The following is a 57,671-nucleotide window of genomic DNA, read 5'->3' on the forward strand; positions in this document are numbered from 1 at the left end:
AAGTAAATCCATTTGGTCCTGTCCAAGAGTAGCTATTTGCAACTGTTGTTGAACCTAAGCTAAATGTACCACCTTCACATAAAACAGTTGCTGTAGATGAAATAGCTGGAGCTGGTGGAGTGTCAGTAATCGTTACAACTGTAGTTGCAGTGTCAACACATCCGTTCACATTTAAAATGTAGTTGTAAGTGTATGTTCCAGCACTTAAACCACTAAATGTATGAGTATTACTAGTTGATAATAAAGTTGAATAATCATCATTGTACCACTCATAAGTTCCATTTGTAGCGGTATTTCCTAATAAGATAACATTTCCACCATTACAAATTGGTCCGGTATAACAATTTAATCCGCCAGCACATCCGCTAGTACAGTCAATTCCATTATTAATAGCAATAGCATTTGGAATTGGTAAGATATTAACTGCTTGAGTATTTGAGTTTGCACTTAAGCAATCATTTGCATTTCCAACAACTAAAGTCCAATTTCCAGAAGCATAGTTTGAACCATTATTTACTGTTAAACTTGGTGTTTGTGTTGTAATTGTATCTCCACTTGAGGCAATCCATAGATAATCTGTTGCAACTGCATTAGTTGACAATTCAATTTCCTCACCTTGACAAACATCATTACTCGTTATATTAAGTACCGGTGTTGTTGGTAAAGGATTCACTGTAATATCTACTGTAGCATTAGAAGTACCACAACCATTAGTTGTAACACTTAATGAATATTGTCCTGCAGTTAAAGCACTTGCTGGAATCGCAGCAGGATATTGATTACTTGAAGTGAAACCATTTGGTCCATTCCATGTATAAGAGTCTGCAGCAGTTGAAGTTCCTAAAACAATCATTTCGCCTTCACAAACTTCTGTATCTATTGCTGAAATAGATGGTGCTTGTTGAACTGCATTAACTATTGCAACTGTTGTTGCCGTGTCAATACATCCATTTGAGTTTAAAATATAATTATATGTGTAAGTTCCAGAAGTTAATCCATTAATTGTATGGTTTTCACTTGTTGACAATAATGTAGTATATGTTTCATTATACCACTCATAAGTTGCGCCAGAAATTGTATTTCCTATCAAGTCAAGACTTGTGTTATTACAAACTGGTCCACTGTTACTTGCAACGGCTGTCGGTGCAGGATTGATGGTAACATTAAGTGGATTAGATAATGGTGATTCACAACCAGCAGCAGATACGCAAACTACTTTCCAATCACCGGCAGCATAAGCTGGATCTGTTGAAGGAATCGTTAATGAATTTGCGCTTGTAGTGAATTCAGGATTCGCACTTGTTCCTCCAGGTCCTATCCATTTGAAAGTTGTACAAGTTGAATTTGTTGAAAGTACAATTGGCTCACCAAAACATATAGTTGTTGGTCCTGTAATTGTTGGTTGTGCCGGAAGTGGATTTACAATAATGTCTATTGTAGCATCATCACTAACACATCCGTTTCCATTCATTACAGATAAAGTATAGGTTCCTGCTGTTAAACTTGAAGCAGTAATTGCTATAGGGTTTTGGCTTGAAGAACTAAATCCGTTTGGACCAGCCCAAGAATAATTATTAGCAACTGTTGCTGTGCTTAGACTAAATATTTCTCCTGCACATAATTCAGTGGCAGTAGAAGAAATTGTCGGTGCCGCAGCATTAGCAGAAACTGTAACAACTGTAGAAACTGTATCAACACAACCATTCACATTTAAAATGTAGTTGTATGTGTAAGTTCCAGCACTTAAGTTATTAATAGAATGAACTGAATTCGTTGACAATAGAGTTGTGTAATTTTCATCATACCACTCATAAGTCCCATTTGTTGAAGTATTTCCTGTTAAAGTAACTGTTCCTCCGTTACATATTGGACTATTATTAGAAGCAACTGCATTTGGATTATTCAGAATATTGATCAAAACGCTATTTGAGTTATTACTCAAACAACCACTTGCATTTGCAGTTACCAAACTCCAATTACCCGCTGTATAATTTGGTCCACTTCCAACTGTTAGAGTAGGAACTTGTGTTGTTAACGTATCACCATTCGGTGCAATCCATAAATAATTAGTTGCTGTTGCATTTGTAGTTAAAACGATATTCTCCCCTAGACAAATATTTCTATTTGAAGCATTCAATACAGGAGTATTTGGTACAGGATTAACATTAATGTTCAATGAAGAACTCGCTGAAGTACAACCATCAATTACCACCGTAAGATTATATGTTCCGGCAGTGGATGATGAAGCAGTTAAAACTTGTGGGTTTTGACTACTTGAAGTAAATCCATTTGGTCCTGTCCACGAATAACTATCTGCAGATGTCGATGAGCTTAAAGCAAAAGTTTCTCCTACGCACAAATCAACATCAGTTGATGAAATGGCTGGAGCAGAAGGTGTAGCATTCACTGTCACAACGGTTGTCGCTGTATCAACACATCCGTTCACATTTAGGATGTAATTGTAAGTGTATGTTCCAGCACTTAAGTTATTGATTGTATGAATTGGATCCGTTGATAATAGCGCTGTATAATTCTCATCAAACCACTCAGAAGATGAATTTGCAGCAGTATTTCCAGTTAAAGTAACATCTCCTCCATTACAAATTGATCCGTTATTCGAAGCAATTGCATTTGGATTATCATATAATTTAATCATCAAATTATTCGAGTTATTACTCAAACATCCTGTTGCATTTGCAGTAACTAAACTCCAATTACCAGTTGTATAATTCACACCACTGCTAACAGTTAGAGATGGAGTTTGTGTTGTAATTGTATCTCCATTCGGAGCAATCCATAAATAATTTGTGGCATTGGTATTTGTAGTTAATACAATATCTTCACCTTGACAAACATTCGTACTTGCTGCGTTAAGTGTTGGAGTATTTGGTATTGGATTCACTGTTACGTTTACTGAAGCATCAGCCGAACCACATCCATTCATGGTTACACTTAAAGTGTAAACACCAGCGGTTGTTGAACTAGCTGGAATAGCTGCAGGATTTTGACTATTTGAAGAAAAGCCGTTTGGTCCTGTCCAACTATAAGTATCAGCAGAAGTTGAAGTTCCTAAAACAATCATATCTCCAACACAAATATCTGGGTTAACTGGAGAAATAGAAGGCGCTTGTTGAACAGCATCCACTGTTGCAACCGTTGTAACTGTATCTGAACATCCGTTCGCACTTACTATATAGTTATAAGTATATGTTCCAGTTGTTAAACCATTAATTGTATGGTTTGCACTCGTTGACAATAAAGAAGAATAAGTCTCATTATACCACTGGTAAGTTGCTCCTGAAACAGTGTTACCTATTAATTCTAATGTGTTACCGTTACAAATTGGTCCGTTATTATTAGCCACCGCATTAGGTACCAGATTAATTGTAACATTTATAGCGTTTGATAATGGTGATTCACATCCATTAGCTGATACACAAATTACCTTCCAGTCACCTGAAGCATATGCTGGGTCAGTTGAAGGAATAATTAATGAATTCGAATTTGTAGTGAATTGAGGATTTGCACTTGTTCCACCAGGTCCAATCCATTTGAAAGTTGAACATGTAGAATTAGTACTTAAAACAATAGACTCACCAAAACAAAGTGTTGTTGTTCCTGTTAAAGTTGGTGTAGCTGGTAAAGGATTAACTGATATTGTAATTGAAGTATCAGCACTAACACAACCGTTCTTTGTGACATTTAAAGTATATGTACCTGCTGTTGTAGAACTTGCCACAATAGAAGCAGGGTTCATATTTGTAGAACTAAATCCATTTGGTCCTGACCAATTATAGCTATTCGCTACAGTTGTAGTTGACAATGAAAAACTTTCACCGCTACATAAGACAGTTGCAGTAGAATTAATGTTTGGCTTAGCACTATTATTGTTGACATTAACTATTGTTGTTCCCGATGCATTTGAAGTACAACCATCAACTTCAACAGATAAAGAATAGGCTCCTCCGTCAGAAAGCTGTGCCGAATTCACGGTTAAAGTTGGTGTTGCTGTTGTAATAATCCCATTCGGTGTACTCCAATTGTATTCAACTAAATTTCCGGAGTAAGAAATATTACTTGTAAGTGTAAAGTTATCTCCTACACAAACACTTGTTTGAGAAGCAGTGAAAGTTGGTGTTTGAAGTGCAGCATTAATATTCACTTGAACACTTCCTTGAGATGTACAACCTGCGCTATTTGTTATTGTTAAATTATAGAATCCTGCGTTCGATTGATTTACTCCTTGAATCGTTGGATTTTCCAAAGAACTTACAAATCCATTTGGTCCAGTCCATTGATAAGTAAAGTTAGAACCTACTGGTGAATTTGAGAATAATGATAGATAATCGTTATCACAATTCGGTGAAGATGCTGTAGGTACAGGGTTAGCAGGTTGAGGAGAAACAATAACATTTATATCTGTTGACGGAGATGTACATCCATCAACTTCAACCGTTAAGGAATAAATTCCAGAAACACTTGAATTTACTGAATTTAAAGTAAGAACATTTGAGTTATTATTAATCGCACCATTTGGTCCTGACCAATTATAATTAATACTTGAACCGGTATAAATAGTATTGGATTGAACAGTAATTTGTCCACCCTCACAAATTGGTGAATTAGTGATTAAACTTGGTTTAACCGGAGTTTTAGAATAAAGTAAATCTGTACTTATTGGCCCAGAACTACATCCATTATTATCTGTAACAGTTACTAAATAAGTACCAGAACTACTGCTGTTAGGGTTTAGAATAATAGGATTCTGAGCTGAAGAAGTATAATTGTTTGGTCCCGTCCAATAATAACTATATGGTGGTGTTCCTCCAGATGGATTTGAACTTAAAGATAAAGTATTACTTGGATCGAAACACACGGTCCCATTATTTGTTGGTGCAGCAGTTGGTTTAGGGTATACTTGTAAATTAAACATTTGAGAAGTATCAGAAATACAACCATCCACATTAACAATCACATAGTAAGTCCCAACATCTGACAGTGTTATTGGATTAAATGTCAATACATTACTATTAAAACCTACAGGAACTCCTGGACCGTACCATTCATAATTAACTACACCTCCGGTATATTGTTGAACAGATAGTGAAACAGCACCACCTTCACAAACAGGTCCAGTTGAAGTAATATTTGGATCAAAAGCTAATTCATTAGTCGTATACATATCAACACAAGACTTACTTCGATATGTATTATTTGTTCCTCCAACATTACTTTCAACCCCAGTTCTTTCTCCAACTAAAGTGTTATTAATTCCAGTTGGAAGACTTGCTAAATTTTGATAAGGTGCATTAGGTTGATAAGGTGCATTAGGTAGATAATTTGGATTATAAATACTACTCCAATTTGCATCCATACAATTATCAATCACTTGACAGTAAGGGAATGATTCATCAACCTCTACCTTAAATACCAAAGCAATATTTTCAGTCAATGCTAAACTATCAATAGAAACTGAAATAGTATTTCCAAAAATATTTAAAACAGGCGTTGCGGAATGAGTACCACTAATTACTGCAGAAGATGGAATGTAATTTAAACCAAGTTGCAATGTATCAGAGAAAGTCACATCATAAGCTGTAGCATTTGATCCAGCCAAATGAGCAAGGTTTAAAGTTACAAAAGTTTGACCTCCTGGAGTCAAAGTAGAAGTTAAAAATGATTTGTTACTTTCCAATAAAGGTTCAGTAATAGTAACAATTGGAGCAGTAGCTCTTTCGTAAACACTACCTCCACCATTTGGATTGTTCCAAAGTACATCAAACCTATTGTTTAGGTTCGTTCCTAAAACATTATTATCAGAGTTAATTACAGTTGTAGTATATTCAATGAAAATTTGTTCATCTATATTGTTATCAGAATTGCTATTCGTAACATTTCCAATGGTCAAATCAAAAACTCTATCTTCTCCATTTGGTAAAGAACCATTTGAACTATAAACTTCATTTCCAATTAATGAATTTAGAGATGCCGAAGATGGTGATAAATCAGAACTATTAGAATAAATGGAATCAATGCTTACAAATGCAAGTCCTTCATCAAGTACATCTCTAAATCTTACATTATTCATTTCACCTTCTGGAATTGTAACGGCTACTTTATATTTAATAAAGTCTCCTATCACAACTCTATTAGGAAGAGAATTCGATGGAAATATAGTATCTATACTTTTATTTACAGAAAGATCAGAAATCGTAACATCTGATTCATCTTCAATTGCTGGAAACTTCGTAGCCCCTTCCTCAGATGCCCAATCCATTTCTGCATAATTTGTAAGAACTTCTAGGGGTTGAACATCATTTTCAACAATACAAGAATACCTTATTGTAAATCCATCTTTAGGAAGTCCTTGTGGGTCAAGACTATCCGTCAAATCAACTACAAGTTGATTTCCTGTAAAACCACCTGTATAATCAGCAACAGTGTTATCACTATAAGTTAAAGGGTTAGAAGCATCTAAATAGCATCCCGTTAATCCATTTGGAACAACATCTCTAACTTGGACATCATATGCATACGCCCCTCCAATGTTACTTGTAGATAATTCAAAATTAATTGTATCACCAGCATCTACATTACTAATTCCATTTGAGTTAATACTAGCAGAAGAGTTACTTGAACTTGCAACACTTTTATCAAAATCAGAAAATGAAGGAGCTCTTACATTAATTAAAGTAAGGGCATCAATGATATCATCATCAACTTCACTATTATCAGTACTTACTACTTTAAAATTACTATGGAATAAATTATCAGCAAAAGGAACAGTAGTTATTGGAATATCAATAAGCAATACAATATCAACACAATTTCCTGATTCATTATCAGTAACATTACCAAACTCAAGTTTTAGACTATTGGTCTCCGTCACGATAGTATATGTTAAAGGAGTAGTATTCCAACATGTATTATTTTCAAATCTTACGTCTGCTCCAAAAGCAGGCGATAAATCTGTAACATCATGAATAGGAATTGGGAAGAAATCGGTAATCACAACATCATCTGCATCTAAACTAGGGATTTGTAATTCCAATCGATATTGAACTATATCACCTGGTAACCAATCAATACCGTTGGGAGGTAAATTATTTACCGTTTTATTTATAATCACACCTTGAATAACTGATCCAACCCCAGATGCCGATTGACAACCAGTAGCTCCTTCAACTAAATCATAAGTAATAGTTGATGTATGGCTTAAGTCATCTCGCGACAAAACTTTTGCGCCGCTACCATAAAATTCTCTAACATCAGCAGTATAAACTAAATTTGGTGATGCACATGGTAAAAAATCTGCCCCATTAAACGAATGTATATCTACACTTACTGTTGCTCCATTTCCTGGACCTGGTGTAACAGTATAATATGTATTCGAAACAGGAGCTCCTCCAAAAGTTAAACTCGTTTCATTATATTCCATTCCATCAGGAACAATAAAATCAATCACTGCTGAATTAATCCCTGCTGTATATTCAGTAATACTAGCATTAATTGTATAAGTCACAGTTTGCCCAACACTTACTAAATCATTATCGTTAGAATGAGATAAAGTTACATGTTCCACAATGGTTTCAACAGAATCCAATTCAATAGGAAAACCGTCAATATTAAAAGAGACATTATTCTGAACTTCTTTTGTATCACAAATCGTTTCATCTAAAATATCTTGAACATAGGCGTCATATTGAACAACTATATCATCTGCATCAGTTGAACCTGCATAACTACCATTACAAGTAATAGTCAAATTCCCACCAGTAGATCCCACTGCTGGTTCAACAGCCGAACAACCTCCTGGTAAAACTAAATTTCCTGCATAAGTTATATCAGCACCCAAATCATCAGAAAAGACAATAGGACCATTTAAGGTCCCAGCTGCTGCAATATCAACATTTATAGTATAAGGATAAATATGACATTCTGCGGGACCTCCACCTGGATTAATTACTGCAGGACCACTCTTACTTGTTTTAAACAATATAGGTGTTATCGGTTCAGATTCTATTTCTCCTGCGATTGGTCCATTTGTTCCCAAAGGAGTATCACCTAATTCATAAACAGGTTGTGCTAAAATAGCAACCGGCGTATTAATCGTTGCATTTGCATCTACACTACCACAAATTTCAAATTTCAAAACAGGACCATTTGTTACTAACGAACCTACCGAAACCTGAAGTATCACTAAAGTATGTCCTGCAGGACCATCAATAGTATCGGCCGCAGTACCTGAGTTAATGATTGGATCAAGAATAGGTGTACTAGGTAAAACACCTACAACCGTTGAAGTTGCAGTATAACTACCATAGGTTGCGTCACTAAAAGTTATCCCCGGAGGAATAAACAATCTAACATAAGGATTAAACCCTGCCTCAAGACCATCATTAACAAGATCATAAGAAAAACAAAAATCTTCACCTATGAATTCTTCTGCTGGGACATCAAGAGTTCCAACAGGAATTTGAGCGTAACTATTGAAACTAATTATTATAAATAAAATTACAATTGATAAATACTTAAACATAGGTTTTTATTTAAAATTATTTTTAAATGGTAAAATTGAATTGATAAAATTGGTTCCAAATAATAAGGAATCAACTCCAAAGTTTTTATGCAGAACACAATTGTCATTGTGAACTGATTTTATTGTTGTCAAACACTGTATTCTCATGTGTGACAATTTAATTATCGCCAAAATTATATAAAATGTAGACTAAAAAATGAAGGTGTGTATTCATTTTAACGATTTCAGACATCGCAAACCTCTAAATATCAAGGTTTTCATTACTTTTAAGAAATATTGCGTTGGACCTTAATATTGACTAATATCTATGCTATTTCTAATAATTATCAATATATCAATACTTAAAAAAAGAGGGTTTGTCGAAATAAAAAAACGTTTTGTCGAAACAGATGATTAATAAAAAAACGACCTTTAATGGAAATGAGAAAAAGAAAAATGATCAGTCTCTAATAATATTTTACAATCAAAAGAAACATTATTTCGAGTAAAGAATTATAACAAAAGTTAGATTAAGTAAAAGTAATATCTCCTTTCAGAGAAAAAAATAATAATCGTGACAAATCAAAAAAGATTCATAAAAATTTATCCGAGCAAAAAAAATATTCAATCGATTATTAGCTTTCTACATTTTTAGATTCAGAACTAGTTGAATTAATTTCTTGATCTTCAAATTCTTTTAGGAAAACAGAAGGTGATAATCCTGTCACAGATTTAAAAGCTTGAGAGAATTTAGTATGTGACGAAAATCCAGTTTCTTCAGCGAGGTAACTAATTTTATAATTTCTATATATTTTATTACCGCTTATTTTTTTAATTATATGTTCAATTCTAAGCTTATTAATATAGGATGGGAAATTGAGGTTCTCATGTTTATTCAGAACATAAGATAAATACTTACTATTGGTATTAACAATAACTGCCAATTTTGACAAAGAGATATTTTTATCAAGGAAATCTTTTCCCTTTTCAAACTTTTTAAGATTATTTAAAATAAGCATCTCGGTATCCTCTGCCATAATTGATTTCAATTCATCAACTCCGTTATCTTTTGAATTTTCTTGAGGAATCACTTCTAAAACTTTAGTTGTTACCTCTTCAGGAACCACAGCCTTTTTCATTACATTCTCAAATAATAATTTATCCCTTTTTTGCCTTTTCCTGAAATAGATGATTATGCAAAAAATTGAAATTGACAATAGGATGGACAATACAATAAATACAATTTTATATTTTTCATGTATATCTCTTTGATTTTTTGTAAGCTGAATGTATTGACTTATAGATAATCTCTTTTTTCTTTCAAACTCTTTAAGAGCTATAGAATATTTCTCGTTATATAAAACATAATTTTCGTACTCCTTTAAAGAATTATAATAATCCGAAAATGTTTTATAGACCTCAATCTCTAAAGCTAAATTTTTTGACTCCTTCATTAAATCCTCTGCCTTTAGAAGATATTCAAAAGCTAGATCAAATTTATCTTGTTCATAATAAGCTCTCCCCAACTCACTATAGATTTCACCTTCAATCATGAAATTATCTTTAGACATTTTAAGAGAAAGGTCTAAAGCTTTTAGCAAATGAAATTCCGCAAGTTTCCATTCTTTACTTTGAATATAAACTCTTCCTTGTAATTCTTGATTTGTTAGAGAAAAATAATCTTTACTTCTTTCGTTTTTTAATTTATTAAAATTTACTTCTGCTTCATTTACTGATTTTTTAGCCTCATCAATTTCCTTATTCGCAAGATAGTTAAATGTCTTCTCTTGTAAAATAAGTCCCTGATATAACAAACTCATCTCCTCATTATCTATCTTTTTACTGAATTCTATTCCTTCATTTAAATATATTTCACTCTGTTCATACATTTCCATAATTCTAAACTGTGACGACAAAAAACCTGAGATTCTTGCTTGCCATTCATATAGATAATTATTCTTAGCAATGCCATACGCTTCCTTTGCTGTAAAGATTGACTTACCTATGTCTCCATTCTGTTGATATAATGACGAAGACAACATCAAAGCCTTAACTTGTTTAAGTTTAGAACTAGAATTCAAAAATAATGAATCGGCTATATTATGTGCACGATCAATATCATTAACTGCAATAGTTACGGTAGTATGAAAATAAATACTATCGAAATCATTCCCTGCAGTACTTGAATCCTTTAAGCCGCTAGAACACAAAATCCATAAAATAAAAATTACATAAAGTAGTGAACTTAGGGTAGATTGTTTATAATTCATTTTAATGTGCAAAATTTTTAGCCTCAAAAACGTTTGAAAAATTTGGTTGAGAATATCCTTTAAAATTACAAAAATAAAAGTCCCACTATAAAAGTAGTCTATCCGAATTAATGAATTTAAACACCGTAAAAGATAGAAAAACAACACCTTAAGTTACGTAAAGAAAATATCATTCAAAACAAAAAAACATCTAATTAAAACATTTAAGTACTTTTTTTCAGTAAGAATAAAAACTATTTCCTTTGGATAAAGAATGAGAAATAAATAAAAGTAATACATCATATTGAAGTCCCATAAACAAACTTATTTTTCTATAACACCAAGCTATTTTCGGATATTATTTTTTTTTGTTTATCCATTTTAAAAGTACATATAAGCATATTATTGTTAGACTAAGTACAAATTACAACTATAGTTTTTTCAATTAGGAATTTTTGATTAATTTTAAAAGGTATTTTTCTATACGTAACACCTGTGAAAAATTCACTTTAAAACCAGTGTATTGAATTCTCACACATTTAAGATATTATTATCGTTTTTGATTATCGTTTGTACAAGTTTTCATCAACTTAATGCGCAAATGCCACAAAGCAAGTTTGATAGTTTGTATTTAGACATTGCTATCAACTTAAGAATTAATGAGCCTGACAGAGCTCTAATTAAAACAGATTCTTTATTCAACAATTCACAAACTCATTTACAACGTATAAAATGTGCTCTTTTAACAGCACTCTTATATGAAAATCAAGGAGAGCTTGCAATGACAATATATTGGGCTACCAAATCAGAACAGCTTTCTATAGAAAATAAAAATTATGAATATGTAGTTCGTAGCTCAGGTTATTTAGCCACACTGTATAGGAGAATAGGTTTAAGTACAGAGTCAGACACTCACCTTGAAAATGCTGAAAAAGCAAATGCGCAAAGGAAAAATGAACCTAACTATCACTCAATTCAAAGTGTCATCCACCATGAAAAAGCTGCAAATCTATTTTCTAAAAGAAAATATAACGAATCTTTAATTGAACTCGATAAATCCAAAAAATGTTTGGAGAATATGGAGGAGACTAAGATGATAGAATTTAATATGTCATCAATATTTGAGACTTACATCGATTGTTATCTAAAGTTAAATGATAACAAAAGCGCAAGAGAGAAAGCAGAACAAGGATTACAATTCGACCTCGATAACTACCCTTCATTGCTTAGTATTTTTCATAGTTCTATGGGAAACATCGAAATGAATGACCAGAACTATGATAAAGCATTGGAACACCTCATTATTGCAAGGGAAACTTTCGAAAACATTCCAAATCTAGTTGTTCAAACTAAAGTCTTAGAGGTTTTAGTAAGATACTATAAAGAAACTGGCGATGTTGAAAACACCTTATTTTACAGCGACAAACTTACCGAAACCAGAAATAAAAGAGATTTGTTTTCCAAGAAAGTTACAAATGAATTATTGCTAAAAATGCATAAAAAAAATGAAACAACGAACTCAAATAATTATCTTTTAATTTTGGTAGTTACATTCCTAGTCCTCCTTATGTTCGTTGACTATTATTCTTACAGGTTTAAACTAAAAAAACAACACATTAAATATAAAACTCTCCTAAATAAATTAGACACGCTAAACAAAGTTCAAACAGACATTGAAAATTCGAAAAAAATTGCAGAGGAAAAGAATAGTGAAAAATCTATCATGCCAATTGAAACAGAATCTAGATTACTAGAAAAGTTAAATCTACTAGAGGCTAAAAACTTCTTTTTAGACAAAGATATTTCATTATCCTCTTTAACTGTCGAAATGAATAGTAACACTAAATATGTTTCTTACATTATTAACACTTATAAAGAAAATGACTTTAAAAACTACATAAATGAATTGAGGATACTTTATGTAATAGGCCTTATGAGAAGTGAGCCAGAATATTTAAAATATAAAATATCTTATATTGCCGAAATGGCTGGTTTTTCTTCACACAGTAAATTCGCTTCTGTATTTAAAAAAGTTACCGATTTAACACCTTCAAGTTTCATAACAGAACTGGAGAAAGGAAAATTCCAAGAAAACCTTGGTTGAAAAGAGAATAAAAATAGAGTTGTACCTGGTCAAACAAGTTGTTACTAATTCAATTCTTCTACAAATTCTACCAACAACTTCACAATATTATCATACGCTGAAAAAGTTAATTCCTCATAAGTATCATAAACATCATGATAATTTTTATTAGGCCCCATTGTATAAATAAAGAATGAAGGAACTCCTTTGACATGAAAATGATAATGATCACTATTTGCTGTTTCTCCTCTTGATTTTACTTGATTCAAATAATTATGTTCATCATTTAAGGCTTTTAATTGATTGAATTCCTTTTCGTGTACCCTACCATTAACTGCAGTAATTCCTTCCTCACCACTTCCCATAATATCAAGATTGAGTAAAAACTTGATATTATCTAAGTTTATTATTTTACTATTTACAAAATATTCTGAACCTACAAGCCCCGCTTCCTCTCCTGCAAAAGCTATAAATAAGATATTATATTCACTCGGATTCTCAACAAAATGATCAGCCATAGAAATCAACATTGCCGTACCGCTTGCGTTATCATTTGCTCCTGGAAAGTACGTTATAGGACTTGTTCCCATTCCTCCTAAATGGTCATAATGCGCAGTAAAAATTATTGTTTCTGCTTTTCTCTTTCTTTTCTTCGCAGGGAGATAACCAATAACATTCCTACTTTCGAAGTTTTTAACGAATTCGGCTGCTATTTTTACATTTAACTGCGTTTTAGCGTCAATTTTACCTGTTTTAATGTGTAAAACTGGATATTTTAATTGATTTCTCCCAACAGACCAAGTGAATTTTTGATCAGTAGAATAAACAACAGCTCCAATAACCGCTAAAGCATTAAATTGTTGTACTGCAATGTAGGTGTCTCTTCCAGATAAGCCAGTTAGGTCAACATAAAATCCATTTCTATCGCCATTGCGCACTAAACTAATTAATGGATCTAGCAAATGAGGATTAGATAAAACAGCTGTATCAATTTCTACCAAATTCAAACCTCCGTTAAAGGAACCTGAAGAGGCATCTACCAAAAAGTCAACTCCAGGTTTAAGAATTTCATTTCCTGCTTTAACTTCAATTATTCCAGGAAAAGTATTGACATTAAGCGTAAAAGACTGAAAATAAGAATCATCCTTTAAATAAGCTATTAAGCCTGCGTTTTCAAACTCATTCGCAAGAAAATCAGCTGCTTTATTCACACCATCTTTTACATACCCTCTACCGTAAAGAGAATCACTGCATAAAACTTCTGTGATACGTCTTGCTTTTTCAACTTGAGCAAATGTCGAAATCGAAATAAAAACTCCTAGAAAAAGCAAAGACATTTTAGTCAACATATCTTCTTGTAATTAAATGTGCAAATTCATCAACTGAAGAATCTTCTTTGTTCCAATTTTCTTTGACTGCAATTTCACTTAGTTTGCGCATTGCTACTTCATTGTTTTCTAATTGATCAAGTGTTTCAATTGTATCATTGAAATAATTAGAATCTCCATTAAAAAGCTCGTTTATAAAAAGCATTCGGTCATTTAATCCGATCGCTCCTTTTAAAGAATCAATTTTTGACGTTCCTAATCGGTCTCCTGCTGCAGCCTTATAAGCTTTTGAAAATCGTTCATAAAATGAAGTAGTTTGATCATCAGATCTGGTTGTTTCATCTGATTTCGCATCTCTTGAAGCGGTTCTTTTTTGATCAAATATAGCTTGTTTTTGTCTGGCCATCGCTTCATTAATCGCCTCTCGATTTTCTCTATTTAATGGCTCTACTTTTCTTGATTCTTCGGAAATTGTTGAGTCATTAATTTCTATACTTTCCGGCTCTGATTTTTCAACTTCATTAACTTCTGACTTTTCTTCATCGCTTAATGCATCAAATCCTCCAGAAAAGTCAAATTGAACTCTACCATCCTCTTCAATGATTTCTTTTTCAGGTTCATTTTCCTCAACTTCTTCTTCAGTCGCCTCATCGTTATTAACAGAATTATCTACTTCCAATTTCTCTTCCTCAACATCGTTTTCTTCTACAAACGCGTCCATATGGATTTCTGAAATTGGTGTGTTTTCTTGAACTTCTACCACCTCATCTTCTTCATTAGAAAAAGGCAAGATTGGATTTACTTTTTTATCTAAAGAATCACCATAAACATGTTCTTCTTTGGATTTATAGTTCAAAATTACTGCTCTTTCGTAGAGTTTTCTTGAAAGTAATTCAAATTCTGTCAATTCCTCCTTGGATAATTTAGAGGTTGAAAGTTGATGTGTTAGTTCATCTAAACGTGAACTAATAGACTGAAGGGAATTGTAAAGCGTCATAAAAATGATATAATTATTCGAGGTTCAAAATTAAACAAAACAATAACACCTTCTTCCAAAACTTGAAAGAAGGTGTTAACAAAATTAAAAGTTCGAGAATTACAATGTTCCTCTCAATTCTTGTTCACGCTCAATAGATTCGAACAATGCTTTAAAGTTACCTGCTCCAAATCCTTTGGCTCCCATTCTTTGGATAATTTCAAAGAATAAAGTTGGACGATCTTCAAGAGGTTTCGTAAATATCTGTAATAAATAACCCTCTTCGTCAGCATCAATCATAATTCCAAGCTCCTTCAATTTATTGATATCTTCTTGTAGTTTATGGTCATGCTTATCTAAACGAACAGGAACGTCATCGTAATATGCTTGTGGAGGAGTACTCAAAAACTCGATTCCTCTAGCTCGCATTTCAGCAATAGTTTTCAAAATATCATCTGTTGCAACTGCGATATGTTGAACACCCGGACCTTCATAGAAGTCAATGTATTCTTCAATTTGAGATTTCTTCTTCCCTTCTGCTGGCTCGTTAATTGGGAATTTAATTCGTCCGTTTCCGTTTGACATAACTTTTGACATCAAAGCAGAATATTCGGTTGTAATTTGCTTGTCATCAAAAGAAAGGAAGTTAACAAACCCCATAACATCTTCATACCATTTTACCCATGTATTCATTTCATTCCAACCAACATTTCCTACCATGTGGTCAATAAATTTCAATCCAACAGGCTCTGGGTTGTAATCAGACTCCCATTTTACAAATCCTGGTAAGAAGTCACCCTTGTAGTTCTTGCGCTCAACAAACATGTGAACAGTTTCTCCGTAAGTATAAATACCTGCACGAACAACCTCACCATGCTCATCAGTCTCAACAGTTGGTTCCATGTAAGATTTTGCTCCTCTTTTTGTAGTTTCTTCGTAAGATTTACGTGCATCATCAACCCATAAAGCAACGATTTTCACACCATCACCATGCTTTTTTACATGCTCCCCTATTGGTGAGTCACTTTTTAAAGCGGTTGTCAATACAATTCTAATTTTATCTTGTTTCAAAACATAAGATGCTCTGTCTTTAACTCCAGTTTCTAAACCAGCGTAGGCATGTGATTGAAATCCGAAAGCGGTTTTGTAAAAGTGAGCTGCTTGTTTCGCATTACCTACATAAAACTCAACATAATCAGTACCTAATAATGGAAGAAAGTCTTGCGCTCCTTCAAATATTTTTTCTAATCCGTACTCTACATTTTTTATCTCTTTTGCCATTGCAATATTTTTATGATTGTTAATATATTCTATTTAAACTTCTTATTTCTAATCTTCTAACCAACTGAAAGCATAATCCTTATCACTTATATCCAAAGCTGTTTGTGTTAATTTCAGTGGTTTAAAAGTATCTACCATAACTGCTGTTTCACCAGTTTCAGTTTTTCCAATACTTTTTTCCATCGCTCCAGGGTGTGGTCCATGAGGAATTCCCATTGGATGTAAAGAAATAAATCCTTTTTCCACATGGTTTCTAGACATAAAATCACCATCAACGTAATAAAGTAATTCATCTGAATCAATATTACTGTGATTATATGGCGCTGGAATTGCTTCTGGATGGTAATCGTACATTCGCGGAACGAAAGAACAAATCACGAAATTGTGTGCTTCGAATTGTTGATGAATTGGTGGCGGCATGTGAACGCGACCTGTAATTGGTTCAAAATCCTTAATATTTATAGCATAAGGGAAATTATAACCATCCCAGCCTACAACATCGAAAGGGTGAGAAGCATACGTTATATGATGTAGTGAATTTTGTTTTTTTATTTTCATTAAAAACTCTCCCTTTTGATCATGCGTCTCTAATTCACTAGGTGCTCTAAAATCTCGCTCACAAAATGGAGAATGTTCCATCAATTGTCCAAAGCCATTTCTGTATCTTTTGGGAGTGTACATTGGAGAAAAAGACTCAACAATGAACAAACGATTATCTTCTCCATCAAAATGGATTTGATAAATAATTCCTCTAGGAACAATCAAATAGTCACCAGGTCCAAAGGGTATATTCCCTAACATAGTTTTCAATGTTCCAGTTCCTTCATGAACGAAAATCATCTCGTCAGAATCTGCATTCTTATAGAAATAATCAGTCATGGATTTTTGAGGCGAAGCCAAAGCAATATTCAAATCATTGTTGAACATTACAATTTTTCTACTTTCTAAGAAATCAGCTTCTTTTCGGATATTAAATCCACTAAGCATTTGACTTCTAACAGATTTGTCGAGTGCAGCATATGGAGTTAAATCTATAACTTCCCCTATTTCTTTTACCATAGTTGGTCTATGAACATGATAAATTAAAGAAGCTGTTCCACTGAAACCCTCTGTTCCAAATAGCTGCTCATAATGATATCCACCCTCTTCTTTTTTAAATGTGGTGTGTCTTTTATGAGGAATTTTACCAAGTTTTGTATAAAACGGCATAAAATCGAATTTTTAATATGAATTGTTGTGATTTTTAGGAGGATTAGAAATTAAGAACGGAATCACTCCGGATTGCGCTTCAACAAAGCTTTTCTTTTGCTATTTAAACTTTCGAATAAATTCATATAAAAGTAAATTCTTAATTTACACAAAAATACATATTTCAATTACGAATGACGAATTTTTCAATTACGAATTTTTGAATCACTGAAGTTTTTGAATAAAACAACAAATACAAACATCACCAAAGGTTTTCAAAACGTTCCTACAATGTTTCTTTCATTGACGGTTGTCTTTTATTTTATTAAATCTTTCAATCCTTGAATATTTGAATTTCACAATCCTTGAATATTTTGTAAAAAAGTAAGATGTTTAATTTTTTAGTCGCGACAAGTAATTATATTCGCATCCTGAAATAATGTAAACTATGAAAAAGATTTTAGTTATCGGTGCTGGAGGTCAAATTGGGACAGAGCTTGTTCTATTATTGGAAAGCAAATTTGGGAAAGATGCGGTTTGGGCCTCTGACATTAAAGAGGAATGTCCAAAAGCATTGAAAGAATCCAATTACACTGCGTTAAACGTACTTGATAACGAAAAACTTTCATCTATTGTAAAAGAAAAAGGCATTACAGACATCTATTTATTGGCTGCACTTTTATCTGCAACAGCTGAAAAAGACCCAAAGTTTGCTTGGAAACTAAATATGGATGGTCTTTTTAATGTACTTGAACTTGCAAAAGAAGGTCATATTAAAAAGGTATTCTGGCCAAGTTCTATAGCTGTTTTTGGACCAACAACCCCTAAAACAAATACGCCACAACACACAATTATGGAGCCGAGTACTGTTTACGGGATTTCTAAACAAGCAGGAGAACAATGGTGCGCTTGGTACCATGAGAAGTATGGAGTAGATGTTAGAAGTATTCGATACCCTGGTTTAATTTCATACTCTACCCTTCCAGGAGGTGGTACCACAGATTATGCAGTAGACATTTTCTATCATGCTAAGCACAACGGAGAATACACTTCTTTTGTGAATGAAGAAACTACGCTTCCAATGATGTATATGGACGATGCTGTTCGTGCAACTGTTGAATTGATGGAAGCTCCTGAAAGCAAAATAAAAATTCGTAGTTCTTATAACCTAGGAGGTATTAGCTTTACACCTGAAGATTTAAAAGAAGAGATTCAAAAACAGATACCAAGCTTTAAAATTAGCTACGCTCCAGACTTCAGACAAAAAATCGCCGACTCTTGGCCTGCATCAATAAATGATGAAAGTGCTCAAAATGATTGGGGTTGGAAACATGAATATGACTTAAAAAAACTCGTTAGTGTTATGCTTGAAAACGTAGACACTAAACAAATGTTTGATAAATAATTTTTCTAAAAAGGAATTAATAATTCTTAAAACATATTTCGAATGCTTTGGTTTATATAATTGAACCAAAGCATTCATTTTTTTATGTACTAAATTTTGTAATTTAGCACTTGTATTTTCAAACAGATATTTCATGAATTATAAAGAAAACAAACTCAAGATAAATAACAGTTTAACTGGTGAAAAAGAAGTTTTCAACTCTATTTTAGATGGCTTTGTAGGTCTTTACGTTTGTGGACCAACTGTTTATAGTGATGTTCATTTAGGAAACTGCAGAACCTTTATTTCTTTTGATGTCATCTATCGCTATTTATTACACTTGGGGTATAAAGTGAGATACGTTAGAAATATTACAGATGCTGGTCACCTTGAAAATGATGCAGAAGAAGGAGAAGATAAAATTGCGAAAAAAGCAAGATTAGAGCAATTGGAACCAATGGAAATCGTTCAACGATACACTTTAGATTTTCATAAAGTACTTGATCAATTCAATAACCTTCCTCCAAATATTGAACCTACTGCAACTGGTCACATTATTGAGCAAATCGAAATGATTATGGACATCATCGAAAACGGTTTTGCCTATGAAGCAAATGGCTCTGTTTATTTCGACGTTGAAAAATACAATGAAAGCAATAACTATGGAGAACTTTCAAAAAGAAAAATAGAAGATTTAGTTGCTGGAACAAGAACTTTAGACGGGCAAGAAGAGAAAAGATCTCCGCTTGACTTCGCTTTATGGAAAAATGCTAAACCTGAACACATCATGAAATGGCCTTCTCCTTGGGGATTAGGTTTTCCTGGTTGGCATCTAGAGTGTTCTGCAATGAGTACAAAATATTTAGGTGAAAGCTTTGACATTCATGGAGGAGGAATGGATTTGAAATTCCCACATCACGAATGTGAAATTGCACAAGGAACAGCAGCAAATGGAAGTAAACCAGTAAATTATTGGATGCATGCCAACATGTTAACTCTAAACGGTAAGAAGATGAGTAAATCAACAGGAAACACCTTACTTCCTGAAGAGTTATTTTCTGGAGACAATGAAGTTTTAGGCCGTGCTTATCATCCAATCGTTGTTCGATTCTTTATGATGCAAGCTCATTATGCAAGTGTTTTAGACTTCAGCGCTGAAGCATTAAATTCTTCGGAAAAAGGATTCTTGCGTTTGATGGAAGCAATGAAAATATTAGAAGAAATTAAAACCAGTAAGAAATCATCATTTGATGTCGAAGGTTTAATCATGAAGTTCTACAATGCAATGAATGATGACTTTAATACTCCGATATTAGTTGCTCATTTATTTGATGCTGCAAAATATATCCAAGCAGTGAACTTAGGAAAAGAAACAATTTCAGAGTCAGACAAGAAGGATTTAACTTTTGCTATGAATGAATTTGTTTTTGATGTACTTGGCTTAACTTTACCGTCAGAGGAAAAAGGAAACAATGAGAGTTTGGAAACGGTGATGGAATTAGTTCTACAAATGCGTCAAAAAGCCAGAGAAAATAAAGATTGGACAACTGCTGATGCTATTCGAGATAAGTTGAATGAAGCAAAAATTGTTGTCAAAGACGATAAAGATGGCGCTACATGGAAAGTTCAATAATTATTTTTATATTTTAAAAGACTGTTAATCTGAGACTTAATAAGTTGTTTTAAAATAATTTTAAAAAATTGTTTTGAAATCAATTAAATGTCCGTATCTTTGCAACCCGTTTGAATACGGAAAGTGTTTCGCAATAACACTCAAAATTAGATAAAAAGTTACATAAAGATATATTGCGGGGTGGAGCAGTTGGTAGCTCGTCGGGCTCATAACCCGAAGGTCATAGGTTCGAGTCCTGTCCCCGCTACCATTAAAATGGCAATTGAGAAATCAGTTGCCATTTTTGGTTTTATGAAGGTTAATAATCAAGTAGGGGACGAGATTTTATGGGATCAAGACTAATTGTTGGTGATTAGGCATAAATATTTGTCAATCTGAATAAAAAATATTCAATATTTCTTACTTCATCCTTTGAATATATACTTCACGGAAGCAAAGTATATACTGATTACCTACTTTTCTTCTTCTTCTTCTGCCCATCTCATCGACTCTCCCCCATCAAAGTCAACACCAACTTCCGTTTTCCACCTTGGTTTCTGTGTTCACACAAGTATATTCCTTGCCAAGTTCCTAAATTTAATGCCCCATCTGTAATTGGTATTTGAACAGAACTCCCCAATAAAGATGCTTTTATATGCGCCGGCATATCATCGCTTCCTTCATAATCATGTTTGTAATAAGGTTCATTTTCTGGAACAAATTTATTGAAGTGGCTCTCAAAGTCCATGCGAACTGTAGGATCAGCATTTTCGTTGATCGTTAATCCTGCTGATGTATGTTTAATAAACACCTGTAATGTCCCAATTTTAATTTCCTTGATTTCTGGAATTTCACCTAGAACTTCATCTGTAATAATATGAAACCCTCGTGAAAAAGCAGGTAAATGTATTTCTCTTTGTATCCACTTCATAGCTTGAATATATAAATTTAAATCCGTTCAAAAAATCACAAAAATACACATCACTCTACAAAGTAGGATTAAAAACCTATCTTTGTAATATATATTAAATAATACATGACATTTAAACAACTCGGCTTAGCCGAACCAATTTTAAAAGCCCTCGAAGAAGAAGGCTACGAAAATCCAACTCCAATTCAAGAACAATCTATTCCTATCCTTTTGAAAGGAAAAGATCTTTTGGGTGTTGCTCAAACCGGAACAGGTAAGACAGCAGCATTTGGTATTCCAATTTTACATCATTTATACAACTCGAATAATAATTCGAACGGCAGACGCAAAGTTCGTGCTTTAATCGTTACTCCTACACGAGAGTTAGCGATTCAGATTGATGAGAGCTTTAACGCTTATGGTAGACACACAGGTTTAAGAACTACTGTAATTTATGGTGGAGTAAAACAAACCAAACAAGTTGCACGACTAAAACAAGGTGTTGATGTTTTAGTGGCTACTCCAGGTCGTTTACTAGATTTAGTGAGCCAAGGATATATTACTTTTCGCGATTTAGAATTCGTAGTTTTGGATGAAGCAGATCAAATGCTCGACATGGGTTTCATTCACGATATTAAGAAGATTATCGCTCAACTTCCACCAAAGAGACAATCACTTTTCTTTTCAGCTACAATGCCGAAATCAATTGTGGAACTATCTAGAAAAATCTTAGGAGAATTTGAACAAGTTACAATTAAACCACAACAGGCTACTGCTGAAAAAGTAGAGCAAGGTGTGTATTTTGTGAGTAAAGGCAATAAGGTTCACTTATTGAGAGAATTGATTAAAGACCGTCCAGGAGAATCTGTTTTAGTATTCTCTAGAACGAAACACGGAGCAAATAAAATTGTCAAGAAACTTGATCAAGCAGATATAAAAGCTGCTGCTATTCATGGAAACAAATCTCAACCACAACGTGAAGCTGCATTGGGAGGTTTTAAAGATGGAAAACTTCAGGTGTTAATTGCAACAGATATTGCTGCTCGTGGAATCGATGTAGATGATTTGGCTTTGGTTATCAACTATGACTTACCAAACGTTGCCGAAACTTATGTCCACCGAATTGGTAGAACAGGTCGTGCTCATGCAAGTGGAATAGCACTTTCTTTCTGTGAAAACGAAGAACGTCCTTACCTTAGAGATATTGAAAAACTCATCAAGCAGCAAGTTCCTGTAATGGATCCACACCCTGAAGTTGAGGAAGAAATTGAAGATAAAAATGCGAAACCAAAGAAACCTCAACAAAGAGGAAGAGGAGGCGGAGGTGGTCGTAGAAAACCACAAAATAACAATGGAAATAGAAACAGAAGTAGAACTCCAAAAAGAGATTAATTTCTGTAAACAACAGTTTTTCTTTTTAGGAAAATGAAAATTTATTAAGCAGCGAAAGAACAATTAAAATTGGGAATTCGCTGTTTTTTTTTGGTTTAAAGTTTGTAGAAATCCATTCAAACATGATAAATCTCAAGACTTATTTAAAGAAAATAATCATTTATTCATCTAGCTAACATAAATTCATTTGACTAAGTCATCACACTATTTTAATTTTTCAATCGTTATACAAATGAAGAATAAATAACTAAACTAATTTTCATTATTGCTTTTATGTAGGGGTTCTATTCAACCCTAAGCTTAATGATTTCAGTAGTTTTGACAAAATGGCAAGTTATTTGCATATTCAATATCGAATAAAAACTTAAAACTATGAAAACAATCATTTCAATATTTATTATGACTGCTGTGCTAGTTGGAATGACTAGTTCAACAAATATATCTTATCCAAAAATCCAAAGTAAAAGTTTTACAAGTGGAGAGAAATTAACCTATAGAATTAGCTATGGTGTAATGGATGCTGGTGAAGCAATTTTGACAGTAAAAGAAACGAAGAAAAAAGGTGCCAATGGCCGACCTTTATATCATGTGAAAGGAGAGGGTAAAACCCTAGGTGCTTTTAACTGGTTCTATAAAGTAGAAGATGTTTACGAATCTTATGTAGACAAAGAAGGAGTTTTTCCTTGGTTATTTATCCGCGATATTAATGAAGGTGGATATGAAAAGGAACAAGAATATGTTTTCAAACAAGACAAGCAAAAAGTTGTTTCTAAAGGGCAAGAATATAAAGTCCCTTTAGGTGTTCAAGACATGATTTCTTCTTTCTATTATGCCAGAACCTTGAACTTTAAAAACATGAAAGTTGGTGATATTACTGAATTCAAATGTTTTATGGATGAAGAGATTTTTCCTTTAAAAGTGAAGTATGTGGGTAAAGAAGACATCAAAATTCGAAAAGGAACTTTTGAATGTTTAAAATTTCAGCCTGTTGTGCAAGAAGGAAGATACTTTGAAGAACCAGACGATGTTGAATTTTGGGTAACCAATGACGCCAACAGAATTCCAGTTTTAGTGAAAGCTAAAATCCCAGTAGGAAGCATTAAAATGCACCTTGTTGATTGGGAAGGATTGGTAGGTGACATTGCAATAAAATAAAATTGACCCCTTTAAAAATTTAGCGCTCAGTAGAAATACTGGGCGTTCTTTTTGCTTAAAAACTGTTTTAAACACTAAAAGCTTAACTATTGAATACACTTTCGTAAATTTGCACCATGGTAGTATATAATGTAACAATTAGTCTTGATGTAAATGTTGCCGAAGATTGGCTAACATGGATGCGCGAAACACATATTCCTGATGTGATGGCAACCGGACATTTTAGAGATAGTAAAATTTGCCGTGTTCATGGTGAGGAAGAAGGTGGAATAACGTACGCGATTATGTACACTGCTATTTCACAGGAAGACTTGGACACCTATCAAGAAAAACATTCTCCACGTCTACAACAAGAACATACAGAGAAGTTTCAAGGTAAATTCGCTTCATTCAGAACATTGCTTTCTGTAGTACAAGAATTTAAATAATCATGAGCGTACAACCAAAAAAGCATTTAGGCCAGCATTTCCTGACCGATGAAAATACGTGTAGGAAAATTGTTGAACAATACACCAACTTTCAAGGTGCTAACAACATTTTAGAAATTGGTCCAGGTATGGGAGCCATCACAAAATATCTTTTAGATATCGAAGGAACTGACTTACACGTTATGGAAATTGATCGTGATTCGGTAACATATTTAGAAGAGGTTTTTCCTGCTCTTCAAAACAAAATTCATTCAAATGACTTTCTGAAAACAGATCTATCTCAATTTTTTGAAGGTCAACCCTATGCAGTAGTAGGAAATTTCCCATACAATATTTCTTCTCAAATTCTTTTTCATTGCATTGAGTATAGAAACCAAATTCCAGAAATTATGGGAATGTTTCAAAAAGAAGTTGCTGAAAGAGTTGCCGAGCCTCCTGGTTCAAAAAAATATGGAATTTTGAGTGTTTTAATGCAAACTTATTACGATATAAAGTATTGTTTTACAGTGCATGAAAATGTTTTCAATCCACCACCAAAAGTGAAATCAGGAGTTATTCGTTGTTTGAGAAATGAACGAACTCACCTTCCTGTTGATGAAGAATTATACAAAAGAGTAATCAAATCTACTTTTAATCAACGGAGAAAAACGATTCGCAACGGATTAAAAGTTATTCTTGATGTAGCTTTACTTCCAGAACATCCATTTTTAAAACAACGTGCAGAAACATTAAGTGTTGATGATTTTATCGAATTAACACAACTCGTTGAGAAAGCAATGGTAGAGTAATAAGTGCTATTCAAAAGTATGATGTTGGACGATTTACTAATCTAGTAGTTATAGTACTTGGAGCTATGAATACCTTTGAATAAATCGACTAGCCACTTTAAAAAATTAAATATTTGATATTAAGTTCAAGGAAATCCTCCATTTGTCACTTATAGTTATTCATTTTTTTTAAAATTCTAATTCTTTCTTTCGTAAATTCGCACAAAAATTATCGATATGCAGTTCGAATTAACAAGAGAATATCTAGATAAAATTAGAGATGAAATCACTATTAACAATAGTCAATTCATTGAAAAAGAGATCATTCATTTACATCCAGCAGATATTGCTGAGATTCTTGACGAACTCGATAGAGACGAAGCAAAGTTTATTTATGATCATCTAGATTCAGATCTTCAAGGTGACGTTTTGATGGAACTGGATGAAGACGTACGTCAAAATTTTCTAGAATCTATTAATTCAGATCAACTTGCCATTCAATTAGAAAATTTAGATTCTGATGATGCTGTTGATATCCTTGGTGAAATGTCTGTTGAAAAACAATTGGAGGTCATTTCTAAAATGGACAGTGACAATGCTTCAGAATTAGTTGAACTGCTAAATTACGATGAAGATACAGCCGGTGGTTTAATGCAAACTGAGTTTATCAAAGCAAAACTTGATTGGCCTATTAACCGATGCGTTATCGAACTGCGACGACAAGCCGAAGAAGTAGATAAAGTACACACCATTTACGTCGTCGATAATGAAGATAGACTTGTTGGAACTTTATCTCTTCGATCCTTATTGGTTGCCAATGCAAAATCGATTGTAAAGGATGTTTATGAAAATACAAACATGTCTTATGTTTACACCAATGAAGACGCTGAAGAAGTTGCAAGAGTAATGGATAAATATGACTTGGTATCTGTTCCTGTATTGGATTTACAAAAGAAATTAGTGGGAAGAATTACCATTGATGACATTGTTGATGTAATGCGTGAGGAGGCAGACAAAGATTTCCAGATGGCATCAGGTATTTCTGAAAATGTAGAACACGATGCTGGAATTATAAAAATGTCTCGAGCAAGACTTCCTTGGTTAATGATTGGATTAATGGGTGGAGTTTTAGGTTCACAAGTTATTGGAAACTTTGAAACTCAAATTGGTGCCATTCCATCATTGGCTTTCTTTATTCCACTTGTTGCGGCAATGGGAGGAAATGTTGGTGTACAATCGAGTGCTATTGTTGTTCAATCTATAGCTAACGGGACAAGTCAATTTAGTAGTATTTTATCCAGGGTTAAAAGAGAAGCAATTCTAGGTCTTTTAAATGGAGTGATTTGTGGTGTTTTTATTTTTGGAATCACTTGGTTATTGCAAGATATCAGGCTAGGAATATCCGTAAGTATCGCCTTATTTATCGTCATCTTCTTTGCGGCCATTTTTGGAACGTTAATTCCCTTGATACTTCATAAGTATAAAGTTGACCCTGCTGTAGCCACAGGGCCATTTATAACAACCTTAAACGACGTTGTAGGGCTATTCATATACTTTGCCGTAGGTATGATGGTATTTGGATTGTAATTACCTTCCAGGTGTAAACCCAGTTCCTTCGATAACCTGCATTCCGTTTTCGAATACTTGCTCCTTTACAACCTTTCCTGTTTGGTCATAAATCTTCACTTTTCCGTGTTTTACGCCATTCTTGTATTCCGCTTCGGAAATAATATTGTTCCCTCGGTATTCGTAGGTTTTCATTTTTCCATGTAATTCTCCATTCTTATAATTTGAAATTACTGCAGGTAAAACCCCTCCAGGATGATAAACTGTCCAAGTTCCATGCTTTTCGCCATCCTTGTATTTCCCTTCTTCAGTTTTAGAAAAATCTTTTTGTGAATAGGTAATTGACTCTCCATGAGGAACAGAAACGCGTACAACTCTGTCCTTCATTGGACCATAATTAACTTTAGATTTCTTTTCAATTACTTTGAAATTCTCAACGTCTTTTGGCATTCCATTTGAAAAATAAGTTATCCATTCATCGGTTTTTTGACCGAGATCATAATATCCTTTTGACAATGGTTTTCCGTTACTAAAGAAAGACAACCATTCCCCGTTTAATTTTCCTTTTGTAAAATCCGATTGATTTTTAAGTTGACCGTTTTCCCAATAATTTTTCCATGTTCCTTCTTCCAAATCATCTTTGTATTCTCCTTCCATCAAAAGCGTACCGTCTTCATACCAAGTAGACCAATTACCATTTCTCAAATCATTTTCAAAATGTCCTACTTTAAACTTCTTCCCGTTGCGATATTTATAAGTCCATTTTCCGTCTTTCTCTCCTTCTTTATATCTCGCACGGTAAGAAAGATCTCCATTTGGAAAATTATACAACCAAACCCCATGTTGTAATCCATTTTTGAATTCTCCCTTCATGTCGATAATTCCAGAATTGGTATACCAAATCCATTCTCCCGTTTTTTCACCTGCTTCGAAATTACCCTCAACATTCACTTGACCATTGTCGAAATAGTAGGTGTATGTTCCGTCTAATTTTCCATTTTTATAATGTGTTATTTTTTCTAAATCACCCGTGTAATAATAGTATTCCCATTCTCCTTCCGGCTTGTTTTCAATAAATGAACCTTTCATTAAATAAAATCCATTCACAGAAGCTTCTTCAAAATCTCCATGGCGCAAACCATCCTTGTAGTTATACCAGGATTCTAATCTACCATTTCCAAAATAGGTAGCCATTTGCCCGTTTCCATCGATTACAGTTTGCGTATGCGCACTGTCAGCACCATAAAATTGCCAAACATAATTTACTTCATCAATGATTTCTTCCACCATTTTTAAAGCTCCGTCCGTGTAGAAATAACGCCATTTCCCTACAGGTTCTCCTAAGTTATAATAGCCAATTTGAGTAGTGTCTCCGGTTAAAGAAAAGTCAATAAAAATACTGTCTTGTTGATCTTGAAAGAAATATCCTATACTTCTAACTTTCTCTTCCCTTCCATAGTAAGTTTTAACCTCACCATTTAATTTATTTCTATCGTAGTGACGTTCTTCAACGATACCCCCTTCACGATTAAAGAAAGTCCATTTTCCATGCCTTTCAGTAGTTTCTCCTAAGTCATCTGAATAATAATATCCGTGACTTTCCACTTGAGTTCTGGTTGCAGGATCATAATAAAAAGTTTGACGCTTTGATAAATTTCTATCCTTCCTAGATTGGCTATAACCATTGAACAATAGGGTCACAAATAAAAAAAGTAAAATTGATTTGTACATAATAGAAACTATATTTACATATAAGTATAATAAAAAATTCAAATTGGTTACACTTTACCTGAACCAAATAACAATGCTATTTATTACTAAAAACGCGCCAAAAACCATTAAAATTGTTCCTGTAATTCTATTTAATGACCGTAAAAGGGATACTGTAATGAAAGGACGCAATTTCTTTGCTCCAACAATTTTTCCTACATCGATTGCGAAAAAGGTAAAAAGAACTACTAAAAGATACAAGAAAGTTTCTCCTCCGGTATGTACGGCATCAGAACCTGAATGACCCAGTGCCATAACAGAAAACCAATAAAAGACAACCAAGGGATTTGCCAAATTAAGGAGTAACCCTTTAATAAACAATATCCAATAATCTTTTGGATCAGCGTTGACTTTTTTGGTTTTCTTCGCTGTGACACCATCTACTTTTTTGACAAAAGTTAAGTATCCATAAATAATAAAAAGTACACCTCCTAATCCGCGAATCAAGGCGTTATCTCCACCTTGCGAAAGTTCTTCAATTTGCTGAATAAAAACATAAGCGATGATGATATAAATGATATCACTAATCAATACCCCAGCATCGAAAGCCAAAGCTGCCCGAATTCCTCTTTTAATACTTGTTTCTAAAAGCACAAAAAATGCAGGTCCAAGCATAACACTTAAGATTAATCCTGTAACTAAAGCCTTTAGAAGTAATGCGCTCAATTTATTCTATTTCTATTTTAATCGTTTAACTTTAAAACGGCTAAGAATGCTTCCTGTGGAACTTCTACTCTACCCACTTGACGCATACGTTTCTTACCCTCTTTTTGTTTTTCTAATAGTTTTCTTTTACGAGAAATATCACCTCCATAACATTTTGCAGTAACATCTTTTCGCAAGGCTTTTACCGTTTCTCTAGCAATAATCTTAGCGCCAATACTGGCTTGAATCGGAATCTCAAATTGCTGTCTTGGAATCAATTCCTTTAACTTCAAACAAATTTTCTTTCCTAAATCGAAAGCGTTACTTCTGTGAACTAAAGCTGAAAGTGCATCAACTTGCTCGTGGTTCAAAAGAACATCAAGCTTCACCAAATCCGAAACTTGGTAACCAATTGGGTGATAGTCGAAAGAAGCATAACCTCTGGAAACAGATTTCAAACGGTCATAAAAGTCAAATACAATCTCTGCCATTGGCATTTTGAATGTGATTTCAACCCTGTCTTGCGTTAAATAAACTTGATTCTGTAATTCACCACGTTTTTCAACACATAAATTCATTACTTGACCAACATATTCCGATTTCGTAATTACTTGTGCTTTTATATATGGTTCTTCAATTGTTTCAATTGTGGATGGGTCTGGTAAGTCAGAAGGATTATTTACAATTTGTTTTTGGTCCGGATATTTTCTTGTATAGCAAAAATAAGAAACGTTAGGAACAGTTGTGATCACTGTCATGTTGAACTCACGCTCTAACCGTTCTTGGATAATTTCCATGTGCAACATTCCTAAGAATCCACAACGGAAACCAAAACCTAATGCCGCAGAAGATTCAGGTTCAAAAACCAAAGAAGAGTCATTCAATTGCAATTTCTCCATTGAATAACGCAATTCCTCAAAATCATCCGTATCCACAGGATAAATCCCTGCAAATACCATTGGTTTTACGTCTTCAAAACCTTTTACTGCAGTCAAACAAGGATTCTCAAAAGTGGTAATTGTTTCACCAACTTTTACTTCTTTTGCAATCTTGATTCCTGAAATAATATATCCTACATCCCCTGTTTTAACTTCTTTTCTTGGCTGAGGATCCATTCTTAAAATACCAATTTCATCAGCATGATAAGTCGCTCCAGTATTTAGGAATTTAATTTTTTCCCCTTTTTTAAGAGAACCGTTCATTATTCTGTAATAAGCAATAATTCCTCTAAAAGGATTAAAAACAGAATCAAAAATCATAGCTTGCAATGGACCATCAGGATCTCCTTTTGGCGCTGGAACTCTATTGATAATTGCCTCTAAAATCTTGTCAACTCCTAATCCAGTTTTACCAGAAGCTGGAATAACATCAGAAGGATCACAGCCAATTAATTCAACAATTTGATCTGTAACTTCTTCTGGTTCTGCTCCCGGCAAATCCATTTTATTTAAGATTGGAATAATCTCCAAATCGTTTTCTAATGCCAAATATAAGTTTGAAATTGTTTGAGCTTCGATACCTTGTGATGCATCAACAATTAGCAACGCACCTTCGCAAGCAGCAATGGAACGAGAAACCTCATAAGAAAAATCAACGTGACCAGGTGTATCAATAAGATTTAGGGTATATTTTTCACCATCTTTCTCATAATCCATTTGAATGGCATGGCTTTTTATGGTAATTCCACGTTCGCGTTCTAAGTCCATGCTATCAAGTGCTTGATTTTGCATGTCACGGTCTGAAATCGTGCCCGTTGTTTGTAATAACCTATCAGCCAGCGTACTTTTCCCGTGGTCAATATGAGCGATGATGCAGAAATTGCGAATATTTTTCATGTAAATTCTTTAGTTCTTGTGTTTTCTATCTCAGAAAGATAGTAAATGATATGCGAAAATAATGGATTTTCGCCGGTTTTCAAGCTATTTATCTTAAGAATGCTGTAGGATATTTCATTCTAATCAAAAAATGGTTTTAAAAGAATGTTATTCTATAAAAAATGGGATTGACTTCAAGGTAATTCCTTTGAAAAAACTTTTGTTCTAGAACTCATAATCTACTCATTTGATTCAGAAAAAACGTCCTAAAACTAATTGGAGATAATGGCAGGCGCCATTATCTCCAATCAAACACTACTACTTATGAAACCTAACGGTGCAAAGGTAATAAACTTTTATTCTTAAAATAACTTACCATGGTATTTATTCCTAAAAATATGTTAATAAACACTTCATTATCTATAAATAGCATTTAGAAATGTATTTATGTTAGAATTGAAGGGTGAAAAAGATTAAAAAAACAATCTTCCATTGATCCATTCAGGATCCAAGGTTGCTCCAATTTTCTCATAAAACTTGATTGCAGATTCATTCCAGTCCAAGACTTGCCAATCCATACGTTTTACACCTAGTTTTTTTGCCTCGTCAACTAAAATTTGAAAAAGCTTCAATCCTATTCCAGTTCTTCTGAATTCAGGCTGGATGTATAAATCTTCCAAATATAGACAGCGACCTCTCCAAGTGGAATAAGAAATATAGTACAACGCCATTCCTCGAATTACACCATCCACCTCATACACGAAACAATCGCACAATTGATCATCGAATAAATCAATGGCCAATTGTTCTGGTGTATTAATTACTTCATCAGGCGCTTTTTCGAAATCGGCTAACTCCTGCACAAGTCCCATGAGTGCTTGTTCGTCTCCGCGTTTTGCTTTTCTAATGTTTGTTACTTCAATCATTCTATTCTCTTTATATTTTGGTTCTATGGAAAAAATCCAACATGCCTTACCAGTTTAAACACCTAATCCTAACTTGTATAAAAACAAAACGGTCAATCACTTTAAAAATGATTGACCGAATTTTGTAGTATTATGGTTAGTAATTCTTTTTATAGCCCTCCTAAGTTAAATCTCAATCGAACTCCTGTTGCAATGTTTCCTGTTACGTAAGAAGTAGCAATCGTTGGGTCAGTCAATTGTTGATCATAATATAATGAAACGGTTAAATTCTTACCTACTAAATAATCAGCGCTTGAACGAATTGAGAATACACGCTGTCCGGCGGTTGCCTGCGTAGTGTTTTCAACTACTTTTCGAATTACTGTTATGTTATCTCTAATGGACAAATCAAATCGTACGTTTAAATCAGAAGGTTTCAATCTATCTCCTCTAACAGTAATTGGAATTCTGAAATTTGTGAATTTATAACCTGTTCCGATTACAATTTCTGTTCCTATTAATTCAGTCAATTGATTATTTGCTAAAGACAAGGAGGAAGCACGTTCTTTACTAATTTCAAATTTCGTTAACAATCCGTTACCATTCACTTTCCAAGTTGCATCAAAACCAATTAATGGAGAGAATCTCTCTGATATAGTTACGTTTTGTATTTGCTGCTCAGAAATAAAGTTGTTATTGATATCTCTAGCAGATAGGTAGCCATCATCGTCAACTTCAGCATTCAAATTCGTCTGCATTCCCGAAACATTAACTGTTGAGGTATATCCATGACGTAAAGTAAAGTTTTGTACATACTTTTTAAAGAACTTAAACTTAGTTAATCCATTGTATGAAACTTGCCAATTTGGAAGAGGTACACTTCTTACAGGAGATATAGAGTTTTTATTTGTGTTTTTTCCTGAGAAAGTATTTAAGAAAGCTCCTATCAATACATCCTGCTGGTTAGGACCATAGCCATCAGTATATCCAGCACTATCAGACAAACTATAAGGATTTCCTTCACCCAGTAATTGTGAAACTTCTGCACGCCTTTCCCTTATATTGTCGAATGAGGGAGAACGATAATCATCATTCTTATCAAGTCTTTCAAAAGCTGATCGAATAGATATAGTAGAATAACTTACCGTAGTAGTTTTAAATTCACTTTGATTTTCAAATGCTTGCAAACTATCTGAAAATCTAAAATAAGAAGACGTATTTTCAGTAAAATTTCGTTGCATAGACAAATCAATCTTCAAATCCTTAATTGGTTCTATACTTGCACGCAAATTATAGTTTTGAGAATGCATTATAGTATGTTGTGTATTTAACCCACTCGTATCCACTATAAATCCATTTGCTCCTGCATAAGGTGCGTAATCAAAACCTGTTTCATTTCCGAAAACACTTCTTTGCTGTTGACCTATTGCAAAACCTCGTAATTTACTATCGCCCAACATTGCACTGTTTAATCCAAAGAAATCTGCTTCTTGATTAAATCCAGGCAATAACATTCCATCAGTTTGTGTGTATGTACCAGAAACAGTCCTTACACTCATTAATGCTCTAGCGGCAAATCCAACTACAGGATGATAAGGTTTACCAAACTTATCATTGTACTTCTCTTCACGTTCATTTTGATTAGCAATTCGATCATCTTGACGCTCAAGTCTAGGCTCTTTATTTTCTAACTTTTTGGTGACTTTGGCCAATTCTTTTTCATGTTCAACCAATTCATCAGTTTCTAAAGTATTCACCCTCACTCTTTCAAGCTTTTCCTTTTTAATGGTAAGTTCTCGAACTTTTTTCGCCAATCTACTGGTATTTACAGGATTTGAACCAGGTCTATTTAATGTCCCCCTATTCATGGCGCCTTGTGGAGTTCGTAAAGATTCTCTACCTCCTCTACCATCTTCTACAATCTTTTTCAAGAAATCAGACTTCCTATATAAGGTCAACAAATTCAATTGTGCCGTGGTATTTATATTTCGACTATTTTGAATTGTATTTCCAAACACTTCTTGACCTAAATTTGGCCTTGTCCATTCGTAAGCCCCACCATATCTGATATTCGAATTAATGAAATCCAAAGCTGGAATTTTGTTGAAAGGAACATTGTATGTTAAATTATAATTATGGTCATAACGCATAGTTTTTCCTAAAGTTCTCAATTGAGTTCTTACTGAATCTTGGAAATCTCTATACAGTTCTGGACTCTCATTCTTATCTACTTGACCTTCTGCCTCATCAATTATTGATGTGTTATTTGAAGCAAAATCAAATTTCAGATTTCTAGTAATATCATATCCAAAATCAAACCTTCTGTTCCAAGTAAAGTTCTTCAAATAAATCGGTTGAAATTCAAAATCAGTATTCGGAATATTATTCGCGATTTGCCTTTCGTTATAATTACGAATTAAATTATTTTTTACACTAATATTTTTTGGTCCTAAATAGAAATTAGTAGATTGCAGCAAGCCCCACCATTTCGATTTACGCATGAATTTAGATTGCTTAAATGGCTCCCATAAAGTTGGTGAACCATTGTAAACATAATTTACACCACCTTTCCAAATTTTTGTTCTATCGTAATTTGTAGTGAAATTTCTTGCATAATCTTCACTATAAGCAAAATTCAATGAGAAATTACTAATGTCCCAAATATTTGCCTCAGCACCCGGTTTTCTTTGTCTTCTTACATTAGTGAAATTAAATGATTTACGTTGTGTAAAATCACTTCCATCTTTCATTCTTTGTTTTCGTTCTTCAGAATCATAGGATGAAAGTTCGATGTCCGGATTATACGGATCATAACGCGGCCTCACTGTTCCTACAGAATATGTATACAAGAAGGGAATATCAATTTTAGCTTTATCGCCTAACAATTGACCTAGTTGTGCATTCGCTGAAACGTCCAAACTTAAACGTGTGTCTCTTTGTCTTTCTGCAACACGGCTATCTATACTCCCCCAATTTAGTCCGCTATATGCTCCTGCTACTTGAACGGTTGCAAAATCTGCTATTTGTAATTGCGCTTGAGCAAGGGCGGCAGACCCCCCTTCATTTTGGAATTCTGTTAATCGCAATTCGTTAACCCAAACTTGAACACATTTTGCCAAACCATCATCTGGTTTCCATGGGTTATCTGCATTTTGCGCAGGGTTTCTAACTCCGATCATAATGGTTTTTACATCAACTAAATTAGGATTACCCTTAATTTTCACCATTCTCGGAGGATGATTAACATCATTGTTGTCAGACGTTCCAGGTTTATGTGCAATTTCCTTAGAATACTCGATATTTGTAGCAACATTAGACCCTGGCTGCTCCATCGCTGTATTTCTCTCTTTCTTTAAATTAATTAAGTCTTCAAAAACAATTCTTAGATTATTCTCTTCTGGCCAGATCTGTAAATCTTGAGTAACACCCCATTGACTTACCGTCATTGGAACTTCATACTCATAATAATTCTCCCTAAAGTCTGTTCCCAATCGAATAAAGACCGTGACATCTTCATCGTTTAGCGGATTAGTGGGTTCTACTTCTTCAGCATGCAAGTACATTTCTAAATTCTTGTACATAATCATGTCCATACCAACATTCTTAGTTGCACCTCTAGCATCACCATCTTTTAAGTTACACACTTCAATGGTCATCGATTGCTCGTTCAACTGTCTTTGGAATTGCTGAGATGGATCAACTTCTCTATCGATTCCAGGTGGAATAACATACTTAATTGGTTCACGCTGATCATGTTCTTCAACATTTACAGCTCCAATATTAAATGGTGTCAAATCTGGATCTTCTTGAACTCCATCCCCAGGTTGAGTTAAACTCTCTGTGAATTTTCTCCATTCTCCACGAACCAATTCTAATTTTGCAAAACGCAACGTAGTTTCTTGTTCAAAAGAACGCATAAACATTCTCATAAAACGAATAGAACGGTAGTCCGAAATTCCATTAACTGCTTTTTCAGGATTTCTGATAGGTACACGGAACTGATACCATTTGAAATTCTTATTGTTTTTATCGTATTCTCTTGTGTTAATAATGTAGTTTTTACCAACAACCAAATCACTTTGACGTAATGAGACCTTATATTGGAAATAACTTTCTGATTCACTTAGGTTGTTGTCGCGATTCACATCCTCCATGTCTGGAGTGTTGGTTGCTTGAGTAGGATATCCTTCGCTATTTATTTGAGCTGACATTTCTGGTGTTGGAGAATTTCCTTCATGCCCATTCCAATATTTGTACCTACGAATGATGTCTCTTTCATCTGCATCATATTGATCATCACGATAATAATTGTAGTTATCACCGGAAATATCACGTAAAAGTTCAGCCCTTGCTTCAGGAGATAATACACTATTGGTTTGAATCCAATTAACGTAACTTGCGTATGCTAGTCGCTCTTTCTCATCATCATACCCGTCAAGTCCAACATCTTGTTGGGCTCTTGTTTCTGGGTCATTATCAAAAGCGTTTACTACAACTTGTTGAGTAGAAACTCTAGCCCAATTCGTAACATCAGTATTTAATGTGTTATCATATTCTCTTGGCAAACCGTTTTCAAAACTTTTTCTAGAATCAGGAAGTATATCTTCAGATAAGTTACCAATATTGAAGTATAAATCTCCTCCAGAATAAGGTGTTGTTGGATCTTGCGCCTGTTGGTCTTCATTAAATGGATCTAACAACCAAAATTGAATATATTCGACGTTGGTTTCTTCAAAATTAGTTGTTGTCAAAGAACGCATGATTCCATTCCATCTTTCTTGAGGATCTGTGAATTCTCCTTCAGCGTTAACGGTGTTTGTTGTATCGTAATTATACATCCCTCTATCTTTAGGATAGTAAGTCATATTGAAAATAGGAAGATTCGTAATTTCACCAGTTGCAGGTTGTGTATTCGGGAAAATATCTGTTTTATTTACCAATGAAACATTCATATTTTCCGTAAAAGTTGGATCATCTGCAATATGTTGTGGAGTAATTGAACGGTTTTCATGGAACATAGGATCAATAGAATACCAAGACAAATGTGAACGCTTAAATCCAGCAGCCAAATTATTCTTTAAGGAAGCTTCCGGGAACAAGTCATCTTGTCCTTGAGGAATTGAAGCTAACTTCCATGAAGAAAAGTTTTTTAAATCTATTGTTGATTGACTTCCTTCAAAATCGTCAACATAAGAAATCCCTTGTTTTGAAATTGCACGAGGAGTTCCAGGAATTAAATGTGCCGCCTCAGCATTTAAGGTTAAGGTAGACATTTGTTTGGTAGAAATTGTTGGAATAAAATTAATCAATTTAGTCAATAATGGAATATCTGTTCTATAGGATAAATTAGCGCCAACAATGTTGTTTTTGAATGGTTCATCTCCAATATCCACTTTTTGTGTAATTGGTTTTTCTGTCATTCTCATCCATGTTGCTCCCACATTAAAGTCAGGATTAATCATGTAATTCATATGAGTACCAATGAGCGATTTGTTTTGGAAACCAAAGACAGAATTACTTTCAATGGAAATTTTTATGTCAGCATTTGATTCCAATACCGCACTATTCAAAATCTTTACACGACCTAAATTGTAATCTACAGTAAAATCTTGACCTTCTTGAAGCCTAATTCCTCCTGCTGTAACTACCACTGCTCCTTCTGGAACGTTTAATGCGTTCAAAGGAATTTCATCACTAACTGAAGATTCATATTTCCCTACAAAATAAAACCTGTTTTTCTTCGGTATTTGTTGTGCGGCTATTTTTGTTGAGTCATAAAGCTCATCGTATGCTACATTATCCGCAATTTGAGGAAGTCCCGCAGCAATCATTTCTTTTCTTACCGTTTCAGCAAAGGGCTCGATTGTACTAAAATAAATACGACCATTTCTCGTATTGATAGTTCCTCCATTTGTAGCTTGATTTCCATTAAAAGTAATAGGTAAAAAATCAAAAACTCCATCTTTTTGAGAACGATTGTTTTGATTTAATCGATCCATTCCTACTACATCAATTACTTGTTTATCATCCAAACCAGGGTAAGGAAGGAAATTCACTAATAAACTGTTGTCTGGGTTGTTGTAAAGAATGTCTAATCTAAATCCTTCTTGACTTACTTGATACGCCCCTATTGAGTAGACGTTTTTCATCATCAAATCCCATAATTTATTTTTAGGATTAACGATAGTAGGTTTCAATAACTTCAGGAACAAGGCATCTGTTCCCACAATCCCATCTGTTGAAAATTCACCTACTTGATATGTTCTTCCTGCATATGTATATTCATATGAAACAGCTAAAACCTCATCATTATTCAAAGGTAAATTCACAGAAATAAACCCTAACTGGGCGTTGTAAGTAAATTCTTGTTCCGTTAATCTTCTCGCGTTTTCAACTTTCTCATAGTCATTCGCTTGTTGAAAAGGACCAGGTTCCAAAGCCTCAGATTCTAATGCCACAACAGCATTATTAAATCCACGAACTGTTGGATTGTTTTTCGCGTAATCATATAACCCATTTGAAGAGTTGTTCGGTAATTCATTGGTTGAAGCACTCCCTGGATTTCCAGACCAATTATCTGGATCTGCTTCTCCTAAATCAGTAAATGCAATAATATTTCGTGTATCTTCAACTTTATTAGTTTGGTTGGTAACCCATACTTCAATTCGGGTAATATTTACCAAGGAGCTTATAAATGGAACAGATTCCATGGCCTGATCATAATTTTCTCTGTGATAATAGTTCAGGAAATAATGGCGATTGGCCTCATAATCATCAGCTTTCAATTCAAAATCCTGAACCTGAGAACCTCCCTTAATATTAATTTCTTGTTTTTGCCCTCGAGATGTAGAGGCTATTGCATCCACAGTTAAACGTCCAAATCTCATCCTAGTTTTAACACCAAAAAGCGTTTGGGAACCTTCAATCAAAGAGGTTTCTAGTGGCATGGAAACATTACCCGCTTCTATTTTTTGAAGAATTTGATCTTCCTCACCAGTCCATTCTAATTTAGTTACGTTGTCAAAATTAAAAGCGGCTTCTGTATTGTATGAAGCTCCTAATTTCAATTTAGTTCCAATTTGTCCAACCAAGTTCAATTGAATTTGTTGTTGGAAGTCAAATCTTGTAATTCTTCTTTGATTTTCTGGTAAAACAGGATTGTCATATCGCGCTGAATTTAAACCTAATGACAATTCTACACTACCCTCTGGTCGAATCAAAATTTCATCAGACCCAAAAATGTTTGCAAATCCTGGACTATCAATTTTAATTGGCGGAATTAATCCTTGTTCTTCTTCAGTTTGAGAATCAATTTTTTCCTTCCAATAGCTTTGCATTTTTTGTTGACGTTCATACTCGATATATTCTTCGAGTGTCATCATTGATCCTCTTTTATAATCTATACCTCCAATAACTTCCTTAAAAACATATTTACCAGTTTTTGGATCATAAACAATAGATTTTTGAACGCTTTTAGGATCTCCTAAGTCAAAGCTTTGTCTATCGTTCCCCGTTGGGTCATAAGGATTTTTTATAGGGAATTTTAATTTTGTTGAATCCGGATCACCTTGACCATAAGCAAATGTTAAGGTTGTAATAATCAGGGTTATCAAAAACCCACTACATATTGTATTTAGTGTTTGTCTATTCACAGTTATATTTCCCGTTAGAGCACTTTCAGAGCATCTTTAATTAATAACTCTACAGTTGCTTGCTCGTTCATTACTTTATTTATTGCTTTCTCAGCAGACTTTTTATCAAACCCAAGAGAAACCAAAGCAGTTAACGCTTCAAATCGAAGTCTATTGTTTGAAGACGAAACATTCTCATCAGAAACCTCGAATTTTAACATTTTATCCTTCAAATCTACAATTACACGCTGTGCAGTTTTAGTTCCTATTCCCTTGACCCCCTTGATGGTATCAACATCTTCCGATGTAATTGCTTGCACAATTTCCGATGGTGAAAGCCCTGAAAGCATAAGAATTGCAGTATTTGGTCCTATTCCTGAAACAGAAACCAAATAATTGAACATTTCTCGTTCTTCAATAGTCATAAATCCATATAAAATTTGCGCATCCTCTCGCACCACAAATTGAGTAAAAATCTTAATCGATTCATCACCACCAATTGCAGAAAAGGTATTCAACGAAATCTTTACTTCATATCCTATCCCACCACATTCTATCACCAAAACTGTTGGTGTTTTTTCTACAAGCCTCCCATTTAGGTATGTAATCATATCTATTTGTTTTGTGCGTCTACAACTGCAACTTTTACCATGTTTACAATTTCTCTAACTGATGCACCCAATTGCAATACATGAATAGATTTTCTCAATCCAACCAATACTGGTCCAATTGCTTCTGCATCTGTCATTTCTTGCAACAATTTATAAGCTATATTTCCTGAAGATAAATTCGGGAAAATAAATGTATTTACTTCTTTATTTGCCAATTCAGAGAATGGGAACTTCTCATTCATTAAGTCATTGTTTAGTGCGAAATTCGCTTGAACCTCACCATCTACAACAAGTGTAGGATACTTTTCGTGAATAATTTTTACTGCTTTTGCCATTTTCTCAGCATCTTTCCCTTCTGCAGAACCATAGTTAGAATAAGACAACAATGCAATTTTTGGATTTACCTTAAACTTACGTACCATCTTCGCAACGTTGTTTGTCATTTCAGCAATTTCTTCGGCCGTCGGATCAAAATTCACAGTTGTATCTGCTAAGAATATCGGTCCTCGCTTTGTAATCAATACATACATTCCCGCAACACGATCTACATCTTTTTGTGTTCCGATCACTTGAAGAGCTGGGCGCAAAACATCGCTATATTTTCTTGTTGCTCCTGAAATCATTGCATCTGCATCACCAGATTGAACCATCATTGCACCAAAATAATTACGTTCACGCATTATCTTATTGGCTTCATACTCTGTGAATCCTTTTCTTTTTCTCAGTTCAAAGAAATCTTTCGCGTAGCGCAGAAGTCTTTCTTTTTCTTCAGGAGCTTTTGGATCTAAAATTTCAACATGAGAAAGATCCATGTTGTATTCTTTAATCATTCCTAAAACTCTTTCCTTTCGACCTAAAAGGATAGGTATAACAACTCCTTCTTCATAAGCCGTTTGAGCTGCTTTTAAAGTTTTATAATTATCAGCTTCAGCAAACACAACACGTTTTGGATTGCGTTCTGCCTTTTCAGTTAATCCTCTTACTAGTTTATTGTCTATTCCTAAACGCTTTTTCAATGTAGCTTCATAAGCATCCCAATCTTTAATTGGCATTCTAGCTACTCCAGAATCCATTGCCGCTCTTGCTACTGCAGGTGCCACGTGATAAATTAATCGAGGATCTAATGGTTTAGGGATAAAATTATCTCGTCCAAATGAAATACTTCTCTCTCCATAAGCTTCACTTACCTCCTCTGGAACTGATTCTTTAGCTAAATTAGCAATGGCATAAACCGCCGCCAATTTCATTTCTTCGTTAATTGTTTTTGAACGAACATCTAAGGCTCCTCTAAAAATAAAAGGGAAACCTAAAACATTGTTCACCTGATTAGGATGGTCTGAACGTCCGGTTGCCATAATTAAATCTTCACGAACAGACATGGCATCTTTATATGCAATCTCGGGATCTGGATTCGCCAAAGCAAATACAATTGGATTGTCGGCCATTGATTTCACCATCGTCTTCGAAACAACCCCACCTCTAGAGAGTCCTACCAACACATCTGCACCAGCTAACTCAGTAGCTAAATCAGATGTTTTTTCGTGGTGCTCACCAAACAACTTTTTATTTCCGTCCAGTTCTCTATCACGGCTCAGTAAACCTTTACTGTCAAACATGAAGATATTCTCCATTTTTGCTCCTAAAGAATTGTACAACTTAGCGCAACTCATTGCAGAAGCACCTGCTCCTGAAACAACGATTTTCACATCTTCTATTTTCTTATCTGCTAATTCTAAAGCGTTCAAAAGTCCAGCAGATGAAATAATTGCTGTTCCGTGTTGATCATCATGCATAACTGGAATATCCAATTCTGCTTTCAATCTTTCTTCTATTAAAAAAGCTTCTGGAGCTTTAATATCCTCTAAGTTTATTCCTCCAAATGTTGGCGCAATTGCTTTTACAGTTTGAATAAATAATTCTGGATCGTTAGCATCTACCTCAATATCAAAAACGTCGATATCCGCAAATATTTTAAATAACAAACCTTTACCTTCCATGACAGGCTTCGAGGCCGCTGGACCAATATCACCCAATCCTAAAACAGCCGTACCGTTAGAGATAACAGCAACTAAATTAGATTTTGCAGTATATTTATATACATCTTCCGGGTTTTCAGCAATTTTTAGACATGGTTCTGCAACACCAGGTGAATAAGCCAAAGACAAATCACGCTGTGAACTATATGGTTTTGTAGGTACAACTTCAATCTTCCCAGGTTTACCTTGAGAATGGTAGTCAAGTGCATCTTGTTTTCTTATTTTAGCCATATTGAATATTATTTTTCATTTTTATGCAAGAGCGTAAATTTAACAAAAACCAACACATCCAAAGAATTAAAAACTTCAAAGTATGACAAATAAGAAAATAATTGTTTTTAGCGGTGCTGGAATTAGCGCAGAATCAGGTTTAGGCACTTTTCGCGATAATGGAGGATTATGGGAAAAATTTAATATTGAAGAAGTAGCAACTCCTGAAGCTTGGAAAAAAAATCCAAAAATGGTGACCGAATTTTACAATATGCGCCGTAAGCAATGCTATGAATCTGAACCTAATGCAGCTCACTTTGCCATAGCCAAATTACAAGTAAAATATGATGTAGAAGTGATTACACAAAACATCGACGATTTACACGAGCGAGGAGGAAGTAAAAATGTTATTCACCTTCATGGCGAAATAAATAAAGTGAAAAGTTCTGGCCCGAATGCAGAAAACAAATATTTCATTCAAAAAAATTGGGAAGTTAAAATAGGAGATAAATGCGCGGATGGTTTTCAAATGCGTCCTCATGTAGTTTGGTTCGGTGAAGCTGTCCCAATGATAGATCAAGCCATTTCAAGAATTAATAGTGCAGATATTGTAATTGTAGTTGGGACCTCATTAAACGTTTATCCTGCAGCTGGAATTCTCAATTACGCACCACATAATGCCGAATATTATTTGATTGACCCAAGTGAAGTGAGTGTTCCTGATTATTTCAATGTGATTCGTTCATCTGCAACAAAAGGTGTTCCTGAGTTAGTGGAGAAGTTGATGATTGAGAGATAAATGTATTCTTCTTTTAATCGAAACCAAAGGAATTCAGCAATCAAAATCTTTTATTGAATCATCAAACGGAGTGTTTTGCTTTTAGATCCATTTATTCCGTTTACATTCACAAAATAAACACCCTTTTTTAAATCGTTCACAGCAATATTGGTATTTGCTTTTACATAAATACGTTTCACTTCTTTACCCAAAGCATTTAAAAAAACTACCGTTCCTCCTTTCTTAAAATCATCACCGGTAATCGTTATAAAGTCTTTCGTTGGATTTGGAAAAATACTCAAAGTAGATTTCTTTATAGTTTCTAAAACATCTAAATAAATAGGAACACAAGCATCAGTAGAATCTAATTGAGTGTATATTAACTGACCTTCATTGAAATAACAGCTTAATTTTCCTGCGTCGTTTACACCTGGTGTTCCACCTGGAGCATTGATTAAACTAAGCGAACCTATTCCTTCAATCCAAATTGGATTTTCCGAACTTGATGATGTTGAACTAGGAGATAAATAAAAAAAACGATAATCAAAGCCATCTAATAATTGTTCTGTTCTAATTGAATCTAAAATAAAAAAGCCAGGGCTAGTAGGAAATGGACTCAAAGGGTTTTTAATCTCTATTGAATCTCCTACTTGCAATGAAAAATCGTAAAGTATATCCTCCCTTCTAGACAAACCATCTTCTGTAGATAGAAAAATCTTTCTACTTTGGACATCTTCCCTCAACCAAAAGGTTCTTGAAATATAATGGTAACCATTTAAAACCTTATAGTTCTTACCGTAATAAATAGTATCTCCATCAGTGTAATACACATCATCCACGCAACCTGTAAAACATGATGTCAAGTGCCATTCACTGTCATGATCAAGCATTTCATTATAAGATTGCGAAAGGCCAAAAGAAGCAAACAAAGTGAAAGTTAAAATAAAAGTAATCTTCATATAATTGAATTTGGGAACACCAACATCATGTAGCTAGGATTAAAAAATCAAACTTTCAAGTGCAAAAAAAACCTTGATTATAATAATCAAGGTTTTATATATAAATAGGTTAATAATCTACTATTGGATAATTAAACGTTGGACACTACTTTTAGTTCCAGCTGCTCCATAAATGTTTACGAAATAAACACCTCTTTTTAAATCATTCACTGATAATTTTGTATTTTCAGAATTAACAAATGAACGTTTAATTTCTTTTCCTAGTGCATCTAAAAATACAATAGTACCTCCATTTTTCAATGCATCACTTTTAATGGTAATAAAATCCTTTGCAGGGTTAGGGAAAATATTCATTGAAGTCTTTTCCTCATTCTTGTCAACACTTAGGTTACAGTTTGCGTTTGTTGTTCTGAAAATTATAGTAACAGAATCTAAAGCTTCACCAGACTCGGTAACAACATAATAATTGTGAACAGCGCAGGACTCCATCCCATTTGGAATTAATTGAGGTTTGAAAGTCGAAGGTACATTTGTCTCTAAAGTATTTAGAATAGGAGATGTATAACTATATACATCATCAGCATCAAAGCAAAGTGAGTTATCACAAACTTGATCAACTCTTCCGCTATTTACCTCTCTAATTCTTTGGTATTTTACGTCGACAGGTGCACCTTCGTTAATGACTTTTAAATCGAAATAAATAACAGCATCATTTTTATCTCCCGTTATTTCAACGCTTGTTCCACTAATATCATTACTAAAATCATTTACTGAAACAATTTTAATGTCTTGTCCAAATAATTGGCTTGACAATAATATTAAGGATATTGCGAGTATAATTAATTTCATATTTTTCACTTTTATTAATAATTGGAATAAATTTAACTAAAACATTGGGAAAAACATAATAATTCTTGACCAAAAAAACAATTAACAACGGTAGCTTTACAATAATGATTAGAATATAGAAAGAAAATATTTTTAAAACAAACTATTCCTACATTCAACTAAACATTCAGATTTCTCATCATTTTGAGTAGCATTGAAATATAATTTGTTATAAAGATATCACAATACACCTACCCTATCCTCAAGGATTTATAAAAAAATAACATTAAAATATTGATTATCTAAAAGCAATGTCATTAAAACTAATATGTAATTAGGATATAGAAATATATGATGAGAAACATCCTTAGTAAGAATTGAGAACAATCATTTTTCTATCAAATTAAGAATTCAATAATACTTAAATATTAAGTTTATAAAATCACAAGTTATATCTATTTTAGTCCCAAATTATAAAACCTTATTAATTATGAAACATCAAATACTAAGCACGGCTGTTGCTTTATTTACAGCAACAGGCCTTTTCGCCCAACTACCAGTTAGTCAGGCAGCTGAAAACAAAAACGCCGTTTTAGAAGAATTCACTGGAATCTATTGTACTTTTTGTCCAGACGGACATAAACGAGCTCAAGAGTTCAAGGATGCCAATCCTAGTGACGTTATCTTGGTGAACGTACATGCAGGAGGATATGCTGCTCCAAACGGATCAGATCCAGACTTTAGAACACCTTTCGGATCAGCTATAGCATCTCAATCAGATTTAGCAGGTTATCCAGCGGGAACTATAAATAGAAGAAACTTCCCTGGAATGGAACAACAAGGATCTCCAAGTGGTGCTACCGCTATGAGTCGTGGTGACTGGTCAACAGCAGGAGGAACTGTTATATCCGAAGCTTCATATGCAAACATTGCACTAGAAGCATCAATAGAAGTTGCAACAAGAGAATTAACTGTTGACGTTGAAATGTACTATACAGGAACTGCTCCAGCAACAAACCAATTGAGTGTAGCAATATTACAAAGTGGAATTGAAGGACCTCAAACAGGAATGGCAGCAAATCCTAATCAGATTCTTGCCAATGGAAACTACGAACACAACCACATGTTACGTCACTTATTAACAGGACAATGGGGTGAATCAATCACAACAGCTACTGGAACTGTAATTACACGTCAATACGTTTACACAATTCCAGCAGATTTAAATGGTATTGCTTATGAATTAGGTGACCTAGAGGTTGTTGCATTTATAGCAGAAGGTAATCAAAATATTGTTACTGGTGCAGAAGCTCCAATTACATACGTTCTTCCTCCTGGTGCTATTTTAGCAGACTTAAGTGCTACGTCATCAATGGCAGCACCAAATGGATACTGTGATGGTTCGGTAACACCTGAAATCACTGTAACAAACGAAGAAACTACTTCTATTGCAACTTATGAGGTTTCATACTCTGTAAACGGAGGTACAGCTGTTACACAAACGGTTACAAATGCATTAGCTGCAGGAGCATCTGCAACTACTTCTTTCCCAACGATTACTTTACCAGCAGGAGAAAACACAATTTCATACTCTACTAACGTTGTTAATGGTTCTTCATATGTAGAATTATCAACAGGAAATAACGTTGCTTCATCTGATGGGATTTATATAATTCCTTCAGGTACATTCGGTCAAACTAATAGTGAAGGATTTGAAAGTTCTGATGCATTCCCAAATGCTCCATCTGTTTCAAACGCGCTTATTGAAAACCCACAAGGACTTGCAATTCACGCAATTAGCCAAGCTAATGTAAATGGATTATCTCATGATTTAGGAGGATTTGGAAATAGTGCGAAAAGTTTATTTTGGAACTTCTTCAGTATCGCTAGTGGTGATGCAAGTTTAGTTTTCCATAAAATGGACTTTAGTGCAGGAACAGACCATGGTATTATGTTTAACCATGCTTATTCACAATACTCAACTGAAAATGACAAATTAGAAATTTTAGTTTCAACAGATTGTGGAGATACATGGACTACTGTTTTCTCTGAAGAAGGATCTTCTTTAGCAACTGCACCAGCAACATCTACAGGAAACTTCTTCCCAGATGTTACAGAATGGAGCAGCAACTTTGTTGATTTAAGTGCTTATGATGGTGAAGCAGAAGTAATGGTTTCATTTAAAGGTACGTCTAACTTCGGAAACAACTTATTCGTAGATGACATTCAAATTCGTGACAACTTATTCTTAGGTGTTGAAAAACAAGAAGGTTTAAATGTTGCCTTAAATGTTTACCCTAATCCTTCAACAGATTTAGTAAACGTTGACTTTAAATTGGAAAACTTAACGGATGTTACAGTTTCTATATTGAATACTGTTGGTCAAACTGTTTCTTCAAATAATTTAGGTTCAGTTTCAGGAGTTCAATCAACACAATTAGATGTTTCTTCCCTTGAGTCAGGAATATACATTGTTAGAGTTCAAACTGCTAACGGAGAGCAAACAAAACGTATCTCAGTTATCAGATAATTTTGAATTAACTAAAATATTATCTGTAAGAATCGGGAGGCTGAAAAGTCTCCCGTTTTTTTTGAAATGTATTATACAACTTAAAGGTGATTTTGAAGGTTATTTGAATTATACCTCCAAAAGAAAAATCTAAGTTTTGCATTGCCACAAATCAACATCCTAAAACCATTAACAATCAATCTAAAAACAACTTGAACTTAGTGATTGAATATTTCAACTCAAGCAAAATATTCTGCGTAAATAGGAAGTGCTAACATTTAACTTCCTGTTCTTTGGAATCCAATAGTTCTTCTATCATTTTTTACCATTTTTTCACTTTTATACCTATATTTGAATATTATGCAATATATGGTATGAAGTATGCTTATACTATGCTAAACTAAAACTAAAAAACATGAAAAAATTATCCCTTTTAATTGCTACTGCATTTATTTTCTTTACAGTCAATTCTTTTGCACAAGATGGTGACAAAGGACTTTTGGAGAAATCAATTCCTGATATGCAATTAAAAAATACTGTTGGTGAAATGATTAGTACAGGTCAATTAGAAAACGATGGGAAACCAATGATTATTTCTTTTTGGGCAACTTGGTGTACGCCTTGTAAAAAAGAATTAAATGCAATTCACGATATGTATATAGATTGGCAAGATGAAACTGGTGTTCGTTTGATTGCCGTTTCAGTGGATGACCAACGTACCGCAAGCCGTGTTGTTCCTTATGTAGATTCAAAAGCATGGGAATATCAAATATTATTAGACCCAAATGGAGATTTTAAACGTGCGATGGGCGTAAATAACGTTCCCCATACCTTCCTAGTGGATGGAAATGGAAAGATTGTTTATTCACATAACAATTATGCTCCTGGAGATGAATATGAACTATATGAGCACGTTTTAGAACTCTCAGAGAAAAAGGACTAAGTTTCAAATAATACAGTTTACATTCATCTTATGAAAATTACACGATTACTTACGGGTACTGCTTTATTATTTTCTAGTTTTAATGTTTTGGCCCAAGGGACAATTACGGGAAACATGGAAAGTAATTTTCAGTTCCTGCGCGATGATGATAAAATCAATGCTATACAACCAGATGAAAAGGCTTTGATTAACTCCTATATTAATGTTAATTATAGAAATTCTGGATTTAAAGCTGGACTTCGTATTGAATCATATTTACCTAGAACTTTAGGCTATCCTGACCGCTTCGATGGAACTGGATTAGGATATGGGTATGTTGGTTATGAAAACGAATTGGTAGATATTACAGTAGGAAATTTCTATGAGCAATTTGGATCTGGATTAATTTTCCGATCTTATGAAGACCGTGCATTAGGATTCGATAACGCCATGAATGGTGTAAGTTTAAACTTACGTCCATACAAAGGAGTCACAATTAAAACTGTATATGGTCGTCAGCGTTTTTCCTTCACTGAAGGAAAGAATGTATACAGCGCTGGAATTGTAAGAGGAGCTGATATTGAAATTAATTTTAACCAATGGTTTCCTAAGCTTGCAGCAAGCGATTTTAGAATTAACGGGGGAGGTTCATTTGTTTCTCGCTATCAAGAAGACAATAATTCGCAATTCATACTTCCTGAAAACACTGGAGCTTATGGAGGAAGATTAGAATTGGCTTATAAAAAATTCTTTATTAATGGAGAGTACATCATTAAAGAACAAGACCCTTCTCAAGACAACGGCTATATTTATAATTACGGAAAAGGAGCCATCATAAATGCAGGTTATTCTCAAAAAGGTTTGGGAATTATTCTTTCTGCAAAATCAATTGACAATATGAGTTTCAGGAGCGACAGAGATGCTGCGCTTCAAGATGTTACTATAGGATTCATTCCTCCATTAACAAAGACTCATACATATAATTTAGCTGCCACTCTATATCCTTATGCTTCTCAACCAAATGGTGAAGTTGCATTTCAGGCGGATATAATTTATAAGATAAAAAGAGGTACTTTGTTAGGAGGGAAATATGGAACAGACATCGCTCTGAATTTTTCTACGGCCTATGAACCTAGAAAAAGAGCAATTGCGCCTAATGAAATGGACTCTTCACGCGTAACCTACAAATCAGATTTATTTGATAAAGGCGACTTACTATATTGGAGAGACGTTAACGTAAATATAAAACGAAAATTAAATAAGAAATGGACTGTTGAAGCAAGTTATTTCAATATTTCAATGAACAACGATGTTTTAAAACTTACTGATGAAAAGGGAATAATCGAGTCTCATATTGGGGTTTTAGATGTTCAATATAAAATCAATAGAAAACATACGATTAGAGGTGAAATTCAAGGTTTATGGACAGTTGACAATAAAGACAGAGGTTCATGGGCAACCGCATTAATTGAATATACCGTTTCTCCTGATTGGTTCTTTAGTGCAGTATTACAATCTAATTATGGTAATCCAGTTGAAGAAGACCGTATAAATTATCCAATGGTATTCGTAGGACGTATTTGGGGCGCAACTCGTTTACAAGTTGGATATGGACGTCAAAATGAAGGATTGTTTTGTGTAGGAGGAATATGTAGATTCGTTCCAGCATCAAACGGTTTATCCGTTTCATTCACTCACAGCTTCTAAAATATATAGCAATGAAAAAATTACAAAAATATTTCTTATTTCTATTTGGAGCCTCTGTTGTTTTAACAAGTTGCGACAAGGTAGATAATCCTTATGAAAAAGTTGTTGAGATTAACCTTGACACCACATTATACGATGGTGCTTGGAGTGATTATCTGGCAAATGAATATCCGACCTTTCCTAGTAATACTAATACAAACGTAAATGTTTTAATAGAAGATTATACAGGACATACTTGTATTAGTTGTCCAACTGCAGCTGACATTGCTCACGACATTCATATCAACAATCCAGACCGCGTTTTTGTAGCGTCAATCCATACAGGTCCAGGATCACTTTCATTTCAAGCAGCAAATCCAAATAATCCTAAATTCTTCACAGACCACACAAATCCTGATGGAATTGCATATGGTGATGAATTCAAGAATGGTTTTGGTTTTTTTGGTAACCCTCAAGGAACGGTAAATAGAAAAGAAGGTAATGGACAGATGTTTTCATTATTTGGTGTTTGGCAAAGTAGAACGGATGACATTTTAAATGCAAATGAATTAAAATTTGATATCCAATCAGTATTCAATTATTATACTGCCGCTAATGGTGGATATTTACATGTTGAAGTAGAAAAGAAAACCACTGAAGCTATACAATTGAATACCGTTGTATATGTGATCGAAGATTCCTTAGTTGATTGGCAAAAAATGCCTGACAATACAGACAACGAATTCTACGTGCACAGAGACAAACACTTGGGGAGTATAGATAATAATGCTTTTGGTATTTCCACATTTATGTCAGACGCATCTTCTGGAGATAAAAAGATATTAGATTATTCTTATGTTTTACCTCAAGGCTTAGATAAAGAAAATATGCATTTCTTAATTTATGTTTACGATGTCGATACGTATGAAATTCTACAAGTAATTAAACAAAAAATTGAATAACAATTTAAATTACGGAGATTTGATTATTAAGAGAGTTACAAGAAATTGTGGCTCTTTTTTATTTGATGGAATTATCCATTAAAGGGGGAAGGAGTTTTCCAAATTAGAAAGAAAATAGAAAGAATTCCAACAATTTACAGAATTGTACAATACCTATTTGCAGAGTTAAAATATGGCCATAAACGTTTGTGGTTATTTCGAAAGCACTGAGTAACTTTTTCTTCTTTTTACTCAATTCCACTTCTTTATTTGTGAACCTCTACTAAAACTTTGCATGTCTTTGCGTTATTCTTTCTATTTTTGGATAAATAACACAAACATTTCCTCCATGGGCAAGATATTAGTCATTGACGACGAGAAAAGTATACGAAGAGCACTCAAAGAGATTTTAGAATTTGAAGATTTTGAGGTTGACGAAGCCGAAGATGGTAAACAAGGTTTTGACATGGCCACCAATCAATATTATGATCTTATTTTTTGTGACATAAAGATGCCTAAAATGGATGGAATGGAAGTTCTTGCTGCCCTTCAAAAGGAAAAGGTGGATAGTCCAGTAATTATGATTTCAGGTCACGGAAACATAGAGACAGCGGTTGAAGCAATTAAATTAGGTGCTTTTGATTTCATTGAGAAGCCACTAGACTTAAACAGAATCTTGGTAACCATTCGCAATGCAAGTGACAAGAACAATCTTGTTGAAGAAAAAAAGGCTTTAAAGAAAACTGTACAACGCTTTAAAGGTTCTTCTATCATTGGAGAAACAGATGGAATCATTCAAATAAAAGAAATGATAGAAAAAGTTGGGCCTAGTGAAGCGCGCGTTTTAGTTACCGGAGAAAACGGAACTGGAAAAGAATTGGTCGCAAGATCCCTTCACGATAATAGTCCACGAAAGGATGAAGCATTCATTGAAGTCAATTGTGCGGCTATCCCTGCAGAATTAATAGAAAGTGAGCTTTTCGGACATGAAAAAGGTGCGTTTACTTCTGCTGTAAAACAGAAAAAGGGAAAGTTTGAATTGGCTAAAAATGGAACCTTATTTCTTGATGAAATTGGAGACATGAGTGCCTCTGCACAAGCAAAAGTTTTGCGCGCGTTGCAAGAAAATGTTATACAGCGTGTTGGTGGTGAGAAAAACATTAATGTAAGTCCCCGTATAATCGCAGCAACAAATAAAAATCTCAGAAAGGAAATAACAGAAGGAAACTTCAGAGAGGATTTATACCATAGGTTAAGTGTTATTTTAATTCATGTTCCAACATTAAATGAAAGAGAAGAAGACATTCCTTTACTGGCTGAGCACTTCTTATCAATGACTTGTGCTGAACATGGTATTCCTAGAAAGAAATTTACAGAAGATGCCTTAGAAGCACTTAAAAACACAAATTGGAGTGGAAACATTCGTGAGTTGAGAAATATTATTGAGCGAATGGTCATTTTATGCGATCATGAGATAACCGGATTTGATGTGAATACTTTTTCGAATCCGAGAGGATGAATAACAGAGCGAGAAAGTGATCGGAGAGCGAGGAAGAAAAAGAGAGAGACAGAAGTGGATTTTAACCGCAGAGGTGCAGAGGTTTTCGCAGAGAACACAGAGTCTTCAGAAATAAAGTTCGCAGAGCTATCACCTTTGGTGAAGGAGAAACAGAGAAGAGCGAAACTTAAACTTGCAAACAAATCATAAAATAGATGTTTTTTAAATCATTATTCGGTAAGAAGAAGGAAGCCGAAGAAAATATTCCAACAGAAATGAAGTATTTAATTGTAGGATTGGGAAATCCTGGTGTAAAGTATGAAAACACGCGACATAACATAGGTTTTAAAGTTGTGGAAGCTTTTGCAGAAGAACGTAAAGCTGTTTTTGAAACGATAAAATTAGGTGATGTTGCGAAAGCGAAATGGAAAGGTAGACAAGTAATCTTATTGAAGCCATCTACTTTTATGAATTTGAGTGGTAAAGCAGTGAATTACTATCTACAAAAAGAAAAGATTCTTCCTGAAAATTTATTGGTGATTACCGATGATTTAGCATTGCCTTTTGGAAAATTACGCATGAAAGGAAAGGGAAGTGATGGTGGTCATAATGGTTTAAAAGATATTCAAGCGGTGCTCAATACAACCAGTTATGCCCGATTACGCTTTGGAGTTGGAGCAGAGTTTAGTACAGGTCAACAAGTTGATTATGTGCTCGGAGAATGGAATTCTGACGAAGTAAAACAAATTGAAGAACGCATAAAAACGGCTACTGAATTTATAAAAGGATTTACAACTATTGGATTAAATCAAACCATGTCGAATTGGAATAACAAATAAAATTAGTTGAAGGTCTTAATGTGCAGGACTTTAGAACTCCTTAAATGTTATTTTAATCACAGTATTCCAATTTTCCATGGTAGTAATTGAAACATCTCCGTCAAAATTAGAGATAATTGTATCAATTAAATCCATTCCAAAATTCGCTTGATAATCTTGTTTATCTATCCCTACACCATTGTCTTTATATACAATTTCATATGTTTTATCGGCAATAGTTCTTAAAGAAATATTAATTTTTGGTTGGTCCATTTGATCAGTGAAAGCATGCTTAAAAGAATTAGTAATCAATTCATTTAAAGCAATTCCTAAATTAATTAAGGTTTCAATTTTAAACGGAACCTCTTCGGATTGAATAGATACTACAATACGACTGTCTCCTGTTTTATTAAGATTATCTACTAATTGTTCAAGGTAACTTTTAGCATCAATATCTTTAAATTTTTCCTGTCTATAAATTACATTATGAACAATAGCCATCGCATTAATTCTTGAAACAGCCTCTTCAAAATTTTGTCTAAGAATTTCATTCTCGAATCCATACGATTGAAGTCGCAACATACTGGATACAATTTGGAAATTGTTTTTCACCCTGTGGTGAACTTCTTTTAAAAGTAATTTCCTTTCTTCACTTTGTTTGGTAATGTATTTATTAAGTTTTCTAATTGCTCTCAACCTAATGTATAATACCAGGGCGATTGTTTTTAAGATAGCAAAAACACAAAATAAAATTATGTAGATATAGTTCTGTTCCTTTTCCTTTTGTTCTTTTTCAAATTGTGACTTTATTTTTTCATTTTCGATGATTAAATTCTGTTTATCTAATTTAAAGCGCACAGTTTCTAATTCGTTGATTTGCGCATTTAATTCATCTTTGTGTTCAAATAAATGTGCAATTACTCTTTTTTGATATAAAGCTAATTTATCCGTATTTCCTATCTTTTCGTATATCTTAAGCAGAATGTTTAGTGTAATAAATTCCCCACGTCTATTTTTAATTTCTTCGCACAAATGCAAGGCTTTTTCGCCATATATAACTGCCTGTTGATATTCTTCCTTCAAATAATAATAATCTGAGTAATTAAGCCATAAAAAAGACCTCTTGTAATCTGAATCACTTTCTTCAATAATTTCATTGGCCTTATCAAAATATAATTTTGCTTGATCCAATTTTCCACTATTTTTATAAAACTCAGCCAAGTTGCTATAAACGTTTGCGCGTACTAATCCGACATTTGTTAGTTCCGCCAACCTTAAAGCCTCCTTATACATTTCTGCTGTCTTCTCTAAATCATCAGCCTTCTTATACATAACAGCAAGTGCCACATATAAGTGAATTGAAGATTCGATATCATCAGTATTCTTACTCAGTTTTAATGCCTTAATTAAATACTCTCTTCCCCTTACATAATCTCGTTGACGGTTATACAAAAGACCAATACTACGATAACCTGCAATAATTCCAGCTGTATCTTTAAGATCAATAAAAATTGAGGTTGCTTCATGCATTAATTGCAAAGACTTTGGAGCTTCACCTACCTTTGAAAAATTTGTTGCTAGTTCAAAAATACAATCTGAATATTTATCCTTAACATCATACTTTTTAAAAATTTTAGCCGCATTTTCAAATCCATTAATAGATTCGAAAACGTCATTACTAATATAATTCATATCTCCATAATGATAATAAATTTCAGCTATAACCAGTTGAATATCTTTAGAATCGACAGAGTTTAAATCAATCTTGCTACATTCAGAATATCCCAACTTAACGTAATGAAACAGACTATCTTGAATATTTAGAGAATCAAAAAACTGAATTTTAGAATAGATATGCTGTACCTTATAATTGCTTAAGTTTGCAGCTATGGAATGGGAGGTAAAGGCAAACATCAAAAATAAGAAGTACACAGTTTTTCCACTGAATTTTAGCATGTAATTATATTTATTAATCAGAGACCATTACCTTCTTGTAGAAAGAATAATCATCATTAAAACATTATTTTAATCTTCAAGATTATATTATAGTAGTTTATGGCAACCCAAGCTTCCATTTAAATTCTTCATATTCAAAACGAGTATTTTAATGTGAAATTCCGCATTTATGAAGTCCTAAAGATAACACTATCTCACCTTTAGCCTCAAAAAAGAGTATAAAAAAGTAATTTCAATATTCATCAAATGTTTAGTTGAAAAGGTAATAAAAAATTGCAGTAATACTGCTTTCAAGCACATTTTGTAACATTAAGTATAGGTAACTTTAGCGTTTAGGTGAAAAATTTAATAGACCATTAATTATAAAATCAATTATTCTCACTTTCCTTTTCTAGCTCTTCATTCATTAACTTGATTGTTAAAGTAGTCTTTACCTCCCAATTAGCCCTAATTGTAGATGTATTATTAAACCATTTTATAATTTCAGCGTCTTTATTCTCAAAAATAGATCCTGTTGTCCAAGCACCACTTTTATCTGTATCATAAATAAAATGAAACCCATATTCTCCAGGCTGCATCGATTCAATTCTATGAGTTGATTTTTCAACACCATCAAAAACTATATTTCTTTTGAGCTTTGTACTTTTATTTGTGACAACCAAAATACCATATGCTGGAATTGTATCAAATTCAATAATCATCACTCCTGTTTCTTTCTCCTTTTGAAGCGTAAAATCTAAATTTAGGCTGTCTTTTAATGGATAATTTAATCCTTGAATTGCTTTTGGAGGTATACTCAAAAAGACTTTCTCAACGTTTTTTTTATTGAAAAATATACTTTTTTCTATTGGAGAATGATTAATTACTTCATATTCTATTGGAGATTTTAGACTGTCACCTTCAAGAATGGTTTCTAGCATAATTTCAGCATTATCAAAGTATAAAACTGGTTCGTTAAACTTTAATTTGAGCGTATCATTAGACCATAATTTTTTATTATTCAAATTATTTGTAGAAACAATCTTCATATCCGTTTTATCTCGGATAAAATATTTTTTATTAATCGTATCCATTTTATCATTAGCATGCAAAACACCATAAAATGTACCTGTATTAGCATCAGTTTCATAAAAGGCACTTAAAGAATCTTTAGCACCGTTCCAAATAATTTCAGTGGGTTGAGGATCAATAAAAGTAAAACTATCCACCTCTCTCAATGGGCGATTAAAACTTAAGCACCAAGTTGCAGTTGGAATAACTTCGTTACTAATAACCCAAGTTGAATTGGTTTCTGGTGGCATAAGACGAATTATTGAACCCGTTTCAAAGATGGTATCTAATTTGACTGGATTTCTTAAAACTGCTCTTTTTTCGGTAGGGTCAATTCGATTATTATAATTGTCATCTTCAAAAGCATAAGCAAAGAAGGTGGTGTCTTTTATGAATTGAAATTTTGCAATTCCCGTATTATCAGTAGAAGCATAGTATCTAGGCTCAAAATTGGAGGAATCATTTTCTAATTGCTGGGTGAACAAACCCACAGTAACATCTACAACTGGTTTACCAGAATAAGCATCAACTACTTGAATGGCTGTTTTTAATGAATCAAGATAATCTCCTGTAGAAAAAACATAAGCAATAATAGAATCATTGGCTTCTGTAATATCTTTAACTGCTCTGTTGAGGTAAATTGTATACGTTGTATTCGGCTTCCAATTTCCTGATTCTACAGAAAGAATAACCGATTTTTTCTTAATTAAGTAATCCAATTTTACATCTGCTGGAGTAACCGTTATATTCTCTGCGGCTTTATTAAACTCTATAAATTCATCAAAAGGAATAGTGATTATTTGTGGCGAAATGTTAGTGCTTTCCATTGGAGGAGAAACACGCTCGACAATAATCTTAGGTGATTGTGTATCAACATCTCCCCCAGTTATTGAACCAACTTGTCCACATGAGAATAGAAATAATGATAAAACACATACAACTATAAAATGGATCCGAGCCATAAACAAATTTCGTTTAAATATTTACGATCAACAGCATCAAAAGCACTTAATTTATCGTGATCGAGATCAAACACACCAATTACCTCATCATTCTTTATTATGGGAACAACAATTTCTGATTTTGATAAACTACTGCATGCAATATGTCCTGGAAATTCATCGACATTTTCTACAAGAATAGTTTCTGCCTTTTCCCAAGCTTTACCGCAAACTCCTCTACCCATTTTGATACGTGTACAAGCTATTGGACCTTGAAAAGGGGCTAAAACTAATTCATTATCCTCAACCAGATAAAAACCTACCCA

At 33.8% G+C, this 57,671-nt stretch carries 34 protein-coding genes and 1 tRNA gene (1 of these 35 running past the window's edge); 16 read left to right on the top strand and 19 right to left on the bottom strand.

Annotated features, from left to right (window positions below; all coding sequences use genetic code 11):
• Positions 1 to 8,539 (bottom strand): Ig-like domain-containing protein (locus tag C6368_RS15695; RefSeq protein ID WP_159038641.1); only part of this gene is annotated, 8,539 nt, incomplete at its 3' end.
• Between the two features lie 614 nt (positions 8,540 to 9,153).
• Positions 9,154 to 10,788, bottom strand: coding sequence for a helix-turn-helix domain-containing protein (locus C6368_RS15700; protein ID WP_107040180.1), 1,635 nt, complete (start codon positions 10,786 to 10,788; stop codon positions 9,154 to 9,156).
• Positions 10,789 to 11,368: 580 nt separating this feature from the next.
• Between C6368_RS15700 and C6368_RS15705 the strand changes: the two genes are divergently transcribed.
• Positions 11,369 to 12,871, top strand: coding sequence for a helix-turn-helix transcriptional regulator (locus C6368_RS15705; RefSeq protein ID WP_107040181.1), 1,503 nt, complete (start codon positions 11,369 to 11,371; stop codon positions 12,869 to 12,871).
• A gap of 44 nt (positions 12,872 to 12,915) precedes the next feature.
• On the opposite strand, the gene C6368_RS15710 is transcribed toward C6368_RS15705, so the two are convergent.
• The 4 genes from C6368_RS15710 to C6368_RS15725 form a co-directional block, all read right to left on the bottom strand.
• Positions 12,916 to 14,199: a M28 family metallopeptidase gene (locus C6368_RS15710; RefSeq protein ID WP_107040182.1), complete on the bottom strand. Its 1,284-nt coding sequence runs from the start codon at positions 14,197 to 14,199 to the stop codon at positions 12,916 to 12,918.
• Positions 14,189 to 15,175 carry a hypothetical protein gene (locus tag C6368_RS15715; RefSeq protein ID WP_107040183.1) on the bottom strand — a complete coding sequence of 329 codons (987 nt, stop codon included), beginning with the start codon at positions 15,173 to 15,175 and terminating at the stop codon, positions 14,189 to 14,191. The genes C6368_RS15710 and C6368_RS15715 overlap by 11 nt, the downstream gene beginning before the upstream one ends.
• Before the next feature lie 99 nt (positions 15,176 to 15,274).
• Positions 15,275 to 16,435, bottom strand: a complete 1,161-nt coding sequence (gene hppD, locus C6368_RS15720) for a 4-hydroxyphenylpyruvate dioxygenase (RefSeq protein WP_107040184.1) — start codon at positions 16,433 to 16,435, stop codon at positions 15,275 to 15,277.
• A gap of 48 nt (positions 16,436 to 16,483) precedes the next feature.
• Positions 16,484 to 17,644, bottom strand: a complete 1,161-nt coding sequence (locus C6368_RS15725) for a homogentisate 1,2-dioxygenase (protein ID WP_107040185.1) — start codon at positions 17,642 to 17,644, stop codon at positions 16,484 to 16,486.
• Between the two features lie 427 nt (positions 17,645 to 18,071).
• On the opposite strand from C6368_RS15725, the gene C6368_RS15730 reads away from it, so the two are divergent.
• The 3 genes from C6368_RS15730 to C6368_RS15740 all read left to right on the top strand — a co-directional run bounded on the left by C6368_RS15730 (position 18,072) and on the right by C6368_RS15740 (position 20,890).
• On the top strand, positions 18,072 to 19,028 hold the full coding sequence (locus C6368_RS15730) for an NAD-dependent epimerase/dehydratase family protein (RefSeq protein WP_107040186.1): 957 nt from the start codon (positions 18,072 to 18,074) through the stop codon (positions 19,026 to 19,028).
• A 133-nt stretch (positions 19,029 to 19,161) separates the two neighbouring features.
• A complete protein-coding gene (gene cysS / locus C6368_RS15735; protein ID WP_107040187.1) occupies positions 19,162 to 20,640 on the top strand; it encodes a cysteine--tRNA ligase in 1,479 nt (492 codons plus the stop codon).
• A 174-nt stretch (positions 20,641 to 20,814) separates the two neighbouring features.
• Positions 20,815 to 20,890: transfer RNA gene (locus tag C6368_RS15740), tRNA-Met, on the top strand.
• Positions 20,891 to 21,121: 231 nt separating this feature from the next.
• On the opposite strand, the gene C6368_RS15745 is transcribed toward C6368_RS15740, so the two are convergent.
• Positions 21,122 to 21,550 carry a secondary thiamine-phosphate synthase enzyme YjbQ gene (locus C6368_RS15745; RefSeq protein ID WP_107040188.1) on the bottom strand — a complete coding sequence of 143 codons (429 nt, stop codon included), beginning with the start codon at positions 21,548 to 21,550 and terminating at the stop codon, positions 21,122 to 21,124.
• A 105-nt stretch (positions 21,551 to 21,655) separates the two neighbouring features.
• Here C6368_RS15745 and C6368_RS15750 point away from each other — a divergent pair, with 105 nt between their 5' ends.
• The 5 genes from C6368_RS15750 (at position 21,656) to mgtE (ending at position 26,858) form a co-directional block, all read left to right on the top strand.
• Positions 21,656 to 22,921 (top strand): DEAD/DEAH box helicase, encoded by a 1,266-nt coding sequence (locus C6368_RS15750; protein WP_107040189.1) that lies wholly within the window; start codon positions 21,656 to 21,658, stop codon positions 22,919 to 22,921.
• Positions 22,922 to 23,293: 372 nt separating this feature from the next.
• Entirely contained in the window at positions 23,294 to 24,076 is a 783-nt protein-coding gene (locus C6368_RS15755; RefSeq protein ID WP_107040190.1) for a DUF3108 domain-containing protein, read from the top strand.
• Positions 24,077 to 24,192: 116 nt separating this feature from the next.
• Entirely contained in the window at positions 24,193 to 24,504 is a 312-nt protein-coding gene (locus C6368_RS15760) for a DUF4286 family protein (protein ID WP_107040191.1), read from the top strand.
• 2 nt (positions 24,505 to 24,506) lie between these two features.
• Entirely contained in the window at positions 24,507 to 25,292 is a 786-nt protein-coding gene (rsmA, locus tag C6368_RS15765) for a 16S rRNA (adenine(1518)-N(6)/adenine(1519)-N(6))-dimethyltransferase RsmA (protein WP_107040192.1), read from the top strand.
• Between the two features lie 216 nt (positions 25,293 to 25,508).
• Positions 25,509 to 26,858 (top strand): magnesium transporter, encoded by a 1,350-nt coding sequence (gene mgtE / locus C6368_RS15770; protein WP_107040193.1) that lies wholly within the window; start codon positions 25,509 to 25,511, stop codon positions 26,856 to 26,858.
• Here the strand turns inward: mgtE and C6368_RS15775 are convergent, their stop codons facing one another.
• The 7 genes from C6368_RS15775 to C6368_RS15805 form a co-directional block, all read right to left on the bottom strand.
• The gene (locus tag C6368_RS15775; protein ID WP_107040194.1) at positions 26,859 to 28,568 is read right to left on the bottom strand and encodes a toxin-antitoxin system YwqK family antitoxin; all 1,710 of its coding nucleotides are present in this window, start codon (positions 28,566 to 28,568) and stop codon (positions 26,859 to 26,861) included.
• 54 nt (positions 28,569 to 28,622) lie between these two features.
• Positions 28,623 to 29,273, bottom strand: coding sequence for a LysE family translocator (locus C6368_RS15780; protein ID WP_107040195.1), 651 nt, complete (start codon positions 29,271 to 29,273; stop codon positions 28,623 to 28,625).
• 17 nt (positions 29,274 to 29,290) lie between these two features.
• On the bottom strand, positions 29,291 to 31,087 hold the full coding sequence (lepA, locus tag C6368_RS15785) for a translation elongation factor 4 (protein ID WP_107040196.1): 1,797 nt from the start codon (positions 31,085 to 31,087) through the stop codon (positions 29,291 to 29,293).
• A 452-nt stretch (positions 31,088 to 31,539) separates the two neighbouring features.
• Positions 31,540 to 31,992: a GNAT family N-acetyltransferase gene (locus tag C6368_RS15790; protein WP_107040197.1), complete on the bottom strand. Its 453-nt coding sequence runs from the start codon at positions 31,990 to 31,992 to the stop codon at positions 31,540 to 31,542.
• 149 nt (positions 31,993 to 32,141) lie between these two features.
• Positions 32,142 to 39,623 carry a T9SS outer membrane translocon Sov/SprA gene (gene sov, locus C6368_RS15795; protein WP_159038642.1) on the bottom strand — a complete coding sequence of 2,494 codons (7,482 nt, stop codon included), beginning with the start codon at positions 39,621 to 39,623 and terminating at the stop codon, positions 32,142 to 32,144.
• A gap of 14 nt (positions 39,624 to 39,637) precedes the next feature.
• Complete coding sequence (gene ruvA, locus C6368_RS15800; protein WP_107040199.1) at positions 39,638 to 40,213, bottom strand: Holliday junction branch migration protein RuvA; 576 nt, start codon at positions 40,211 to 40,213, stop codon at positions 39,638 to 39,640.
• Between the two features lie 2 nt (positions 40,214 to 40,215).
• Positions 40,216 to 42,480, bottom strand: a complete 2,265-nt coding sequence (locus tag C6368_RS15805; RefSeq protein ID WP_107040200.1) for an NADP-dependent malic enzyme — start codon at positions 42,478 to 42,480, stop codon at positions 40,216 to 40,218.
• 82 nt (positions 42,481 to 42,562) lie between these two features.
• On the opposite strand from C6368_RS15805, the gene C6368_RS15810 reads away from it, so the two are divergent.
• Entirely contained in the window at positions 42,563 to 43,258 is a 696-nt protein-coding gene (locus C6368_RS15810; RefSeq protein ID WP_107040201.1) for an SIR2 family NAD-dependent protein deacylase, read from the top strand.
• 50 nt (positions 43,259 to 43,308) lie between these two features.
• On the opposite strand, the gene C6368_RS15815 is transcribed toward C6368_RS15810, so the two are convergent.
• Together C6368_RS15815 and C6368_RS15820 are read right to left on the bottom strand one after the other, a co-directional pair.
• The gene (locus C6368_RS15815; RefSeq protein ID WP_107040202.1) at positions 43,309 to 44,196 is read right to left on the bottom strand and encodes a T9SS type A sorting domain-containing protein; all 888 of its coding nucleotides are present in this window, start codon (positions 44,194 to 44,196) and stop codon (positions 43,309 to 43,311) included.
• 120 nt (positions 44,197 to 44,316) lie between these two features.
• Entirely contained in the window at positions 44,317 to 45,045 is a 729-nt protein-coding gene (locus C6368_RS15820; RefSeq protein ID WP_107040203.1) for a T9SS type A sorting domain-containing protein, read from the bottom strand.
• Positions 45,046 to 45,514: 469 nt separating this feature from the next.
• Between C6368_RS15820 and C6368_RS15825 the strand changes: the two genes are divergently transcribed.
• The 6 genes from C6368_RS15825 to pth all read left to right on the top strand — a co-directional run bounded on the left by C6368_RS15825 (position 45,515) and on the right by pth (position 53,419).
• Positions 45,515 to 47,554, top strand: coding sequence for an Omp28-related outer membrane protein (locus tag C6368_RS15825; protein ID WP_107040204.1), 2,040 nt, complete (start codon positions 45,515 to 45,517; stop codon positions 47,552 to 47,554).
• 394 nt (positions 47,555 to 47,948) lie between these two features.
• Positions 47,949 to 48,476 (top strand): TlpA family protein disulfide reductase, encoded by a 528-nt coding sequence (locus C6368_RS15830; protein WP_107040205.1) that lies wholly within the window; start codon positions 47,949 to 47,951, stop codon positions 48,474 to 48,476.
• Positions 48,477 to 48,506: 30 nt separating this feature from the next.
• Complete coding sequence (locus C6368_RS15835; RefSeq protein ID WP_107040206.1) at positions 48,507 to 50,162, top strand: DUF6029 family protein; 1,656 nt, start codon at positions 48,507 to 48,509, stop codon at positions 50,160 to 50,162.
• An 11-nt stretch (positions 50,163 to 50,173) separates the two neighbouring features.
• Entirely contained in the window at positions 50,174 to 51,103 is a 930-nt protein-coding gene (locus tag C6368_RS15840) for an Omp28-related outer membrane protein (protein WP_107040207.1), read from the top strand.
• A 328-nt stretch (positions 51,104 to 51,431) separates the two neighbouring features.
• Positions 51,432 to 52,601 (top strand): sigma-54-dependent transcriptional regulator, encoded by a 1,170-nt coding sequence (locus C6368_RS15845; RefSeq protein ID WP_107040232.1) that lies wholly within the window; start codon positions 51,432 to 51,434, stop codon positions 52,599 to 52,601.
• A 194-nt stretch (positions 52,602 to 52,795) separates the two neighbouring features.
• On the top strand, positions 52,796 to 53,419 hold the full coding sequence (gene pth / locus C6368_RS15850; RefSeq protein WP_394336220.1) for an aminoacyl-tRNA hydrolase: 624 nt from the start codon (positions 52,796 to 52,798) through the stop codon (positions 53,417 to 53,419).
• Positions 53,420 to 53,449: 30 nt separating this feature from the next.
• Here the strand turns inward: pth and C6368_RS15855 are convergent, their stop codons facing one another.
• From C6368_RS15855 to C6368_RS15865, 3 genes are all read right to left on the bottom strand, one after another.
• Positions 53,450 to 55,354, bottom strand: coding sequence for a histidine kinase dimerization/phosphoacceptor domain -containing protein (locus C6368_RS15855; protein WP_107040208.1), 1,905 nt, complete (start codon positions 55,352 to 55,354; stop codon positions 53,450 to 53,452).
• 368 nt (positions 55,355 to 55,722) lie between these two features.
• On the bottom strand, positions 55,723 to 57,366 hold the full coding sequence (locus C6368_RS15860; protein WP_107040209.1) for an Ig-like domain-containing protein: 1,644 nt from the start codon (positions 57,364 to 57,366) through the stop codon (positions 55,723 to 55,725).
• Positions 57,345 to 57,671, bottom strand: partial view of a GAF domain-containing protein gene (locus tag C6368_RS15865; RefSeq protein WP_107040210.1) — the 3' portion only. Its footprint extends 153 nt past the window's final position; 327 of the gene's 480 nt are visible here — the last part of the coding sequence; the start codon falls outside the window, past its right edge — the gene reads right to left on this strand; it ends in the stop codon at positions 57,345 to 57,347. The genes C6368_RS15860 and C6368_RS15865 overlap by 22 nt, the downstream gene beginning before the upstream one ends.

It is taken from the genome of Brumimicrobium mesophilum, assembly GCF_003025005.1.
Classification (GTDB): domain Bacteria; phylum Bacteroidota; class Bacteroidia; order Flavobacteriales_D; family Crocinitomicaceae; genus Brumimicrobium; species Brumimicrobium mesophilum.

Coding starts and splice junctions, on each gene's coding strand:
- C6368_RS15830 (WP_107040205.1), top strand. CDS start 47,949: ATGAAAAAATTATCCCTTTTAATTGCTACTGCATTTATTTTCTTTACA.
- C6368_RS15855 (WP_107040208.1), bottom strand. CDS start 55,354: ATGCTAAAATTCAGTGGAAAAACTGTGTACTTCTTATTTTTGATGTTT.
- C6368_RS15790 (WP_107040197.1), bottom strand. CDS start 31,992: ATGATTGAAGTAACAAACATTAGAAAAGCAAAACGCGGAGACGAACAA.
- pth (WP_394336220.1), top strand. CDS start 52,796: ATGTTTTTTAAATCATTATTCGGTAAGAAGAAGGAAGCCGAAGAAAAT.
- C6368_RS15750 (WP_107040189.1), top strand. CDS start 21,656: ATGACATTTAAACAACTCGGCTTAGCCGAACCAATTTTAAAAGCCCTC.
- C6368_RS15845 (WP_107040232.1), top strand. CDS start 51,432: ATGGGCAAGATATTAGTCATTGACGACGAGAAAAGTATACGAAGAGCA.
- C6368_RS15825 (WP_107040204.1), top strand. CDS start 45,515: ATGAAACATCAAATACTAAGCACGGCTGTTGCTTTATTTACAGCAACA.
- C6368_RS15840 (WP_107040207.1), top strand. CDS start 50,174: ATGAAAAAATTACAAAAATATTTCTTATTTCTATTTGGAGCCTCTGTT.
- mgtE (WP_107040193.1), top strand. CDS start 25,509: ATGCAGTTCGAATTAACAAGAGAATATCTAGATAAAATTAGAGATGAA.
- rsmA (WP_107040192.1), top strand. CDS start 24,507: ATGAGCGTACAACCAAAAAAGCATTTAGGCCAGCATTTCCTGACCGAT.
- lepA (WP_107040196.1), bottom strand. CDS start 31,087: ATGAAAAATATTCGCAATTTCTGCATCATCGCTCATATTGACCACGGG.
- C6368_RS15700 (WP_107040180.1), bottom strand. CDS start 10,788: ATGAATTATAAACAATCTACCCTAAGTTCACTACTTTATGTAATTTTT.
- C6368_RS15745 (WP_107040188.1), bottom strand. CDS start 21,550: ATGAAGTGGATACAAAGAGAAATACATTTACCTGCTTTTTCACGAGGG.
- C6368_RS15760 (WP_107040191.1), top strand. CDS start 24,193: ATGGTAGTATATAATGTAACAATTAGTCTTGATGTAAATGTTGCCGAA.
- C6368_RS15755 (WP_107040190.1), top strand. CDS start 23,294: ATGAAAACAATCATTTCAATATTTATTATGACTGCTGTGCTAGTTGGA.
- C6368_RS15860 (WP_107040209.1), bottom strand. CDS start 57,366: ATGGCTCGGATCCATTTTATAGTTGTATGTGTTTTATCATTATTTCTA.
- hppD (WP_107040184.1), bottom strand. CDS start 16,435: ATGGCAAAAGAGATAAAAAATGTAGAGTACGGATTAGAAAAAATATTT.
- ruvA (WP_107040199.1), bottom strand. CDS start 40,213: ATGATTACATACCTAAATGGGAGGCTTGTAGAAAAAACACCAACAGTT.
- C6368_RS15730 (WP_107040186.1), top strand. CDS start 18,072: ATGAAAAAGATTTTAGTTATCGGTGCTGGAGGTCAAATTGGGACAGAG.
- cysS (WP_107040187.1), top strand. CDS start 19,162: ATGAATTATAAAGAAAACAAACTCAAGATAAATAACAGTTTAACTGGT.
- C6368_RS15820 (WP_107040203.1), bottom strand. CDS start 45,045: ATGAAATTAATTATACTCGCAATATCCTTAATATTATTGTCAAGCCAA.
- C6368_RS15775 (WP_107040194.1), bottom strand. CDS start 28,568: ATGTACAAATCAATTTTACTTTTTTTATTTGTGACCCTATTGTTCAAT.
- C6368_RS15715 (WP_107040183.1), bottom strand. CDS start 15,175: ATGACGCTTTACAATTCCCTTCAGTCTATTAGTTCACGTTTAGATGAA.
- C6368_RS15705 (WP_107040181.1), top strand. CDS start 11,369: ATGCCACAAAGCAAGTTTGATAGTTTGTATTTAGACATTGCTATCAAC.
- C6368_RS15810 (WP_107040201.1), top strand. CDS start 42,563: ATGACAAATAAGAAAATAATTGTTTTTAGCGGTGCTGGAATTAGCGCA.
- C6368_RS15835 (WP_107040206.1), top strand. CDS start 48,507: ATGAAAATTACACGATTACTTACGGGTACTGCTTTATTATTTTCTAGT.
- C6368_RS15815 (WP_107040202.1), bottom strand. CDS start 44,196: ATGAAGATTACTTTTATTTTAACTTTCACTTTGTTTGCTTCTTTTGGC.
- C6368_RS15725 (WP_107040185.1), bottom strand. CDS start 17,644: ATGCCGTTTTATACAAAACTTGGTAAAATTCCTCATAAAAGACACACC.
- C6368_RS15710 (WP_107040182.1), bottom strand. CDS start 14,199: ATGTTGACTAAAATGTCTTTGCTTTTTCTAGGAGTTTTTATTTCGATT.
- C6368_RS15805 (WP_107040200.1), bottom strand. CDS start 42,480: ATGGCTAAAATAAGAAAACAAGATGCACTTGACTACCATTCTCAAGGT.